53 protein-coding genes and 3 pseudogenes (1 of these 56 running past the window's edge) are annotated in these 57,306 nt (G+C 60.0%); 33 read left to right on the top strand and 23 right to left on the bottom strand.

All coding sequences use genetic code 11. From position 1 onward, the window contains the following. A protein-coding gene (locus ABJ99_RS23480; RefSeq protein ID WP_054087836.1) for a NorM family multidrug efflux MATE transporter crosses the window boundary here: on the top strand, positions 1-1,173 show its 3' portion. The gene continues 210 nt to the left of window position 1, outside the view; the window shows 1,173 of its 1,383 coding nt (coding positions 211-1,383); its start codon lies off the left edge, out of view; the stop codon is at positions 1,171-1,173. 12 nt (positions 1,174-1,185) lie between these two features. On the opposite strand, the gene ABJ99_RS23475 is transcribed toward ABJ99_RS23480, so the two are convergent. Then, positions 1,186-2,850, bottom strand: coding sequence for a putative bifunctional diguanylate cyclase/phosphodiesterase (locus tag ABJ99_RS23475; RefSeq protein ID WP_054087835.1), 1,665 nt, complete (start codon positions 2,848-2,850; stop codon positions 1,186-1,188). 204 nt (positions 2,851-3,054) lie between these two features. On the opposite strand from ABJ99_RS23475, the gene rep reads away from it, so the two are divergent. The 5 genes from rep (at position 3,055) to ABJ99_RS23450 (ending at position 8,853) form a co-directional block, all read left to right on the top strand. Further along, complete coding sequence (gene rep, locus ABJ99_RS23470) at positions 3,055-5,064, top strand: DNA helicase Rep (protein WP_054087900.1); 2,010 nt, start codon at positions 3,055-3,057, stop codon at positions 5,062-5,064. 53 nt (positions 5,065-5,117) lie between these two features. Beyond that, a complete protein-coding gene (locus ABJ99_RS23465; protein WP_054087834.1) occupies positions 5,118-5,687 on the top strand; it encodes a xanthine phosphoribosyltransferase in 570 nt (189 codons plus the stop codon). A gap of 195 nt (positions 5,688-5,882) precedes the next feature. Continuing rightward, on the top strand, positions 5,883-6,767 hold the full coding sequence (locus ABJ99_RS23460; protein WP_054087833.1) for an MBL fold metallo-hydrolase: 885 nt from the start codon (positions 5,883-5,885) through the stop codon (positions 6,765-6,767). 27 nt (positions 6,768-6,794) lie between these two features. Further along, positions 6,795-8,048, top strand: a complete 1,254-nt coding sequence (locus ABJ99_RS23455) for an NAD(P)/FAD-dependent oxidoreductase (protein WP_054087832.1) — start codon at positions 6,795-6,797, stop codon at positions 8,046-8,048. Then, positions 8,041-8,853: a sulfite exporter TauE/SafE family protein gene (locus tag ABJ99_RS23450; RefSeq protein ID WP_054087831.1), complete on the top strand. Its 813-nt coding sequence runs from the start codon at positions 8,041-8,043 to the stop codon at positions 8,851-8,853. Before ABJ99_RS23455 ends, ABJ99_RS23450 begins: the two co-directional genes overlap by 8 nt. A gap of 174 nt (positions 8,854-9,027) precedes the next feature. Here ABJ99_RS23450 and ABJ99_RS23445 read toward each other — a convergent pair whose 3' ends face one another. The 6 genes from ABJ99_RS23445 to dadA form a co-directional block, all read right to left on the bottom strand. Beyond that, on the bottom strand, positions 9,028-10,959 hold the full coding sequence (locus ABJ99_RS23445) for an acetyl-CoA hydrolase/transferase C-terminal domain-containing protein (protein WP_054087830.1): 1,932 nt from the start codon (positions 10,957-10,959) through the stop codon (positions 9,028-9,030). A gap of 192 nt (positions 10,960-11,151) precedes the next feature. Continuing rightward, the gene (locus ABJ99_RS23440; RefSeq protein ID WP_054087829.1) at positions 11,152-11,466 is read right to left on the bottom strand and encodes a c-type cytochrome; all 315 of its coding nucleotides are present in this window, start codon (positions 11,464-11,466) and stop codon (positions 11,152-11,154) included. Positions 11,467-11,489: 23 nt separating this feature from the next. Further along, complete coding sequence (locus tag ABJ99_RS23435) at positions 11,490-12,038, bottom strand: cupin domain-containing protein (protein WP_054087828.1); 549 nt, start codon at positions 12,036-12,038, stop codon at positions 11,490-11,492. A gap of 125 nt (positions 12,039-12,163) precedes the next feature. After that, a complete protein-coding gene (gene alr, locus ABJ99_RS23430; RefSeq protein WP_054087827.1) occupies positions 12,164-13,237 on the bottom strand; it encodes an alanine racemase in 1,074 nt (357 codons plus the stop codon). Positions 13,238-13,317: 80 nt separating this feature from the next. Continuing rightward, positions 13,318-13,671, bottom strand: coding sequence for a RidA family protein (locus ABJ99_RS23425; protein ID WP_054087826.1), 354 nt, complete (start codon positions 13,669-13,671; stop codon positions 13,318-13,320). Continuing rightward, positions 13,643-14,944, bottom strand: coding sequence for a D-amino acid dehydrogenase (gene dadA / locus ABJ99_RS23420; protein ID WP_054087825.1), 1,302 nt, complete (start codon positions 14,942-14,944; stop codon positions 13,643-13,645). Before dadA ends, ABJ99_RS23425 begins: the two co-directional genes overlap by 29 nt. A gap of 157 nt (positions 14,945-15,101) precedes the next feature. On the opposite strand from dadA, the gene ABJ99_RS23415 reads away from it, so the two are divergent. Further along, complete coding sequence (locus ABJ99_RS23415) at positions 15,102-15,590, top strand: Lrp/AsnC ligand binding domain-containing protein (RefSeq protein WP_004655323.1); 489 nt, start codon at positions 15,102-15,104, stop codon at positions 15,588-15,590. A 9-nt stretch (positions 15,591-15,599) separates the two neighbouring features. On the opposite strand, the gene ABJ99_RS23410 is transcribed toward ABJ99_RS23415, so the two are convergent. Then, positions 15,600-15,953 carry a YkgJ family cysteine cluster protein gene (locus ABJ99_RS23410; protein ID WP_054087824.1) on the bottom strand — a complete coding sequence of 118 codons (354 nt, stop codon included), beginning with the start codon at positions 15,951-15,953 and terminating at the stop codon, positions 15,600-15,602. A 105-nt stretch (positions 15,954-16,058) separates the two neighbouring features. Here ABJ99_RS23410 and ABJ99_RS23405 point away from each other — a divergent pair, with 105 nt between their 5' ends. After that, positions 16,059-17,372, top strand: a complete 1,314-nt coding sequence (locus ABJ99_RS23405; RefSeq protein ID WP_054087823.1) for an NAD(P)/FAD-dependent oxidoreductase — start codon at positions 16,059-16,061, stop codon at positions 17,370-17,372. A gap of 4 nt (positions 17,373-17,376) precedes the next feature. Here ABJ99_RS23405 and ABJ99_RS23400 read toward each other — a convergent pair whose 3' ends face one another. Next, positions 17,377-17,628, bottom strand: coding sequence for a DUF1127 domain-containing protein (locus ABJ99_RS23400; protein WP_054087822.1), 252 nt, complete (start codon positions 17,626-17,628; stop codon positions 17,377-17,379). 174 nt (positions 17,629-17,802) lie between these two features. Between ABJ99_RS23400 and ABJ99_RS23395 the strand changes: the two genes are divergently transcribed. Then, positions 17,803-19,224 carry an aminotransferase-like domain-containing protein gene (locus tag ABJ99_RS23395; protein WP_054087821.1) on the top strand — a complete coding sequence of 474 codons (1,422 nt, stop codon included), beginning with the start codon at positions 17,803-17,805 and terminating at the stop codon, positions 19,222-19,224. 66 nt (positions 19,225-19,290) lie between these two features. Further along, a complete protein-coding gene (locus tag ABJ99_RS23390; RefSeq protein ID WP_054087820.1) occupies positions 19,291-20,871 on the top strand; it encodes a phospholipase D family protein in 1,581 nt (526 codons plus the stop codon). Here the strand turns inward: ABJ99_RS23390 and ABJ99_RS23385 are convergent. Beyond that, complete coding sequence (locus ABJ99_RS23385; RefSeq protein WP_054087819.1) at positions 20,868-22,013, bottom strand: MFS transporter; 1,146 nt, start codon at positions 22,011-22,013, stop codon at positions 20,868-20,870. The genes ABJ99_RS23390 and ABJ99_RS23385 overlap by 4 nt on opposite strands. Before the next feature lie 130 nt (positions 22,014-22,143). Continuing rightward, a complete protein-coding gene (locus ABJ99_RS23380; RefSeq protein ID WP_054087818.1) occupies positions 22,144-23,637 on the bottom strand; it encodes an aldehyde dehydrogenase in 1,494 nt (497 codons plus the stop codon). A 233-nt stretch (positions 23,638-23,870) separates the two neighbouring features. On the opposite strand from ABJ99_RS23380, the gene ABJ99_RS23375 reads away from it, so the two are divergent. Then, positions 23,871-24,239 carry a cupin domain-containing protein gene (locus ABJ99_RS23375; RefSeq protein ID WP_054087817.1) on the top strand — a complete coding sequence of 123 codons (369 nt, stop codon included), beginning with the start codon at positions 23,871-23,873 and terminating at the stop codon, positions 24,237-24,239. Between the two features lie 78 nt (positions 24,240-24,317). Beyond that, positions 24,318-24,521, top strand: coding sequence for an I78 family peptidase inhibitor (locus tag ABJ99_RS23370; RefSeq protein ID WP_054087816.1), 204 nt, complete (start codon positions 24,318-24,320; stop codon positions 24,519-24,521). A gap of 165 nt (positions 24,522-24,686) precedes the next feature. Here ABJ99_RS23370 and rpmG read toward each other — a convergent pair whose 3' ends face one another. Then, complete coding sequence (rpmG, locus tag ABJ99_RS23365; protein ID WP_002551515.1) at positions 24,687-24,842, bottom strand: 50S ribosomal protein L33; 156 nt, start codon at positions 24,840-24,842, stop codon at positions 24,687-24,689. 11 nt (positions 24,843-24,853) lie between these two features. Further along, positions 24,854-25,087: a 50S ribosomal protein L28 gene (gene rpmB / locus ABJ99_RS23360; protein WP_002551514.1), complete on the bottom strand. Its 234-nt coding sequence runs from the start codon at positions 25,085-25,087 to the stop codon at positions 24,854-24,856. A 365-nt stretch (positions 25,088-25,452) separates the two neighbouring features. Here rpmB and ABJ99_RS23355 point away from each other — a divergent pair, with 365 nt between their 5' ends. Beyond that, positions 25,453-27,039, top strand: coding sequence for an ABC transporter substrate-binding protein (locus tag ABJ99_RS23355; RefSeq protein WP_054087815.1), 1,587 nt, complete (start codon positions 25,453-25,455; stop codon positions 27,037-27,039). 230 nt (positions 27,040-27,269) lie between these two features. Here ABJ99_RS23355 and radC read toward each other — a convergent pair whose 3' ends face one another. Beyond that, a complete protein-coding gene (gene radC / locus ABJ99_RS23350; RefSeq protein WP_054087814.1) occupies positions 27,270-27,944 on the bottom strand; it encodes a RadC family protein in 675 nt (224 codons plus the stop codon). Positions 27,945-28,076: 132 nt separating this feature from the next. On the opposite strand from radC, the gene coaBC reads away from it, so the two are divergent. From coaBC to argB, 4 genes are read left to right on the top strand one after another with little or no spacing between them, the layout of a single operon-like run. Next, positions 28,077-29,285, top strand: coding sequence for a bifunctional phosphopantothenoylcysteine decarboxylase/phosphopantothenate--cysteine ligase CoaBC (gene coaBC / locus ABJ99_RS23345; RefSeq protein ID WP_054087813.1), 1,209 nt, complete (start codon positions 28,077-28,079; stop codon positions 29,283-29,285). A 6-nt stretch (positions 29,286-29,291) separates the two neighbouring features. Beyond that, positions 29,292-29,747: a dUTP diphosphatase gene (gene dut / locus ABJ99_RS23340; protein WP_007248302.1), complete on the top strand. Its 456-nt coding sequence runs from the start codon at positions 29,292-29,294 to the stop codon at positions 29,745-29,747. Positions 29,748-29,789: 42 nt separating this feature from the next. Then, complete coding sequence (locus tag ABJ99_RS29670) at positions 29,790-32,375, top strand: phosphomannomutase/phosphoglucomutase (RefSeq protein WP_054087812.1); 2,586 nt, start codon at positions 29,790-29,792, stop codon at positions 32,373-32,375. 28 nt (positions 32,376-32,403) lie between these two features. Further along, positions 32,404-33,309: an acetylglutamate kinase gene (gene argB / locus ABJ99_RS23330; protein WP_007248300.1), complete on the top strand. Its 906-nt coding sequence runs from the start codon at positions 32,404-32,406 to the stop codon at positions 33,307-33,309. Positions 33,310-33,533: 224 nt separating this feature from the next. On the opposite strand, the gene ABJ99_RS23325 is transcribed toward argB, so the two are convergent. Together ABJ99_RS23325 and pyrE are read right to left on the bottom strand one after the other, a co-directional pair. Beyond that, on the bottom strand, positions 33,534-34,166 hold the full coding sequence (locus tag ABJ99_RS23325) for a hypothetical protein (RefSeq protein WP_054087811.1): 633 nt from the start codon (positions 34,164-34,166) through the stop codon (positions 33,534-33,536). A gap of 9 nt (positions 34,167-34,175) precedes the next feature. Beyond that, entirely contained in the window at positions 34,176-34,817 is a 642-nt protein-coding gene (gene pyrE / locus ABJ99_RS23320) for an orotate phosphoribosyltransferase (protein WP_054087899.1), read from the bottom strand. 82 nt (positions 34,818-34,899) lie between these two features. On the opposite strand from pyrE, the gene ABJ99_RS23315 reads away from it, so the two are divergent. Next, entirely contained in the window at positions 34,900-35,679 is a 780-nt protein-coding gene (locus ABJ99_RS23315) for an exodeoxyribonuclease III (RefSeq protein ID WP_002551505.1), read from the top strand. A 67-nt stretch (positions 35,680-35,746) separates the two neighbouring features. Here the strand turns inward: ABJ99_RS23315 and ABJ99_RS23310 are convergent, their stop codons facing one another. Together ABJ99_RS23310 and rph are read right to left on the bottom strand one after the other, a co-directional pair. Beyond that, entirely contained in the window at positions 35,747-36,115 is a 369-nt protein-coding gene (locus ABJ99_RS23310; protein ID WP_054087810.1) for a DUF4870 domain-containing protein, read from the bottom strand. A gap of 19 nt (positions 36,116-36,134) precedes the next feature. Beyond that, positions 36,135-36,857 (bottom strand): ribonuclease PH, encoded by a 723-nt coding sequence (gene rph / locus ABJ99_RS23305; protein WP_003313989.1) that lies wholly within the window; start codon positions 36,855-36,857, stop codon positions 36,135-36,137. A gap of 294 nt (positions 36,858-37,151) precedes the next feature. Here rph and ABJ99_RS23300 point away from each other — a divergent pair, with 294 nt between their 5' ends. From ABJ99_RS23300 to ABJ99_RS23275, 6 genes are all read left to right on the top strand, one after another. After that, a complete protein-coding gene (locus ABJ99_RS23300; RefSeq protein ID WP_007248296.1) occupies positions 37,152-38,015 on the top strand; it encodes a YicC/YloC family endoribonuclease in 864 nt (287 codons plus the stop codon). 13 nt (positions 38,016-38,028) lie between these two features. Then, a complete protein-coding gene (gmk, locus tag ABJ99_RS23295; RefSeq protein WP_054087809.1) occupies positions 38,029-38,673 on the top strand; it encodes a guanylate kinase in 645 nt (214 codons plus the stop codon). A 147-nt stretch (positions 38,674-38,820) separates the two neighbouring features. Further along, positions 38,821-39,084, top strand: a complete 264-nt coding sequence (gene rpoZ, locus ABJ99_RS23290) for a DNA-directed RNA polymerase subunit omega (RefSeq protein WP_003320174.1) — start codon at positions 38,821-38,823, stop codon at positions 39,082-39,084. A gap of 60 nt (positions 39,085-39,144) precedes the next feature. Then, a complete protein-coding gene (gene spoT, locus ABJ99_RS23285) occupies positions 39,145-41,250 on the top strand; it encodes a bifunctional GTP diphosphokinase/guanosine-3',5'-bis pyrophosphate 3'-pyrophosphohydrolase (RefSeq protein ID WP_007248294.1) in 2,106 nt (701 codons plus the stop codon). A gap of 24 nt (positions 41,251-41,274) precedes the next feature. Continuing rightward, on the top strand, positions 41,275-41,655 hold the full coding sequence (locus ABJ99_RS23280; RefSeq protein ID WP_007248293.1) for a RidA family protein: 381 nt from the start codon (positions 41,275-41,277) through the stop codon (positions 41,653-41,655). Positions 41,656-41,710: 55 nt separating this feature from the next. Beyond that, a complete protein-coding gene (locus ABJ99_RS23275; protein ID WP_054087808.1) occupies positions 41,711-42,448 on the top strand; it encodes a hypothetical protein in 738 nt (245 codons plus the stop codon). Positions 42,449-42,500: 52 nt separating this feature from the next. On the opposite strand, the gene ABJ99_RS23270 is transcribed toward ABJ99_RS23275, so the two are convergent. Beyond that, a complete protein-coding gene (locus tag ABJ99_RS23270; protein ID WP_054087807.1) occupies positions 42,501-43,349 on the bottom strand; it encodes an SDR family oxidoreductase in 849 nt (282 codons plus the stop codon). Between the two features lie 208 nt (positions 43,350-43,557). Here ABJ99_RS23270 and exbB point away from each other — a divergent pair. The 6 genes and pseudogenes from exbB (at position 43,558) to ABJ99_RS23240 (ending at position 50,367) form a co-directional block, all read left to right on the top strand. Further along, a pseudogene (exbB, locus tag ABJ99_RS23265) lies at positions 43,558-44,432 on the top strand (tonB-system energizer ExbB). A 3-nt stretch (positions 44,433-44,435) separates the two neighbouring features. Beyond that, positions 44,436-44,861 (top strand): TonB system transport protein ExbD, encoded by a 426-nt coding sequence (gene exbD, locus ABJ99_RS23260; protein ID WP_007248288.1) that lies wholly within the window; start codon positions 44,436-44,438, stop codon positions 44,859-44,861. Then, positions 44,858-45,607, top strand: a complete 750-nt coding sequence (locus tag ABJ99_RS23255) for an energy transducer TonB (RefSeq protein ID WP_054087806.1) — start codon at positions 44,858-44,860, stop codon at positions 45,605-45,607. Before exbD ends, ABJ99_RS23255 begins: the two co-directional genes overlap by 4 nt. Before the next feature lie 92 nt (positions 45,608-45,699). Continuing rightward, positions 45,700-46,623 carry a hydrogen peroxide-inducible genes activator gene (locus ABJ99_RS23250; RefSeq protein ID WP_024643567.1) on the top strand — a complete coding sequence of 308 codons (924 nt, stop codon included), beginning with the start codon at positions 45,700-45,702 and terminating at the stop codon, positions 46,621-46,623. 11 nt (positions 46,624-46,634) lie between these two features. Then, positions 46,635-48,710, top strand: a complete 2,076-nt coding sequence (gene recG, locus ABJ99_RS23245; protein WP_054087805.1) for an ATP-dependent DNA helicase RecG — start codon at positions 46,635-46,637, stop codon at positions 48,708-48,710. Between the two features lie 259 nt (positions 48,711-48,969). Continuing rightward, positions 48,970-50,367, top strand: coding sequence for an aminoacyl-tRNA deacylase and HDOD domain-containing protein (locus ABJ99_RS23240; RefSeq protein WP_054087804.1), 1,398 nt, complete (start codon positions 48,970-48,972; stop codon positions 50,365-50,367). 120 nt (positions 50,368-50,487) lie between these two features. Here the strand turns inward: ABJ99_RS23240 and ABJ99_RS23235 are convergent, their stop codons facing one another. Further along, a complete protein-coding gene (locus ABJ99_RS23235) occupies positions 50,488-50,889 on the bottom strand; it encodes a GFA family protein (RefSeq protein ID WP_054087803.1) in 402 nt (133 codons plus the stop codon). A gap of 299 nt (positions 50,890-51,188) precedes the next feature. On the opposite strand from ABJ99_RS23235, the pseudogene ABJ99_RS23230 reads away from it, so the two are divergent. After that, positions 51,189-52,495: pseudogene (locus tag ABJ99_RS23230) on the top strand (CitMHS family transporter). A 69-nt stretch (positions 52,496-52,564) separates the two neighbouring features. Here ABJ99_RS23230 and ABJ99_RS23225 read toward each other — a convergent pair. After that, positions 52,565-54,058 carry a YifB family Mg chelatase-like AAA ATPase gene (locus ABJ99_RS23225; protein ID WP_054087802.1) on the bottom strand — a complete coding sequence of 498 codons (1,494 nt, stop codon included), beginning with the start codon at positions 54,056-54,058 and terminating at the stop codon, positions 52,565-52,567. 472 nt (positions 54,059-54,530) lie between these two features. Here ABJ99_RS23225 and ABJ99_RS29370 point away from each other — a divergent pair. After that, positions 54,531-54,763, top strand: a pseudogene (locus tag ABJ99_RS29370) (hypothetical protein); the annotation flags it as partial. A gap of 10 nt (positions 54,764-54,773) precedes the next feature. Here the strand turns inward: ABJ99_RS29370 and ABJ99_RS23220 are convergent. Then, on the bottom strand, positions 54,774-55,397 hold the full coding sequence (locus ABJ99_RS23220; protein WP_054087801.1) for a glutathione S-transferase family protein: 624 nt from the start codon (positions 55,395-55,397) through the stop codon (positions 54,774-54,776). 415 nt (positions 55,398-55,812) lie between these two features. Between ABJ99_RS23220 and ABJ99_RS23215 the strand changes: the two genes are divergently transcribed. Next, positions 55,813-56,592: a PhzF family phenazine biosynthesis protein gene (locus ABJ99_RS23215; protein WP_054087800.1), complete on the top strand. Its 780-nt coding sequence runs from the start codon at positions 55,813-55,815 to the stop codon at positions 56,590-56,592. A 95-nt stretch (positions 56,593-56,687) separates the two neighbouring features. Here ABJ99_RS23215 and ABJ99_RS23210 read toward each other — a convergent pair. Further along, positions 56,688-57,306: autoinducer binding domain-containing protein (locus ABJ99_RS23210; RefSeq protein WP_230081074.1), on the bottom strand; the 619-nt coding region annotated here is incomplete at its 5' end.

Below are 57,306 nucleotides of genomic sequence, written 5' to 3'. Positions count from 1 at the left end.
ACGCTGGTTTCCATTCGCCATGGGGCCGGCGATACCGAGGGGGCGACGCGTCTGACGCAGGCCGGGTTGTGGCTGGCGTGGGGCATGGCACTGGTGGCTGCATTGGTGTTGTGGAACCTAGAACCGGTGCTGTTGCAGTTCGGTCAGGCCGAAGCCAACGTGCACATGGCTGCTCAATTTCTGATCACCCTGCCCCTTGCCCTGCCTGGTCTGCTCAGCTTCATGGCGCTGCGCGGCTTCACCAGTGCGCTGGGCCGTGCGGGGCCGGTCATGACCATCAGCGTGGCCGGCGCAGTCGCCAACTTCGTGCTCAATTACGCGATGATTCATCAATGGCTCGGCTTGCCGAACCTCGGGTTGATGGGCATCGGTCTGGTCACCGCCGTCGTGACCAACTGCATGGCACTGGCGCTGGCGTGGCACATCAAGCGGCATCCGGCCTATGCGGCGTATCCGATCAGCAAAGGTCTGTCGAAACTGTCGCGCAGTCATCTGAAAGAGCTGTGGCGCCTCGGCCTGCCGATTGGCGGGACTTACGCGGTGGAAGTCGGGCTCTTTACCTTCGCGGCCTTCTGCATGGGGGCGATGGGCAGTACGCAGATGGCAGCGCACCAGATCGCCCTGCAGACGGTGTCCATGGCGTTCATGATCCCGGTGGGTATTTCCTATGCGGTGACCATGCGGATCGGTCAGCACTACGGCGCTGGCAACATGCTCATGGCGCGCACCGCCGGACGCGTGGGCATCGGTTTTGGCGGCACCGTGATGTTGATGTTCGGGATTCTGTTCTGGCTGGCCCCGCATTGGGTCATCGGTCTGTTTCTGGACCTCGATGACCCGGCATTTGCCGAGATTGTCGTGCTGGCGGCGAAGCTGTTGGCAATCGCCGCGTGGTTCGAGTTCTTCGACGGCACTCAGACCATTGCCATGGGCGCGATTCGTGGGCTCAAGGATGCGCGTACCACGTTCCTGATCGGCCTCGGTTGTTACTGGCTGATCGCGGCGCTAGCCGCGTGGGTGCTCGGGTTTTATGCCAACGCTGGGGCGCCGGGCGTGTGGTGGGGGCTGGCGTTGGGCCTGCTCTGCTCGGCGGCGGCGCTGACTTACGCGTTCGAGTGGAAGACGGCTCGCCTGTTACGCCGGGAAGCATCGGGCGTTGCGGTGCCGGGCTGAGCCGGCACACCGTCATCCCGACTTCGATACCTCCGTGTAGCCGGCCCCCGAGCGCAGATACTTCACCAGCGCCGCCATCGGCAGCGGCCTGCTGATCAGATAGCCCTGCACCTGATCGCAGCCGAAACTGCGCAGCAAGGCCATTTGTCCGATCGTTTCGACGCCTTCGGCAACCACTTCCAGGTTCAGGTTGTGCGCCAGATTGATCATCGCGTGGACCAGCTTGCGGTTTTCTTCGCGTGACTCCATCTGCCCGACGAAGCCCATGTCGACCTTGAGCAGCGCGATGGGCAGGCTATTAAGGTGCATGAATGACGAATAGCCTGTGCCGAAGTCATCCAGCGAAAAACGAACACCCAGCCGGCCCAGCGCTTCCATGGTCTGCCTGACCTGATCGGTGCGGCGCATGACCGAGGTTTCGGTCAGTTCGAATTCCAGCCAGCGCGCATCAACGTCGTGTTCTTCGATCAGACGGCTGAGCGTCGGGAGTAGCTGGCTGTCCTGAAACTGCCGGAACGACAGGTTGATTGCCATGTGCAGAGGCGCAAAGCCCTGTTCGCGCATGGCCTGCATGTCGCGCAAAGCCCGAAAAATCACCCAGTAGCCCAGCGGCACGATCAGGCCGCTCTGTTCGGCCAGCGGCACGAATTCGCTGGGCGGCAACAGCCCGTGCTCATGATGACGCCAGCGCACCAGTGCCTCCAGCCCGACGATGCGCCCGGTTTGCAGGCAAAGCCGTGGCTGGTAATGCAGCTCCATTTCGTCGCGGCGCAAGGCGCGTCGCAGTTCACCTTCGAGGTCCGCGAGGCTGCGGGCGTTGCGGCTGATGCGCTCGTCGAACAGGTGGAAGGTGCAGCCCTGCGTGCTCTTGGCCTGACGCATGGCAATATGCGCATGCCACATCAGCGGATCGACTTCAGGTTCGGTTTGCGAATGGGCGATCCCCAGGCTACAGCCGAGCAACAGGCTTTCACCGTCGACCCAGTAAGGCTCTGACAGCACGTCGGTGATCCGTTCAGCCAGCTGCATGGCGCGTTCGGGTGTGTTGCGGGTATCGATCAGCAGTGCGAATTCATCGCCGCCCAGACGCGCGATCTGGTCACCAGCGTCGAGCTGGTTCTTCAGGCGGGCCACGACCTGCATGATCAGCCGGTCACCGGCCTGATGGCCCAGTGCATCATTAGCGCTTCGAAAGTTGTCGAGGTCCAGATGGCCCAGCGCCAGATCGCCGCCTTCGGCCAGACGAGACGCCAGCAGCACCTGAAAACCCTGGCGGTTGGCGATGCCGGTCAACGGGTCCTGACCCGCCAAGCGTCGCAGGCTGTCTTCCAGGCGGCCGCGTTCGTGCACGTAACGCAGGCATCGGCGCAGGGCATCACCGGTCAGCGAATCCCGCACCAGCCAGTCACTGACGCCACTCGGTCCGACCAGCGGTTCCTCTTCGAGCAGCACAACCGTGGGTAACAGGCAGCTGCCGGTGCGGGGTTGCAGCTCGGGTGTCGTCAACAGCACGGTATTGCGCTGGTTGCCATGACGCACATCGAAAGCATCCCAATGAGTGGCTGACACCAGCGTTATGTTGCCGCCTGGCGCTGTGAGGCAGTCGCTCACGAGCGCCTGCCAGAAAGGCTCGTGCGCCAACAATAGCAATTGCAAGGGTTCGACAGGCGTAGGCAATCTAACTTCCTAAGTACAAAGGAAAAATCGGTGGCCGCACTCTTCAGGGAGCGTGACAGGCACACGTATCGTCGCGTTGCGGCGCAAATGTAACAAAACCAGAAAAATTAGATAGCGGTCACTGCCGGTGACGATGATCGCTGCACAAACCCGTGGGCCTGTTAAAATGCCCGACCTTTTTCGCAGACGATGCTTCATACCGCCATGTCCCGACTCAATCCCCGGCAGCAGGAAGCCGTGAACTACGTCGGCGGCCCTCTTTTGGTGCTCGCCGGTGCCGGTTCCGGCAAGACCAGCGTGATCACCCGCAAGATTGCCCATCTGATCCAGAACTGCGGCATCCGCGCCCAGTACATCGTCGCCATGACCTTTACCAACAAGGCCGCGCGCGAGATGAAAGAGCGGGTCGGCACATTGCTCAGGGGGGGCGAAGGGCGCGGTCTGACGGTGTCGACGTTCCACAACCTGGGCCTGAATATCATCCGCAAGGAACACACGCGGCTGGGATACAAGCCTGGGTTCTCGATCTTTGACGAGACGGACGTCAAGGCCCTGATGACCGACATCATGCAGAAAGAGTATTCGGGCGACGACGGCGTCGACGAAATCAAGAACATGATCGGCTCGTGGAAAAACGACCTGATCCTGCCTGCCGAGGCGCTGGAAAACGCTCGCAACCCCAAGGAACAGACCGCCGCCATCGTCTACACCCACTATCAGCGCACGCTCAAGGCGTACAACGCGGTGGACTTCGATGACCTGATCCTGGTGCCGGTCAAGCTATTCCAGGAACACCCCGACGTTCTGGAGAAATGGCAGAACAAGGTGCGTTACCTGCTGGTGGACGAGTACCAGGACACCAACGCCAGCCAGTACCTGTTGGTAAAACTGCTGATTGGCTCGCGCAACCAGTTCACAGTGGTTGGCGATGACGACCAGTCGATCTACGCCTGGCGCGGTGCACGGCCGGAAAACCTGATGCTGCTCAAGGACGATTATCCGTCGTTGAAAGTCGTCATGCTGGAGCAGAACTACCGCTCGACCAGCCGCATTCTGCGTTGTGCCAACGTCCTGATCTCCAATAACCCGCATGCTTTCGAAAAACAACTGTGGTCCGACATGGGCCATGGCGACGAGATCCGGGTGATTCGCTGCCGCAACGAAGACGCCGAAGCCGAGCGGGTGGCGATGGAAATCCTCACCCTGCACCTGCGCACCGACCGGCCTTACAGTGATTTCGCCATTCTGTATCGCGGTAATTACCAGGCCAAGCTGATCGAGCTGAAACTGCAGCACCATCAGGTGCCGTATCGCCTGTCAGGCGGCAACAGTTTCTTCGGCCGTCAGGAAGTGAAAGACCTGATGGCCTACTTCCGCCTGCTGGTAAACCCGGATGACGACAACGCCTTTCTGCGGGTGATCAACGTTCCGCGCCGCGAAATCGGCTCGACGACGCTGGAAAAACTTGGCAACTACGCCACCGAGCGCAAGGTCTCGATGTACGCCGCCACCGACGAGATCGGTCTTGGTGCGCATCTGGACAGCCGTTACACCGACCGCTTGCAGCGCTTCAAACGCTGGATGGATGGCGTGCGCCAGCAATGCGCGCAGAACGACCCTATCGCCGCGTTGCGCAGCATGGTCATGGACATCGATTACGAGAACTGGCTGCGCCAGAACAGCTCCAGCGAAAAGGCCGCTGACTACCGGATGAGCAACGTCTGGTTCCTGATCGAAGCGCTGAAAAACACGCTGGAAAAGGACGAAGAAGGCGGCATGACCATTGAGGAAGCCATCGGCAAGCTGGTCTTGCGCGACATGCTTGAGCGTCAGCAGGAAGAGGAAGACGGTGCCGAAGGCGTACAGATGATGACCTTGCATGCATCCAAGGGCCTGGAATTTCCCTATGTGTTCATCATGGGCATGGAAGAAGAGATCCTCCCGCACCGCTCCAGCATCGAAGCCGATACCATCGAAGAGGAACGCCGTCTGGCCTACGTGGGCATCACTCGCGCGCGGCAGACCCTGGCGTTCACCTTCGCCGCCAAACGCAAGCAGTACGGGGAAATCATCGACTGCGCGCCCAGCCGTTTTCTGGATGAATTGCCCCCTGACGATCTGGCCTGGGAAGGCAACGACGACACGCCGACAGAAGTCAAAGCGGTGCGCGGCAACACCGCGCTGGCCGACATTCGCGCCATGCTGAAACGCTAGCCGACACACGAAATTGATCATTTATTGCGCAATGGCGCAGCCGGGGAATTGAAGTGGAAGCACTGCACAAGAAGATTCGCGAAGAAGGCATCGTACTGTCCGATCAGGTGCTGAAGGTCGATGCGTTTCTCAACCATCAGATTGACCCGGCGTTGATGAAGGACATCGGTGACGAGTTCGCCCGGCGGTTCGCCGATGCAGGCGTGACCAAGATCGTGACCATTGAAGCGTCCGGAATCGCACCGGCAGTGATGGCCGGCCTGAACATGGGTGTGCCGGTGATCTTCGCCCGCAAACACCAGTCGCTGACCCTGACCGAAAACCTCTTGTCGGCCAGCGTTTACTCGTTCACCAAACAGGTGGAAAGTACCGTGGCCATCTCGCCGCGCCATCTGAACAGCAACGACAAGGTGCTGATCATCGACGACTTCCTGGCCAACGGCAAAGCCGCGCAGGCACTGATCTCGATCATCAAACAGGCGGGTGCAACGGTTGCCGGGGTGGGCATCGTCATCGAGAAGTCCTTCCAGGGCGGTCGCGCCGAGCTGGATGCACAGGGCTATCGTGTAGAGTCGCTGGCACGGGTCGAATCGCTGGCGGGCGGGGTTGTGACGTTCAGGTAGGGCACTCGATGGTATTCCCAAAAAAAGCACGATTTTCCTGACCTCTTCAGGGCTCATGTATAACGCCGAGCGTTGGGGTGTGAGATACGTGAGAGGGCATGGCAGTCAGGTCCATCGCGACTGCCAAATGACGACTGCCAACCGCCCAGTCCGCGGTAGCGGTCTGGAAGGCGATTACAGCCATGGGAAGTGCGCATGATCATTGGTGAAAAGCTTTACGTCGAAGCGTTGTTCGACAGCGATACCGGGACCATCAGTTATCTGGTGATGGACATGCACAGCAAGCAGTGCGCGCTGATCGACAGCGTGCTGGATTACGACCCCAAATCCGGTCGCACACGCACCGAGTCTGCCGACCGGATGATTGGCCGGGTGCGTGCGTTGCAGGCGTCCGTGCAATGGATTTTCGAAACCCATGTACACGCTGATCATATGTCGGCGGCGCCTTACCTGAAGCAAAAGCTCGGTGGGCAGATCGTGATCGGCAGCCACATCACAGCGGTGCAGAAAACCTTCGGTGCGCTGTTCAATGCATCGCCCGATTTTGCACGCAACGGCAGTCAGTTCGATGTGCTGCTGGAGGATGACGCGTCTTTCGCCATCGGCACGCTGCAGGTGAAAGCCATGCATACGCCAGGGCACACCCCGGCCTGTATGAGCTATCTGGTGCAGGTCGGAGACAAGACCGTCGCATTCGTAGGCGACACGTTGTTCATGCCCGACTACGGCACCGCCCGCTGTGATTTTCCGGGTGCCGATGCGCGCACGCTGTATCGCTCGATTCACAAGCTGCTCGCCTTGCCGCCACAGACCATCCTGTTCATGTGTCACGACTACCTGCCCAATGGCCGGGCGCTGAAATACATGACTACCGTCGCCGAGCAACGCGCCTGCAATATTCATGTGCATGACGGTATCGATGAAGACACGTTCGTCAACATGCGCGAAGCCCGCGACATGACGCTGGAAATGCCGGTGCTGATGCTGCCGTCGGTGCAGGTCAACATGCGCTGCGGGCACTTTCCGGAGCCGGAAGACAACGGCGTCGTCTATCTGAAGATCCCGCTCAATGCGCTCTGAACCCTGCCCGCTTCTGGAAATCCTGCAATGAATGCTTCGAACATCACCTGCCAGATCCTGATCGTCGGCGCGGGTGCGGCCGGTATCGCCACCGCCGCAAGCCTGCTCGTCCGCGATGCTTCGCTGCAGATCACGCTGATTGATCCGGCCGACACTCATTATTACCAGCCAGGCTGGACGATGGTCGGCGCCGGCATCTTTGAACCGCAGTCGACGGCGCGCAGCATGGTGTCGCTGATTCCTGAAGGCGTGCAGTGGATCAAGGCTGCGGTGGCAAGCTTCGAACCGCAGGATAGCGCGTTGACGCTGGAAGACGGGCGCACGATCAGCTATCAGCAACTGGTGGTTTGCCCCGGCCTTAAGCTGGACTGGGAAGCCATCGACGGGCTGGTCGAAACCCTTGGCAGCAATGGCGTGACGTCCAACTACCGCTTTGACCTCGCGCCGTATACCTGGCAACTGGTGCAGGAACTGAAACAAGGTCGCGCACTGTTCACCCAGCCGCCGATGCCGATCAAATGCGCAGGCGCGCCGCAGAAGGCCATGTACCTGTCCTGCGATCATTGGCTGAAAGCCGGGCGCCTCGCGCAGATCAATACGCAGTTCTACAACGCAGGCGGCGTGCTGTTTGGGGTCGCGGACTACGTTCCGGCGCTGATGAGTTACGTGGATCGCTACGCCATCGACCTCAGGTTCAGCCATCGGCTGGTGTCAGTCGACGGGCCGGGCAAGCGTGCAACGTTTATCCGCAGCCTGCCGGACGGCAGCAGCGAAACAGTCGAGCAACGCTTCGATATGTTGCACGTTGTACCACCGCAGACTGCGCCTGATTTCATCCGCCGCAGCCCGCTTGTCGATGCAGCCGGCTGGGTAGATGTGGACCCTGCCACGCTGCGGCATCGGCAGTTCGCCAATGTTCACGGGCTGGGCGATGCCACCAACACCAGCAACGCCAAAACCGCTGCCGCCGCACGCAAGCAGGCTCCGGTGGTGGCCAATAACCTGCTGGTGGCGCTGGGCCGCCTGAGCGAAACGGCCACTTATGACGGCTATGGCTCCTGCCCGCTGACCGTCGAGAAGGGCAAGATCGTGCTCGCCGAGTTCACTTACGGCGGCAAGGTCGCACCGAGCTTCCCGAACTGGTTACTGGATGGGCGCAAGCCGACCCGACTGGCATGGTGGCTGAAGGAGCGCGCGCTGCCTATGCTGTACTGGCACGGCATGCTCAAAGGGCGCGAGTGGCTGGCCAAGCCGAAAAAGACTGATGCACCGCATGGTTGAGCATCAACTGTTGGGTGCTGGTCTGGGCGCGATTATCGGTGTGGTGCTGGCATTGACCGGGGCGGGCGGCGGTATCCTCGCGGTGCCGTTGCTGGTGTTCGGGCTGGGGCTGACGATTGTCGAAGCGGCCCCTGTCGGCCTGCTGGCAGTGGGGCTGGCGGCCGGAGTCGGTGCCGTGCTGGGGTTGCGTCAGGGCATCGTCCGCTATCGGGCTGCGGGTTACATCGCCGGCATCGGCGTGCTCGCGGCTCCGCTCGGCCTGTGGCTCGCTCATCGTCTGCCCAATGCGCCGCTGGCGCTGATCTTTTCTGCCGTGTTGCTGTATGCCTGCGGGCGCATGTTCATGAGGGCCCGTCGTGAGCTGCGCGACGGCCGCCCTGCTCCGCGCGCAGACACCCTGCCCTGCGTGCTCAACCCGCTGCAAGGACGACTGCGCTGGACCATGCCGTGTCTGCGCGCCTTGACGCTGACCGGCATGGGCTCCGGTTTGTTGTCCGGTCTGCTGGGCGTGGGCGGCGGATTCGTGATCATTCCGGCGCTGACCCGCTACAGCGATCTGGACGTGAAAAGCGTGGTGGCGACGTCACTTGCGGTGATCGCACTGGTTTCGACCGGCAGCGTCATCACCGCGTCGCTGAGTGGCGTGATGCACTGGTCGGTGGGCGCACCGTTTGCGTGTGGTGCGGTACTCGGCCTGATCGGCGGCAGGCAGATCGCCTGCTACCTCGCCGGCCCGCGCGTGCAGCAGCTGTTTGCTGTGTGCGGGATTGTTGCTGCATTGATGTTGGTGCTTTCGGTGGTGTAGCTGGCGTTGGCTCTTCTATGGCTCTTGTGCCCACGCTAGGGTCTGTTCCCGTTTCATCACGAGCCGCGTTGCTGGGCCAAATCTCGCCAGGCCAGNTGCCTTGCCTCGCGGCAAAACAGACTCCGACGCGGCCGCGATGAAACGGGAACAGACCCTAGAGCGCTCATCGAGTGATCACCCCGTCAGCCCGGTTGTATTCTGCAATCCGGCCAGCAGCAAGCGCTGATACAACTCCTCGCGCAGGCCCTGTGGGTTGTCCAGTTGCATGCGTTGCAGGTGCTGCTGGAAGGCTTCCGGTTCCGGCGCGTCGAGGGTGGCTTTGCCCAGGTCGAGAATCTCGCTCAGCTTGAGTTTGCTTTTCAGCCAGTTCAGCGCGCGCAGCAGGTCGCGTTCTTCGGCAGTGAAGTCGCAGCCCAGCGGGTATTCGGTAAACAGCGACGGGTAATGCGCTGCGATGTCCCGCAGTCGCTCCGGCGTGTTCTGCGTGAAGCGCGGGTCGAGATGGAAATCCTTGGGCAGCTTGCCAGCCTTCTGTGCCTGCTCGATCAGGCCGGGCTGAAACCGCGAGTCGGTGACATTCAGCACCCGCTCGATCACCGTGGCGTCGGTCTGGCCGCGCAGGTCGGCGATGCCGTATTCGGTCACGACGATATCGCGCAAGTGCCGGGGGATCGTCGTGTGGCCGTACTGCCAGACGATATTGGAGCTCACCTCGCCGCCTGACTCGCGCCAGCTGCGCAGCATCAGAATCGAACGGGCGCCTTCCAGTGCGTGGGCCTGAGCGACGAAGTTGTACTGGCCGCCGACACCGCTGAGCACCCTGCCGTCTTCCAGCTGATCGGCCACCGCCGCGCCCATCAGGGTGACGGTGAACGCGCTGTTGATAAAACGGGCATCACGGCGTTGCAGGCGCTTGAGGTCTTCCTGGCCGTACAGCTCGTTGATGTAGCTGATGGAGGTCATGTTGAATTGCGCCAGCCGTTCGGTCGGCAGTTCGCGCAGTCGTTCATAGAAACTCGCCGGCCCGAGAAAGAACCCGCCATGCACAACCACGCCGTCGGGATGTGCGTCCTCGTCCAGCGTGCCCATATTGGCCAGCCGTTGCAGCTCGGCATCGGCATACACCTTGCGCCGCAAAATTCCGGCGTCGGCCAGTACCAGCAGGCCGTTGACGAACATTTCGCTGCAACCGTAAAGCCCGCTGGCAAAAGGCTGAGTACCGCCTTCGCGGTCGATCAGGGTCTGCCAGTTGCTCATGTTCAGGTCGGCCAGCAGGCGGCGCCAGGTTTCGTTGTCGGCCTGGCGGGCCAGCAAGGCACCGGTCAGCGCATCGCCCATCGAGCCAATGCCGATCTGCAACGTGCCGCCATCGCGCACCAGCGTGCTGGTGTGCAGGCCGATCAGATGATCCTGATAACCCACCGGCATGTTCGGGGTGGAAAACAGTGTGCTGTGCTCGTCTTCGTCGAGCAGCAGGTCGAAGGCCTCGACGTCCAGCTCCGAGTCGCCTGGCATGTACGGCAGGTCGATGTGGACCTGGCCGAGCAGCAGAATGGTCTCCCCGGCGGCGCGTCGTTTGGCAATCATCGGCAGCAGGTCAAGGGTCACGTCGGGGTTGCAACTGAGGCTAAGCTTGCCCGGTCGCTGATCATCACGCGCCACCAGTTGGGCAATCAGGTTCAGGCCGTTGGCGTTGATGTCGCGCGCGGCGTGGCTGTAATTGCTGCTGACGTAGTCTTGCTGAGCGGGCGCGCTGTCGAGCAGGCTGCCCGGTTGCATGAAGAACTGCTGGACGCGGATGTTGGGGGGCAATTTGTCGCGACGTAGCGCGGCGAGGTAATCAAGTTCCGGGTAATCACCGAAGGTCCGCTCCAGGAAAGGCTCCAGAAAGCGCGCCTGCAAGCCTTCGCCCGGCGTGGGGCGGCCGAGTGTCAAGGCGGTATAGATCGTCAGCCGCCGCTCGGGCAACTGGCTGATGCGTTGGTACAGGGCGTTGACGAACCGGTTGGGCTTGCCGAGGCCCAGCGGCATGCCGAGATGAATGTGCTCGGGTAACTGCGCCAGAACGTGATCGACGGCTTGCTCGATGGAACAGGAATACGGCATCCCGGCTCTCCTGAATTATTATTGGATGCAGCTTGGACCGGTGACGAAGCGAAAGTGCTGCATGGATGAGTGTGTGGGTTCACTCTCATCCCCACGCTAGATCGCTCTGAGTTATATATAAATCCGCTTTTGATTCTGGCCGACGGCCATGGGAGCGAAGCATCGTCTGGTCCGCATGGCCTTCGGCGAGATTCACTCCAGCCCGGACATGCTCTGTATTACGCTCTTCAGTTCTTCATCGGTGCAATCGCCGCAGGTGCCTTTCGGGGGCATGATGCCGATGCCCTTGATCGTGCTGGCCAGCAGGCCATCAAGGCCGCCGGTTTTCTTCGCGCGTTCTTCCCACGCTGGCGTATCACCGATTTTCGGCGCGTTGAGCAGGCCCACGCTGTGGCAGGCCACGCAATGCGCGGCAATGATCTCGTCAGGGGCTCGGGCAGCCTGGGCGTTGACGGCCCAAAGCGTCAAAACGCCTGTAATGCTCAGCATCTTCCGGGTCAGTTTCACGCAGCACTCATCGCGGCAAGGTGTCAGAAATTGGCCGGCGTCGCGGCGCTGATCAGGCGCGCCGGGACGTCGAACGGGTTGCGAAAGCGATGCGGTCGGGTGCTTTCGAAATAGTAGCTGTCGCCCGCTTCGAGCACGTAGGTATCGAGCCCGACAACCAGCTCCAGCCGCCCTTCCACGAGGATGCCGGTCTCCTCACCGTCGTGAACCAGCATTTCTTCGCCGGTATCGGCACCCGGCGGGTAGGTTTCAGTGAGAAAAGCAATGGCGCGGCCCTGATGCGACTTGCCGACCAGCTTCATGGTCACTGCTCCATCGGAAATATCGATCAGCTCGCTGGCCTTGTAGACCACTTGTGCCGAATTTTCCGGCACGGTCTCTTCCGAGAAGAACTCGACCATGGACATGGGAATGCCGCTTAGCACCTTGCGCAGGGAGCTGATTGAAGGGCTCACGCTATTTTTCTCGATCATGGAAATGGTGCTGTTGGTCACACCTGCCCGCTTGGCGAGTTCGCGCTGGGACAGGCCCTTGAGCTTGCGGATCGATTGCAGCCGTTCACCCACGTCCAATGCGATATTCCCTCAGTTTTTGTCAGGTCAAGTCGGTACGAGCGCCATCATGGCAACAGCGTTCGATATTTACAACACTTCGACAAGCACCGGCACAGCGAGGGAGCAGCGGGAATGCTCGGAAATCAGTTTTCGGAATAGACTCGCGGAACGCGCCGCAGATTGCAGAATATCTGGTACGGGATGGTGCCTGCCTGCGCCGCGACGTCGCTGGCCAGCACCGCTTTGCCCCACAGTTCGACCCGGCTGCCGATGCCCGCTTGCGGCAGGTCGGTGAGGTCGACGCAGAGCATGTCCATGGACACCCGCCCGACCAGCCGGGAGCGTTGGCCGTCGATCTGCACGGGGGTTCCGGTCGGGGCGTGACGTGGATAGCCGTCGGCATAGCCCATCGCGACCACACCGATACGCGAAGGCTTGTCGGTGACGAACGTCGCCCCGTAGCCCACCGCTTCACCGGCTGGCAGGTCACGCACGCTGATGATTTTCGATTCCAGAGTCATGACCGGTTGCAGACGCTTGGCCAAGGGCTGCGCCTGATCGAACGGCGTCGCGCCATACAGCATGATGCCGGCGCGCGACCAGTCGCTGGGAATCTTCGGCCAGCCCATCACGGCAGGAGAATTCTTCAGGCTGGTCTCTGCCGCCAGGCCCTGGCAGGTCGCTTCGAACACCGCGCACTGCTCCGCGCTGGACGGGCTATTCAGCTCGTCCGCGCAGGCGAAGTGAGTCATCAGGACGATTTTCGCCACTTTGCCGGTGCTCAGCAGGCGTTGATAAGCCGCACGATATTCGGACGGATGCAGCCCGACGCGGTGCATGCCGGTGTCCAGCTTGAGCCAGACAGTCAACGGCTTGCCGGGATGCGCGCGCTCGATGGCCTCCAGTTGCCAGGTTGAGTGCACAACGGTCCACACGTCATGCTCGACGATCAGGGCCAGCTCGTCGGCCTCGAAAAAACCTTCCAGCAGCAGAATCGGTGCGCGAATACCCGCCGCACGCAGTTCGAGCGCTTCTTCGATGCAGGCCACCGCAAAGCCGTCGGCTTGCGCTTCGAGTGTTTGAGCCACACGCACTGCGCCATGCCCGTAGGCGTCGGCCTTGATCACCGCGAGGGCTTTGCCGCCGCTGCTTTCACGGGCCAGTTGATAGTTGTGGCGCAGTGCCTGGAGATCGATAAGGGCGCGGGCTGGACGCATGGTGACGTTGATCGCCTGAAGAAAATAGACAGAGGAAAGTACTCGACGCCGTGAGCAGGTCGCCGGGCACGTGTGAAGCGTTAAGGCAGTGCAGCCACCACCGACAGTTCGACCAGAATTTCCGGCTCGCACAGCTTGGCCTCGACTGTCGCCCGCGCGGGTGCAAAGCCTTTTGGCAGCCATTTGTCCCACACGCTGTTCATGCCGGCGAAGTGGGCGTCGATGTCTTTCAGGTAAATGGTGACTGACAGAATGCGCGTCTTGTCGGTGCCGGCCAGGTCGAGCAGACGCTCGATGCTGTTGAGGATCTCCTTGGTCTGCTGCTCTACGCCCGCAGTCAGGTCATCGCTGACCTGGCCCGACAGATAAACGGTGCCATTATGGACAACGACCTGACTCATGCGCTCATTGGTGAGCTGGCGCTGGATTGACATGCTTTGCATTCTCCTGGGTGTTGCCATAGCGAGAGATATCGAGACCTTCGGCACTGATTCGAGGCGTCTTGCAGGCAATCAGGTCTGCCAGCAGGCGGCCGGAGCCGCACGCCATCGTCCAGCCCAGCGTGCCGTGACCGGTATTGAGGAACAGGTTACGGAACGGTGTCGCACCTACGATCGGCGTGCCGTCGGGCGTGGTCGGACGCAACCCGGTCCAGAAACTGGCCTGGGTCAGGTCGCCGCCCTGAGGATAGAGGTCACCGACGATCATCTCCAGTGTTTCGCGTCGACGCGGATTGAGCGACAAATCGAAACCGGCGATTTCCGCCATGCCGCCGACCCGGATACGGTTGTCGAAACGGGTAATGGCGACCTTGTAGGTTTCATCGAGAATGGTCGACGTCGGCGCCATGTCAGGGTTAGTGATCGGCACGGTCAGCGAGTAGCCCTTGAGCGGGTACACCGGGGCCTTGATACCCAGCGGCTTGAGCAGCTGTGGCGAGTAACTGCCGAGCGCCAGCACGTAGCGGTCGGCTGTTTCCAGCTTGCCATCGATCCACACGCCATTGATGCGGTCGCCAGCGTGGTCGAGGCGCTCGATGTTCTGCCCGTAACGGAATTCGACGCCCAGCGCGATTGCCATCTCGGCCAGCCGGGTGGTGAACAGCTGGCAGTCGCCGGTCTGGTCATTGGGCAGGCGCAGTGCGCCGCTGAGGATGCCGGTAACACCGGCCAGTGCGGGTTCGACCCGGGCGATGCCTTCGCGATCCAGCAATTGATAAGGGACGCCCGACTGCTCCAGCACGGCAATGTCCTTGGCGGCATTGTCCAGTTGCGCCTGGGTGCGAAACAGCTGAGTGGTGCCCAGGCTGCGGCCTTCGTAGGCGATGCCGGTTTCGATGCGCAGCTCGTCAAGGCAGTCGCGGCTGTATTCGGACAGTCGCACCATGCGCTCTTTGTTGACGGCATAACGGCTGGCCGTGCAGTTGCGCAGCATTTGCGCCATCCACAGGTACTGATCGATATCCGTTGTGGCCTTGATCGCCAGCGGAGAGTGGCGCTGCAACAGCCACTTTATCGCTTTGAGCGGCACACCCGGCGCGGCCCATGGCGAGGCATAGCCCGGCGAGACCTGGCCGGCATTGGCAAAGCTGGTTTCCATGCCCGCCGCAGGCTGGCGATCCACCACAGTCACCTGGAAGCCGGCACGCGCCAGATAGTACGCACTGGTTGTACCGATCACACCACTACCAAGGACCAGAACACGCATGTCGACGACCTCATCGCGGATATCCGCTGATATTTCTGAGTTTTAAGCAAGGATGTGCGCAGTATATTGAGCAGCAGGCAGTGCTTCTCACTGTATAAACGTCTATATTTAGCGTTTATTCACGGCCAATAACGCTTTGCCAGAGGGGAATTTACCCGTGCGCACTCAACACCAGTCAAACCGCGAGCTGGACAAGATCGACCGCAACATCCTGCGCATTCTTCAGGCGGACGGGCGCATCTCGTTCACCGAGCTCGGCGAGCGGGTTGGCCTCTCGACCACACCCTGCACGGAACGGGTCCGCAGGCTGGAGCGCGAGGGGATCATCATGGGTTATAACGCCCGCCTGAACCCGCAAAGCCTCAAGGCCAGCCTGCTGGTGTTCGTGGAAATCAGCCTGGATTACAAGTCCGGTGACACCTTCGAAGAGTTTCGCCGCGCGGTGTTGAAGCTGCCACATGTGCTGGAGTGCCATCTGGTGTCCGGCGACTTCGACTATCTGGTCAAGGCGCGTATTTCCGAGATGGCGTCCTACCGCAAGCTGCTGGGCGATATCCTGCTCAAGCTGCCGCACGTGCGCGAATCGAAAAGCTATATCGTGATGGAAGAAGTGAAAGAGAGCCTGAACCTGCCGATTGCCGACTGACGCTGGCAGTTACACCAGCACTTGCCGGGTCGATGCCATGTACTCGTGTATCTGCTTCTCGACCCGAGGGTGAATCAGCTCGACCGGACGTCGGCCATTGGGGCACGGCAGGCTGGCGCTGGTGCCGAACAGGCGGCAAATCAGCGGACGTTCTTCATACACCGTGCAGCCTTGCGGGCCGAGGTGCACGCAGTTGAGTTCGTCCAGCGCGGCGTCCTGCTCGGCAGCGGTCTTGCGTGGCAGACGTGACATTTCTTCGGGCGATGTCGTAACCGGGCCGCAGCAGTCATGACAGCCAGGCACGCACTCGAACGAGGGAATCTGACGTCGCAAATCGAGGACTTTCTGACGGTTGCAGCTCATTGAATAGACCACCCGGACGCAATGCCGGGAGTTTGCCTCAGTTGGCAGCGGCATGACAGCGGCTTATCCTCCAGACCACTCAGACACCGCCAACAGGAAAAATCCATGAACGCCCGCGTTCAGCAGCCAGCCCGTCACGATCAGCACACCGCCTCCTATTACGCCGCCAGCAGCCATCCGCAACCGGATCGCCCTGCACTGCAAGGCGAATTGAACGTCGATGTGTGCATCGTGGGCGGTGGATTTTCCGGGCTCAACACCGCCATCGAACTGGCCGAGCGCGGCTTTAGCGTTGCACTGCTGGAAGCGCGCAAGATCGGCTGGGGGGCCAGCGGGCGCAATGGCGGGCAGTTGATTCGCGGTGTCGGGCATGGTGTCGAACAGTTCGCCAATGTCATCGGCACTGACGGCGTGCGTCAGCTCAAGCTGCTGGGCATCGAAGCGGTGGAGATTGTCCGCCAGCGCATCGAACGGCATGGCATCGATTGCGACCTGAAATGGGGTTATTGCGATCTGGCCAACAAACCGCGTGACCTGACCAGCCTCGCCGAGGATGCGGATGAGCTGCGCAGCCTGGGTTATCGCCACGCGCTGAAACTGGTGCCGCCCGATCAGATGCGCAGTGTGGTGGGTTCTGAACGCTACGTTGGCGGGCTGATCGACATGGGCTCCGGGCATCTGCATCCGTTGAATCTGGCGCTGGGCGAGGCGGCTGTCGCGCAATCACTGGGCGTGCAGCTGTTCGAGCACTCTGCCGCGACGCGCATTGATTACGGCCCGCAGGCCAAAGTGCATACGGCACAAGGCTCGGTATCGGCAAAAACGCTGGTGCTGGGCTGCAATGCCTACCTGAATGAACTGAACCCGGAAATCAGCGGCAAGGTGCTTCCCGCAGGCAGTTACATCATTGCGACCGAACCGCTGAGTGAGGCGCAGGCCAGCGAGTTGCTGCCGCAGGACATGGCGGTCTGCGACCAGCGCGTGACCGTGGATTACTACCGGCTGTCCGCTGACCGCCGCTTGTTGTTCGGCGGGGCCTGTCATTATTCCGGGCGTGACCCGAAAGACATTGCGGCGTATATGCGGCCGAAGATGCTGGAGGTATTTCCGCAACTGGCCGGCGTGAAGATCGATTATCAGTGGGGTGGAATGATCGGCATCGGTGCCAATCGCCTGCCGCAGATCGGCCGACTCAAGCAGCATCCGAACGTGTTCTACGCACAGGCTTACTCGGGGCACGGCCTGAACGCCACGCATCTGGCCGGTCGCTTGCTGGCCGAAGCCATCGCCGGGCAACACAGCGATGGCTTCGAACTGTTCGCCAACGTGCCGCACATGACCTTCCCCGGCGGCAAGCATCTGCGTTCGCCACTACTGGCGCTGGGCATGCTCTGGCACCGCTTGAAAGAGCTGCGCTGAACGCTTACGTCCTCCAGAACGGCTTCATGGCCTCGGCTCTGGCCTGCTGGAAGTCGAGACCTATGTCGCGCAGTTGATCGTCAGTCAGATCCAGCAACGTGCGGCGCGATGTCCAGCGGTGACGGTACAGCGCCCAGCGACTCATTTCCTTCAGCGCATCAGCTTGCTCGGGACGTACCGTCCTGAGCATGACGGGCCGATATTCATTCAATTCCTGACGGTGAAGCGCTAGGCGTACATCGCTGAACCCGTTCATTTACGGTTCCCTCATCCTGGGTGGGTGTGACCCCATAATGGGACGGAACGCAAAACCATTACAGATTCAAAAATATTTTATATTTTCCATACAGTGAGTGTGAATGCTCGACTGAATGCTATATTTTTGCTGTGTCTGTATGGTTTTGTAGTCCGTAAAAATAAAGAGTACGCCATGACGCTCTACGTCAATCTTGCCGAGCTGCTCGGCTCGCGCATCGAAAACGGCTTTTACCGTCCCGGCGACCGTCTGCCTTCCGTGCGCGCCTTGAGCGTGGAGCATGGTGTCAGCCTGAGTACCGTGCAGCAGGCCTATCGGGTGCTGGAAGACAACGGGCTGGCCTCGCCGAAACCCAAATCCGGGTATTTCGTGTCCGTCAGCAAGCGAGCACCGGCGTTGCCCGCCGTAGGGCGGCCGGTGCAGCGGCCTGTGGATATCTCGCAATGGGATCAGGTGCTGGATCTGATTCGGGTTGCGCCCCGCGATGCCGTGACCCAGTTGGGGCGCGGCATGCCGGACGTCACCAGTCCTACGCTGAAACCGCTGATGCGCGCGCTGGGGCAGCTAAGTCGCCATCAGGACATGCCGGGTCTGTATTACGACAACATCTACGGCGTGCCGCGACTGCGCGAGCAGATCGCCCGCCTGATGCTCGATTCGGGCTGCAACCTGACCGCCAATGACCTGATCATCACGACCGGCTGCCACGAAGCGCTATCGGCCAGTATTCGTGCCCTCTGCCAGCCGGGTGACATCGTGGCGGTGGATTCACCGAGCTTCTTTGGCGCCATGCAGACCCTCAAGGGCGTCGGCATGAAAGCCATGGAAATTCCGACCGACCCTCTGACCGGCATCAGCCTCGAGGCGCTGGAGCTGGCCCTTGAACAGTGGCCGATCAAGGTCATCCAGCTCACGCCCAACTGCAACAATCCGCTGGGTTACATCATGCCCGAAGCCCGCAAGCGCGCGTTGCTGAGCCTGGCGCAACGCTTTGACGTGGCGATCATCGAGGATGATGTGTATGGCGATCTGGCCTACAACTACCCTCGCCCGCGCACCATCAAGTCCTTTGACGAGGACGGTCGCGTGCTGCTGTGCAGTTCATTTTCCAAGACGCTGGCGCCCGGTTTGCGCGTTGGCTGGGTAGCGCCGGGCCGTTATCTGGAGCAGGTGCTGCACATGAAATACATCGGCACCGGCTCGACGGCGCCGCAGCCGCAACTGGCAATCGCCGATTTTCTCGAAGGCGGTCATTACGAGCCGCACGTCCGGCGGATGCGCACGCAATACCAGCGCAGTCGCGATCAGATCATCGACTGGGTGATGCGTTACTTTCCCGAAGGCACCCGCGCCAGTCGCCCGCAAGGCGCTTTCCTGCTGTGGGTGGAACTGGCCGAAGACTTCGATAGCCAGCGCCTGAATCGCGTCTTGCTGGACAAGGGTGTGCAGGTCGCGGTGGGCAGTATTTTTTCGGCGTCGGGCAAGTACCGAAACTGCCTGCGCATGAACTATGCGTCGAAACCCACGCGGGAAATCGAGAGCGCAGTTCGCATCGTGGGCGAGACCATTGCGTCACTGATTGCGCAAACTGACTGAGCCTGGCAAATCTTTCCCGGTTTTGCGGGTCATATCGCCAAGTCGAGTCCAGACGCGGAAATCAATGTGAACACTTCATGGGCCTTGCCCTTTTGCTTGCTGGTTGCCTTGTGCGTCAGCGGTTGCGCACATCAGCAAATCGCCAGCGAGCCAAGCCAGGCCATGCCGCCCTCGGGCTCGGCGTTCGGCCGTTCGATCCAGACCATGGCGATGCCGCACGAGGGGCGCTCGGGTTTTCGCTTGCTGCCCGACAGCAGCGACGCATTCAAGGCGCGCGCCGAACTGATCCGCAACGCCAAAAGCAGCCTCGACCTGCAGTACTACATCGTCCATGACGGCTTGAGTACGCGCGCGCTGATTGACGAGTTGCTCAAGGCTGCTGACCGTGGCGTTCGCGTGCGCATCCTGCTGGACGACACCACCAGCGACGGGCTGGATCAGGCGATTGCCACGCTGGCGGCGCATCCGGACATCGAGATTCGGCTGTTCAACCCGCAGAACCTCGGGCGTGAGACCGGCATCACACGCAGCCTGGGGCGCTTGATGAACCTGTCGCGTCAGCACCGGCGTATGCACAACAAGCTGTGGCTGGCCGACAGCAGCGTCGCGATCGTTGGTGGACGCAACCTGGGTGATGAGTATTTCGATGCCGAGCCGAACCTGAATTTCACCGATATCGACATGCTGAGCGTCGGGCCGGTCGCCGAACAGTTGGGGCACAGTTTCGATCAGTACTGGAACAGCACGCTCAGCAAGCCGATCGGCGACTTCATGTATTTCCTGCCGGACCGCAAGGACCTGGCGGAGGCCCGCAAGAAACTGGACGATTCACTGGAACAGGCGCATCAACAGCACAAGGCCCTTTATGAGCGGCTGATGGCCTACAAGACGCAGCCACGCATGAAAACCTGGCTCAACGAGCTGGTCTGGGCGTACAACCAGGCGCTGTGGGATGCGCCGACCAAAGTGCTGGCGCAGGGCGAGCCTGATCCGCATTTGTTGCTCACCACGCAGCTGGCGCCTGAGTTGTTGAGCACGCGCAAGGAGTTGATGCTGATCTCCGCCTACTTCGTGCCGGGTCAGGAAGGTTTGCTGTACCTGACGGGGCGTGCCGATGCCGGCGTCAAGGTCAGCCTGCTGACCAACTCGCTGGAGGCCACCGATGTGCCCGCTGTGCATGGCGGTTATGCGCCGTATCGCAAGGCGCTGCTGGAGCACGGGGTAAAGCTGTTCGAGCTGCGCCGCCAGCCTGGCGATACCGAAACCATGCGCAGCAATGGTCCGCATTTGTTCAAGAAGAGTGATTCGCTGGTCAGCTCCGAATCCAGTCTGCACAGCAAGGCGATGATCTTTGATCGGCAGAAAGTCTTCGTTGGCTCATTCAATTTCGACCCGCGTTCGGTGCTGTGGAACACTGAAGTCGGGGTGCTGGTCGACAGTCCGCAACTGGCCGAAGAACTGCGTGGGTTGACCTTGCAGGGCATGGCGCCATCGCTCACATATGAGGCGCGTCTGGAAGACGGCAAGGTGGTGTGGGTGACCGAGGACAACGGCCAGCTCCACACCTTGCACACCGAGCCGGGCGACCTGTGGCGGCGCTTCAACGCATGGATGAGCCGCGCCATCGGCCTTGAGCGGATGCTTTAAGCAGGCGCTGCCGGTGCTCCGAAAGCGTCGCGCCGCCTGATCAGTATCAGCAGACCGAACGCGCCTGCCGCCATCAGCAGCGGCAAGGCTTCTCCACTGACCCATTGGCTGCCCGCACCTGCCGCCAAAGGCCCGATCAGACAGCCAATGCCCCAGAGCTGGGCGACGTGCGCGTTGGCGCGAACCAGTGCGTCGTCGCGGTAGCGCTCACCGATAAGGATCAACGACAGGGTGAACAGCCCGCCGGCGCTGGCACCAAACACAGTCCATAGCGGCCAGATCAGAACGGTATCGATCAGCAGCGGCACCAGCAGACTGGACGCCAGCAGCAATGACGCGCAGCCGGTGAACATTGCGCGTCGCGAGATGCGGTCTGCGAGCATGCCGATCGGCAGTTGCAGCAACGCATCGCCAACCACCACGACGCTGACCATGATCAGGGCGATTTCCGGCGTGAAGCCGTGGCCTATGCAGTACAGCGGCAGCAGCGTCAGGATCAGCGCCTCGAAGGCCGCGAACAGCGCCACCGCCCAGGCGATGGCGGGCATGCCGCGACAGAAGCCGAACAGGTCGGTGAAGGTGACGTTGCAGGACTCGGTCGACGGTGCGCCGGTTCTTCCCAGCAGCAGAAAAGGCGAGCCGACCAGCAGTAGCACGCCGATCCAGAAGCCGTAGTCAGCCTGGGTGCCGATGACGCCCAGCAGCAACGGGCCCGCCAGTTGGCTCAGTGCATACGTGCTGCCATACAGTGCGACCAGTCGCCCGCGCAGGCGCTCGATCACCAACTGGTTGATCCAGCTTTCACCCAGCACGAAGACGATGGTCAGAATCACGCCGAGCGTCAGGCGCAGGATCAGCCAGATCCCGTAATACGGCAACAGCGCCAGCGCGCCCACCGACACAGCCCCGCCCCACAGGCACAGACGCATCAGGTTGGCAGTGCCGAAGCGCGCCGCCAGACGACTGGCCAGCGCCGCACCCACCAACACACCTACGGCGGGCATCGCCGCCATGATGCCGATGGCAAATGAGCCGTAGCCCCAGCCTGCCAGACGCAATGAAACCAGCGGCATGCTGACGCCCATTGCCAGACCGACGCCCAATACCGACGCCAGCACGGCAAAATAGGTACCCCAACGCATTTTGAATGCTCCTGCAACTCGTTTGCTTATCTACCCGGCGCTACGCAATCAAGAGCTGACGCAGAGCGTCCAGAACGGCATGCCCACGCGGAGCATGGCAGCGAGAGGTCAGGTGTTCCGCTTTCCGGCTTTACAACTTGATCCAGGTGGATTTCAGTTCGGTGTACTTGTCGAACGCATGCAGCGACTTGTCGCGGCCATTGCCTGACTGTTTGAAGCCGCCAAACGGCGCGGTCATGTCGCCGCCGTCGTACTGGTTGACCCAGACGCTACCTGCGCGCAATGCCTTGGCGGTCAGGTGGGCCTTGGAGATGTTCGCGGTCCATACCGCGGCGGCCAGGCCGTACGGGGTGTCGTTGGCGATCCGGATCGCTTCTTCGGCGCTGTCGAACGTCAGCACCGAAAGTACCGGGCCGAAGATTTCTTCCTGAGCGATCCTCATGGCGTTGTTCACGCCGTCGAAAATCGTCGGCTCAACATAAGTCCCGCCCGTTTCCTGCAAGATGCGCTTGCCGCCTGCAACCAGTTTGGCGCCATCGGTGTGACCCGCTTCGATATAAGACAGCACGGTGTCCATCTGCTGGGTATCGACCAGTGCGCCGACATTGGTCGCCGGGTCCAGCGGGTTGCCGGGTTTCCAGGTGCTCAGCGCCTCGATCACCATGGGCAGGAAGCGATCCTTGATGGAGCGTTCGACCAGCAGGCGCGAACCCGCAGTGCACACTTCGCCCTGGTTGAACGCAATCGCGCTGGCCGCCGAGTTGGCCGCGGCCTGCAAGTCCGGCGCGTCGGCAAACACGATGTTCGGGCTTTTGCCGCCGGCTTCGAGCCAGACGCGCTTCATGTTCGATTCGCCCGAGTAAATCATCAATTGCTTGGCGATTTTCGTTGAGCCAGTGAACACCAGGGTATCGACGTCCATATGCAACGCCAGCGCCTTGCCGACGGTATGGCCATAGCCCGGCAATACGTTGAGTACGCCTGCCGGAATGCCCGCTTCGATGGCCAGCTGCGCAACGCGAACGGCGGTCAGCGGAGATTTTTCCGACGGTTTGAGGATCACCGAGTTGCCTGTGGATAACGCAGGGCCAAGTTTCCAGCAGGCCATCATCAGCGGGAAATTCCACGGCACAATGGCGGCGACGACGCCGACCGGCTCGCGCGTCACCAGGCCCAGCTGGTCGTGGGGCGTTGCGGCAACTTCGTCATACAGCTTGTCGATGGCCTCGCCGCTCCAGCTCAAGGCTCTGGCGGCGCCGGGTATGTCGACACCGAGCGAATCGCTGATCGGCTTGCCCATGTCCAGCGTCTCGAGCAGGGCCAGCTCTTCAGCATTCTGCTCAAGCAGCCCCGCGAAACGGATCATGATGGCCTTGCGTTTGGCCGGAGCCAGCCGTGACCAGGCGCCCGAGTCAAAGGTGCTGCGGGCACTCTCCACGGCGCGCTGGGCATCGGCAATGTCGCAACTGGCGACCTTGGCGAGCAGGCGGCCATCGACCGGGCTGATGCAGTCGAATGTTTCACCGGAGGCGGGAGCGGTGTACTCACCTTGAATGAAGGCGCGGCCTTCAATCTTCAAATCCCGGGCGCGTTGTTCCCAGTCAGTGCGAGTCAGGGTGGTCATCGGCAGTCCTCCTTTTGAGTGTTGGCGTGTCATGATGGATTACAGACACAATCCTGAGTTTCAGGCCAGGCAATACCCTAAACCAGCGATCAGGCAAAACCAATATTTTTGACAGAAATAGCTGTTTTCGCGCTTTTTTGTTGATTTTATTAAACGGCCGGTGTTCGCAGCCGAGGCACTATTGCCTGGTTTGTTCGTCAAATCGTCAACGTGTTCAAAACAAGGGGGTCATCATGGGTATCGCAAGCATCGTCGACTTCAGCGAAGCCAGCACCAGCGCCGAACATTACCGTCCTGCGCCGGAGAAGGTCTTCAAGGGCGATCCGGCTCAGACCATCTACAACCACTACAACAGTCCCTGCGGCCAGATGAGCGCGGGCGTCTGGAATGGCGAGCCCGGTCAGTGGCAGGTGAATTACACCGAGCACGAATACTGCGAAATCGTCCAGGGCGTCAGCGTGCTGCGCGACGAGCAAGGTAACGCCAAAACCCTGCGCTCGGGTGACCGCTTCGTGATTCCGTCAGGCTTCAAGGGCACATGGGAAGTACTGGAAACATGCCGCAAGATTTATGTGGTGTTCGAGGCTGCTGCATATAAATAAGTACTGCGTCACACCGGGTCTTCTGGGTCATTCTGAGCGCGTCCAGTGAGGACATTCACTCAAAAAAGGATTTTGAAAATGACCAACGAAGTTATCGCCCAAGCGCTTCAGCACCTTGTAGGCAGCCGATATGTACCTGGCGTCAAAGCCTACATCAGCGAAATTACCGGTTTTCAGAAGGTCATCGGCCCTGGCGACACTGCTACCCACGACTTCAACCCGAACCGGCTGCATGTCAATGTCGACAAGGCCGGTCTGGTGTCCGGCTTCAGCTTCGGCTGATCAGGCGGGCGGATCTTCGTTGCCCGACTGCAGTTTTCATGCTTGAAACGCCCGGCGCATCGCGTCGGGCGTTTTGCTGCCTGGATACTGCTGGCAGCTACGCCAGAAACGCAGGCACAAAAAAACCCGCCAGAAGGCGGGTTTTTTTGTAGCTGACAGAATCAATTACTTGATTTTGCCTTCTTTGTAGATCACGTGCTTGCGTACAACCGGATCGAATTTTTTGATTTCGATTTTATCCGGGGTAGTACGTTTGTTCTTGTCGGTGGTGTAGAAATGGCCTGTACCAGCGCTCGACACCAAACGGATCAATTCACGCATGATTCTCTCCCTTAAATTTTGCCGTCGCGACGCAGTTCAGCGAGCACAACTTCAATGCCACGCTTGTCGATGATACGCATGCCTTTAGCAGATACGCGCAGACGAACAAAACGCTTCTCGCCTTCAACCCAGAAGCGGTGATGCTGCAGGTTTGGCAGGAAACGACGACGGGTTTTGTTGTTTGCGTGGGAAATGTTATTCCCAGTCACCGGACCCTTACCGGTAACTTGACATACTCTCGACATGCCTCAGCCCTCTAAAACCACATGCCCAACCCGGCATGGGTTGGCCGCTTAATCTCTCAGTCATTTGGCGCCAGGCGCCGCGTTTCTTTAAGGGTCTTACCGGCTACACCTACAGTGAAGGAACCGGGCCCCTAGAAAAGAGCGCTGCTTTATACCAGAAACCCTGTGGTGCAACAACAGGCAAAGCACTTTAGTACAACGGAGCAGCCCTCGCATTGCTGCGCGCTCAAGCATTGGCGGGGGCGCTGGCAAGCCGACCGCTCGTCGCGCCATGAAGATTGTTCTGCGTCAGCACATAGTCTAGGGTAAGTCCTTCACCAGACTGCACCGGCAGATGGGCCCCTTTCTGAACAGGAAATAACGCCATGCGTCTAGCTGCACTCCCTTTTTTGCTGGTTCCGCTGTTGCTTCCGATTGCAGCCCGGGCGACCAGCCTCGCGGTCTGCACCGAAGCCAGCCCTGAAGGTTTCGACGTTGTGCAGTACAACTCGCTGACCACCACCAACGCGTCGGCAGACGTCTTGATGAATCGCCTTGTGGACTTCGATGCCGAAAGCGGCAAGCTGGTGCCGAGCCTGGCGGAAAGCTGGACCGTGTCGGCCGACGGCCTGACGTACGATTTCAAATTGCGCTCCGGAGTGAAATTCCATACCACGGACTACTTCACACCGACTCGCGAACTGACGGCAGATGACGTGCTGTTCAGCTTCCAGCGCATGCTCGACCCGCAGAACCCGTGGCACAAAGTCGCCCAAAGCGGCTTCCCGCACGCGCAGTCCATGCAGTTGCCTGCGCTGATCAAGCATATTGAAGCGCCTGACCCGCACTCCGTGCGTTTTACGCTCGATCGCGCCGACTCGACTTTTCTTGCGACGCTGAGCATGGGTTTTGCCTCGATCTACTCGGCTGAATACACCGCGCAATTGCTGAAAGCGGGCACCCCGGAAAAGCTCAACAGCCAGCCCATCGGCACCGGGCCGTTTGTGTTCAAGCGTTTCCAGAAAGATGCCGTGGTGCGCTACGAAGCGTTCAAGGACTACTTCGCTGGCAAGTCTGATGTCGACACGCTGGTGTATGCCATTACGCCAGACGCCAATGTGCGTTTGCAGAAGATCCGCCAGAACGAATGCCAGATCGCCCTTTCCCCCAAGCCGCTGGATATTCAGGCGGCCAGCAAGGACAACTCGCTCAAAGTCGAGAAAACCGAAGCGTTCATGACCGCGTTTGTTGCGATCAACAGTCAGCATCCGCCGTTCGACAAGCCGGAGGTGCGCCAGGCGCTCAACCTGGCCTTCGACAAGGACAATTACCTGAAAGCGGTTTTTGAAGGCGCCGCTGTAGCGGCCAGCGGTATTTATCCGCCGAAAACCTGGAGCTATGCCAAAGACCTTCCGGGGTATAAACATGATGTTGCCAAGGCCAAAGCATTGCTGGCCAAGGCCGGAGTAAAAGAGGGTTTCAAGACCACCCTATGGACGCGGCCTTCCGGCAGCCTGCTGAATCCGAACCCGGCCCTGGGCGCCCAGTTATTGCAGGCTGACCTGAAACAGATCGGTATCAACGCCGAGATCAAGGTGATCGAATGGGGCGAACTGATTCGGCGCGCCAAGGCCGGTGAGCATGATCTGTTGTTCATGGGCTGGGCAGGCGACAACGGTGATCCGGATAACTTCCTGACCCCGCAGTTCTCCTGCGCGGCCGAAAAATCAGGCACCAACTTCGCCCGTTATTGCGACAAGACGCTGGACAAGCTGATCACCGACGGCAAATCCACCAGCGATCAGGCGGCGCGCAGCGAGCTTTATCACCAGGCCCAGCAACAGATCCAGCAACAGGCACTGTGGATTCCCCTCGCCCATCCGACTGCTGCAGCGTTGGTCCGCAAGGACGTAACGGGGTATCAGGTCAGCCCGTTCGGGCGGCAGGATTTTTACAAGGTGCAGGTGAAGTAAGTCGCGGGTTTGCATCTTTACGATGCGCGCGCCTCTTCGCGGACAAGTCCGCTCCCACAAAGTCCCGGAGCGGACGGGCGACGCTTCGCTTGTCCGTGAAGAGGCCGGCACGAAATCTATTGACTCCTGTGGGAGCGGACTTGTCCGCGAAGGGGCCCCTACAATCGCCGAAAATGCAGTGTTCGCCGCCGCCCGAGCCCTCCCTCCCGCACTCCTCGGCAATCAAGGCCCTACATCAATCCCTTCTCCACCATCGACAGCGGCTCGCCGTCGCCGATGATCACGTGGTCCAGCACCTGCACGTCGATGAGCATCAGCGCCTCCTTGAGGCGCTTGGTCAGGTCGATGTCCGAGCGGCTGGGCGTGGTGATGCCCGAAGGATGGTTGTGGCAGAGAATCAGGCTGGCGGCATTGTGCGCCATGGCGCGTTTTACCACCTGGCGCGGGTGCACATAGGCGGCATTGATCGTCCCGTGAAACAGTATTTCGAAGGTTATGGCCCGGTGCTTGGAGTCCAGAAAAAGGCAGCCGAACACCTCGTGGGGTTCGTGCCGAAGCAGCGCCTTGAGGTAGCTGCGTACCTGAGCCGGATTTTCCATCGCTGAATCCCTGCGCAAGGACTCGGCCATGTGCCGACGGGCCATTTCCATTACCGCTTGTAACTGAGCGAACTTTGCAGGCCCCAGACCCAACTGAGAGGTAAACGCAGACAGGTCTGCGTCCAGTAATGGCCTGAGCCCGCCGAATTGATTCAGAAGATGACGCGCGAGGTCGACAGCGCTTTTTCCGGCCACCCCGGTACGTAAAAAAATAGCCAGCAACTCGGCGTCGGAAAGCCCCTTTGCCCCCATCTCCAACAAGCGTTCCCGTGGGCGTTCGGCCGCGGGCCAACTGCGAATACTCATAGCACCTCCATGTGATTGGGCACCGCTGTCCCGCTGCGGTCGCTGTGCTATCTTAGCCCATCTTTTTTGCGCGACGATCTGGCCTGGGGAGGCGTCAAGTCGCGTAATTCACTCGATCAAAAAGGCAGGTCTATGCAGCGGCTGTATCGAAAACGCATCGTTCTGGGCGTCGGCGGCGGCATCGCGGCCTACAAGAGCGCCGAGCTGGTCCGTCGTCTGCGCGATCAGGGCGCTGAAGTGCGTGTGGTGATGACCAAAGGCGGCGCGGAGTTCATCACGCCGCTGACCATGCAGGCGCTGTCCGGGCATCCGGTGCATCTGGACCTTCTCGACCCGGCCGCCGAAGCTGCGATGGGGCATATCGAACTGGCCAAATGGGCCGACCTGATCCTGATCGCGCCCGCCACCGCCGACCTGATCGCGCGCCTTGCTCAAGGTGTCGCGAACGACCTGCTGACCACCATTGTGCTGGCCACCGAAGCGACCGTCGCGATCGCCCCGGCGATGAATCAGGCGATGTGGCGCGATGCGTCCGTGCAGGCCAATACCCGCCTGCTCGAAGAGCGCGACTTCCGGGTGTTCGGCCCGGCCTCCGGCAGTCAGGCCTGTGGCGATGTCGGCTTCGGGCGCATGCTGGAAGCCAACGATCTGGCCCAGTGCGCCGCCGATTGCTTCCAGCGTCACAGCCTGACCGGCAAGCATGTCCTGATCACCGCAGGCCCGACTCAGGAAAACATCGACCCGGTGCGCTACATCACTAACCACAGCTCCGGCAAAATGGGCTTTGCCCTGGCCGAGGCAGCGGTCGAAGCCGGTGCCCGCGTCACGCTGATCACCGGGCCGGTCAACCTGCCGACGCCGGATCGCGTCTCGCGCATCGACGTAGTCAGCGCTCGCGATATGTTGGCGGCGTGTGAAGCGGCGATCCCGTGCGACCTGTTCATCGCATCGGCAGCGGTGGCCGACTACCGTCCGGAAGTTGTCGCCCCGCACAAATTGAAGAAAGATCCTGCAAGCGGTGATGGCTTGCTGCTGCAGATGGTCCGTAACCCGGATATTCTGGCCACCATCGCCACCCGCCCCGATCGCCCGTTCAGCGTCGGCTTCGCTGCCGAGACCGAACACCTGCTCGACTACGCTGCACGCAAGCTCAAGGACAAGAACCTCGACCTGATCGTCGCCAACGATGTGGCCAACCCCAGCATCGGCTTCAATAGCGAAGAGAACGCTTGCAGCGTGATCGACCGGGCGTTGCACGCAACGTTTTTTGCCCAGACCAGCAAGGCCAAGATTGCTCGCCAGCTGATCACTTTTATCGCCGACCGCATGACTCAGGTTTAATTACGAATGCACGCTCTACAAGCCAAGATCCTCGACCCTCGCATTGGCAACGAATTTCCGCTCCCGGCCTACGCCACTGTCGGTTCAGCCGGCCTCGACCTGCGCGCCATGCTCAAGGAAGATACCGTTCTCGAGCCGGGTCAGACCCTGCTGATCCCTACCGGTCTGTCGATCTACATTGGCGATCCGGGCCTAGCCGCCCTGATCCTGCCGCGCTCCGGCCTGGGTCATAAGCACGGCATCGTGCTGGGCAACCTGGTTGGCCTGATCGACTCGGATTATCAGGGCGAATTGATGGTGTCCTGCTGGAACCGTGGCCAGACCGCCTTCAACATTGCAGTCGGCGAACGCATGGCCCAGTTGGTGCTGGTGCCGGTGGTGCAGGCGCACTTCGAACTGGTTGAGGCTTTCGACGAAAGCCAGCGCGGCGCAGGCGGCTTCGGTCATTCCGGAAGCCATTGATCGTCAATTGACCATTTCGGGGTCAGTCTCAGGGAGAGGTCGGTGAAAGGCAGTCAGCACAGCGCTTCGAAGCAAGCCACACCGGCCGAGCACTCACCTCCGGCCGCGAACCTCCATGCTTTGGCTCCGGGTCTTGTGCCTGCGGTCATCGGCCTGATCCTCGCTGCGGCCATAGTCTGGGTCGCGCTGATGACCGGCCCGCAGCAGCACAGTCAGCTTGCTCACGCCTGGGGCGGCAGTCAGGCGGCTGCAGTCAGTGTGGCGCTGCGGCAGATCAACGCTGACACTCAGGCTGCCGCCGCTGGCGCAGCACTGGTTCAGGCGTTGCAGGAAAACACTGCGACGGCATTGGCGGCTGCACAGGCGGGGCTTACCCAATGGAGCGGTCTGGCTGGCGCTCGGCTGCTCCCCCAGGGGCTGGCCGATGTCGATCAGCAAGGCGCGCTGCCGGTCAGCTTTGCGACGCTGGATATGCTGAACAAGGCCGCGCAAGGCGAAATCGTTGCCCCCGAGGCCCGCAAGGTCGGCGAGCGCTGGTTGATCTACAGTGTCGCGCCGGTGCGTGCGGGCGCAACCCAGCCGGTCTTGGGCACGTTATTGCTGGCATTCGACATGCAGCGCCTGCTCGGTGCCGTGCCTGCGCTTCCCGCTGAAGCCGGGCAGATTATCCTCAGTCAGCAGTTTGGCAATGCGCCTGCTCAGGTCTTTCTGCAACGCGGCCAGGCCGGCGATAGCGAGCGGCAGAGCTTCGATACGGGCTATGCCGGCTGGAAACTCGAGTTTACGTCCGGTCCGGCGCTGGAAAATTCACCACCCGTCCTGCTCCTGTTGCTGGCGTTTCTCATCGCTGCAGCGGGCGTATTGCTTGGCCTTCATCTTCATGAGCGGGCCTTGCAGCGGCGCATTTGTGCGGACGCGCGACAGCTGGATCAGCTGCTTCAAGAACTCTCGCGCGGAAAAGCCGTCAAACCCTTCGGTTTGAGCCTCCCGGCACTCAATGGTCTGGCTCAGGCACTTGCTCGTGTTTCGCTTCGCAGTCAGCCGCATGCAGTTTCTGCCTTGGCGTCGGGCGAACGGCACGGTGCAGATATTACCGAAGGCAGTGCTTCGCCCACAGTCGCTGCACCGCGCACCGACTGGACCGATCCGCTGTTCCAAGATACCGATATTCTAGATATCGACCTTCTCGACGAAAACCAGGACTTCCTGAGATCGGAGCATCCCCTCGTTATGAACAGCCCAGCATCCGTGGCACCCCAACTTCCCGAGACTATTTTCCGCGCTTACGACATCCGTGGTGTCGTCGGGGATACGCTCAGCGCCGAAACGGCCTACTGGATCGGTCGTGCGATCGGCTCCGAAAGCCTGGCGCAGAACGAGCCTAACGTCAGTGTTGGCCGCGATGGTCGCCTGTCCGGCCCGGAGCTGGTGCAGCAACTGATTCAAGGTCTGCACGACAGTGGTTGCCATGTCAGCGACGTCGGCCTGGTGCCGACGCCTGCCCTGTATTACGCCGCCAACGTGCTGGCGGGCAAGACCGGCGTGATGTTGACCGGCAGCCACAACCCGAAAGACTACAACGGTTTCAAGATCGTCATCGCCGGCGACACCCTCGCCAACGAACAGATCCAGGCGCTGCACGAGCGCATCAAGACCAATAACCTGACGTCGCAGAAAGGCAGCATCACCAAAGTCGATATCCTTGATCGCTACTTCAAGCAGATCAAGGACGACATCGTCATGGCGCGCAAGCTCAAGGTTGTGGTCGATTGCGGCAACGGCGCAGCAGGCGTGATTGCCCCGCAGTTGATCGAAGCGCTGGGTTGCGAAGTGATTTCCCTGTTCGCAGAAGTGGACGGCAACTTCCCGAACCATCATCCGGACCCGGGCAAGCTGGAAAACCTGCAAGACCTGATTGCCAAGGTCAAGGAAACCGGGGCCGATCTGGGCCTGGCGTTCGACGGTGACGGCGACCGCGTCGGTGTGGTTACTAACGCCGGTAATGTGGTTTATCCGGACCGACTGTTGATGCTGTTCGCACTGGATGTACTCAAGCGCAACCCTGGCGCCGACATCATTTTCGACGTCAAATGCACCCGTCGCCTGTCGCCGCTGATCAGCGAACACGGCGGTCGCCCGGTGATGTGGAAAACCGGTCACTCGCTGATCAAGAAAGAAATGAAGAAAAGCGGTGCGCTGCTGGCCGGTGAAATGAGCGGGCACATTTTCTTCAAGGAGCGCTGGTTCGGTTTCGACGACGGTATCTACAGCGCTGCGCGTCTGCTGGAGATCCTCAGCCAGGAGTCGGCCAATGCCGAAGACCTGTTCGAAACCTTCCCGAACGATATTTCGACTCCGGAAATCAACATCAAGGTGACGGATGTCACCAAGTTCAGCATCATCGAAGCCCTTGAGAAAGATGCACAGTGGGGCGACGCCAAACTGACCACTATCGACGGTGTTCGTGTGGACTATCCGAAGGGCTGGGGTCTGGTTCGCGCCTCCAATACCACGCCGGTTCTGGTGCTGCGTTTCGAAGCTGAAACCGAAGTCGAACTGCAGCGCATCAAGGATGTGTTCCACGCCGAGCTGAAGAAAGTTGCCCCGGATCTCGACCTGCCATTTTGATTGCTTTTCCTTTTGACTGGAGCCCTGAATGACCCTCGAACGTGATGCCGCCTCTAATGTAGCCAAGGTCCTTTCCGAAGCGCTGCCGTACATTCGCCGCTTTGTCGGCAAGACGCTGGTGATCAAGTACGGCGGCAACGCCATGGAGAGCGAAGAGCTTAAAACCGGCTTTGCGCGCGACATCGTGTTGATGAAAGCGGTTGGCATCAACCCGGTGGTGGTGCATGGCGGCGGGCCGCAGATCGGTGATCTGCTCAAGCGTCTGTCCATCGAGAGTCATTTCATCGATGGCATGCGGGTCACCGACGCGCAGACCATGGATGTGGTGGAGATGGTGCTGGGCGGCCAAGTCAACAAAGACATCGTCAACCTGATCAACCGTCATGGCGGCAGCGCTATCGGTCTGACCGGTAAAGACGCTGAGCTGATTCGTGCGAGAAAGCTCACCGTCACGCGCCAGACGCCGGAGATGACCAAGCCTGAAATCATCGATATCGGTCAGGTGGGCGAAGTGGTTGGCGTCAATACCGGCCTGCTGAACATGCTGGTCAAAGGCGATTTCATACCGGTCATCGCGCCTATTGGCGTGGGTCCGGAGGGCGAGTCCTACAACATCAACGCCGATCTGGTAGCGGGCAAGGTTGCCGAGGCCCTCAAGGCCGAGAAGCTGATCCTGCTGACCAACATCGCCGGTTTGATGAACAAGCAGGGCGAAGTACTGACCGGTCTGACCACCGAGCAGGTCGATGGCCTGATCGCCGACGGCACGATCTACGGCGGCATGCTGCCGAAGATTCGTTGCGCGCTGGAAGCGGTTCAGGGCGGGGTCAACAGCTCGCACATCATCGACGGTCGAGTGCCCAATGCGGTCTTGCTGGAGATCTTCACCGACAGCGGTGTCGGCACCCAGATCACCAATCGCAAGCGGCATTGATTCAGGCGTAATACAAAAAGCCCCGTGAGCTGACGCTGACGGGGCTTTTTTGCGGGTGATTGCTGGCTGGTTTCAGTCCGCAGCGCGACGCAGATTTGTGACGCGGAGCGTCACCCAAGGCATTCCTGCGCTTGAGCGTGAGGAACGACAATCTCAACTATCGTGCGACGCTCCGCGTCGGCATGCCGTTCTGGAAGCTCCGCGTCCGGTCTTGAAGGCGTGACCTACTGCGTCAGCCGCTGCACGCGCGCGCGATCTTCAGCAAAACCGGCTTCGGCTTTTACTCGCGCAGCCTGATACCCGGCGATATCGGTTTGCAGCTTTTGCTGTTGATCACGCAGGTCGGTCAGTTGATCGACGAGCGTTTGCGGAACCGGGCGCCCTGCGCGCTCCAGATCAGCGGCCTGGCCTTGCAGGTTGCGCTGTTGCGCGGCAAGCCCTTGAATGTTGCCTTGGGCAACGCCGACCAGCGCATCCAGCTCGGCGAGTTTGCGGGTTTTGACGCGGTCTACCTCGGCTACGCTGCTGTACAGGCTTAGCAGCTGTGCATCGGCGGCGGCCTGTCGCTTGTCGGCTTCGGCCTGGCGAATCTGCTCGGCAGTCGGTGCGGGCGGCACCACCTGTATCACCCGGCCACGGCCATTGAGCACTTCATACCCTTTGGCGACGGAGTCAGGTGGTACGCCTTGCGTATCGATCACTGTCACACCGCGACCGTCGACATAGCGGTAAAGACGAGTCTCGGGTGCGTCGGCGGCATGAGCGGCCAAGGGTGCAAGGATGCCCAGAGAAAGCCAGAGCCCTGCAACGCTCAACGCACCGCAAACCAAACCCTGCCTTGTGCCGACGACTGCCATAGGTCTGCCTCAGATTCCGTATTGCACGCGATAAGCCTCGACAGCAGGCAGATGCTGCTTGAGCTGCGGATCGTCAGCGAGGAACTCGAGCACTTGATTCAGTGACACGATGCTCACCACCGGAATGCCGAAGTCGCGCTCGACCTCTTGAATGGCCGACAGCTCGCCGTTCCCACGTTCCTGGCGATTGAGGGCGATCAGCACGCCAGCCGCCGTCGCGTTCTGATCCTTGATGATCTGCATGACTTCGCGGATGGCGGTGCCGGCAGTGATGACATCGTCGATGATCAGCACGTTGCCCGCCAGCGGAGAGCCGACCAGGCTGCCACCCTCGCCGTGCGCCTTGGCTTCCTTGCGGTTGAAACACCACGGCAGATCACGGTCATGATGCTCGGCCAGCGCCACGGCGGTCGCGGACGCCAGCGGAATGCCTTTGTAGGCCGGGCCGAACAGCACGTCGAAGGCAATACCGCTCTCGACGACTGCCGCCGCATAGAAACGCCCCAGCTGCGCCAGCGCCGAACCGGTATTGAACAGCCCGGCATTGAAGAAGTACGGGCTGGTGCGCCCGGACTTGAGGGTGAACTCACCGAAGCGCAGAACACCGCGATCGATGGCAAAACGAATGAAATCGCGTTGATACGCTTGCATGAAAAAAGCCCCGAATACCACGGATTTAGCTAATTGGTTTGAGCTCGGGTATCATACACGCACGTGATTTTTGGGGCCATTTATGCGGATCATCAGTGTGAACGTAAATGGCATTCAGGCGGCAGTCGAGCGCGGTTTGCTCAGTTGGCTGCAAGCTCAGAATGCCGACGTCATCTGCTTACAGGACACCCGCGCCTCCACCTTTGAACTGGATGATCCAGCCTTTCAGCTGGATGGCTACTTCCTTTATGCCTGCGAAGCCGAGGTTCCCGCTCAGGGTGGCGTGGCGCTTTATTCGCGGTTGCAGCCGAAGGCGGTGATCAGCGGACTGGGCTTCGAGACAGCCGACCGGTACGGGCGTTACCTGCAAGCGGATTTCGACAAGGTCAGTATCGCCACCCTGCTCTTTCCATCAGGGATGAACGGCGATGAGGACCTGAATCAGAAATTCAAGCTCATGGACGACTTCGGCAAATACATGGACAAGCAGCGCCGCAAGCGTCGCGAGTACATCTATTGCGGGTCGCTCTACGTGGCGCAGCAGAAGCTCGACATCAAGAACTGGCGTGACAGCCAGCAATCTCCTGGTTTTCTGGCGCCTGAACGTGCCTGGATGGACGAGATTGTCGGCACCATGGGCTACGTCGATGCCCTGCGCGAAGTCAGCCGCGAAGGCGATCAGTACAGCTGGTGGCCGGATAACGAGCAGGCCGAGATGCTGAATCTGGGCTGGCGCTTCGATTATCAGATCCTGACCCCAGGCCTGCGTCGCTTTGTGCGCAGTGCCCGACTGCCACGTCAGCCACGTTTCTCGCAGCATGCGCCGCTGATCGTGGACTACGATTGGACCCTGACTATCTGATAATCGGGTGGCAACGCAAACGAAAAAAAGCCGACTCGACGTCGGCTTTTTGTGTTGCTTTTGAACGCTATTTGATCAGGCGCCAGGTAAACGGGTAGCGATAATCCACTCCGTCGTTGGCTTTCACCCCGGCGATGATCGCCAGCACTGCCGCGCCAATACCTACCAGCGTCAACAACGCTAAGCCGATCACCAGCAGGATCAGCAGCATGCTGATGGTCGCCGCAATGGCCACCGTGATCTGAAAATTGAGCGCTTCCTTGCCCTGCGCATCGATAAACGGGTCGGAGTCTTTCTTCAGCTGCCAGATAATCAGCGGTCCCAGCAGGTTGCCGAACGGGAACACCAGCCCGGCAAAGGCTGACAAGTGACAGAACATCGCCCACTGACGAGCGCTTTGCGGCGGTTTGCTCAACGGTTGCAAGCTGTCACTCATTTTCAGACTCCCAAGGGTATCAGTCGGCCAATGCGGCACGCTGCAGTTCGAACAGTTCGGTCATGCCTTTCTGGGCCAGTGCCAGCATCGCATTCAGTTCTTCAGGCTGGAACGGCGCGCCTTCGGCAGTGCCCTGAACTTCGATGAAGCCGCCAGCACTGGTCATCACCACGTTCAGGTCGGTTTCGGCAGCGGAGTCTTCAAGGTAGTCCAGGTCGAGCACCGGCTCACCTTGATACATGCCGACGGAAACAGCCGCAATCATCTGCTTGAGCGGGTCGCCGCCTTTCAGGCCGCCACGCTTCTTGATCACTTTCAGCGCGTCAGCCAGTGCAACCATCGCCCCGGTAATGGACGCTGTGCGAGTGCCGCCGTCAGCCTGAATGACATCGCAATCGACATACAGGGTGACGTCGCCCAATTTGGACATGTCGAGTGCAGCGCGCAGGGAACGACCGATCAGGCGCTGGATCTCGAGGGTGCGGCCGCCCTGCTTGCCACGGCTGGCTTCACGCTGGTTACGCTCGCCGGTAGCACGCGGCAACATGCCGTACTCCGCGGTCAGCCAGCCCTGGCCCTGTCCCTTGAGGAAGCGTGGCACACCGTTTTCGACGCTGACGGTGCAGATCACCTTGGTATCACCAAACTCGACCAGTACAGAACCCTCGGCGTGTTTGGTGTAGTTGCGGGTGATGCGGATCGAGCGGAGCTGATCGGCGGCGCGACCACTTGGACGTTTCATCTGGGATACCTGTACTGAGACGGAAAACTGTCGACCATTATAGAGGCCACAACTGCCGCTGGGCATCTCTAAAACTCGCCGTGGCCAAACCTGTGTGATTCGCAGGCTCTGAAAAACGGCCCGAAACGCCTGTACATAACGATTTGCAGCGCTTTGTATCTCTTGTCACGTTGCCGGATTGGGAGCGGGCGTCGCACTGCGCTACAATCCTGCGCCTCTGCAGCCAGTCGGCTTTCACGACACCCATGACCGCCAGCCTGGCGCTTTCATGGACTGAATCAAGAGGTACTTCGCATGGTGCACAGTATGACCGCCTTCGCCCGGGTAGAGCGGGCCGGCGCCCAAGGCACGCTGAGCTGGGAGTTGCGCTCGGTCAACCACCGCTATCTCGAGCCGCACCTGCGCCTGCCGGAGTCATTTCGTGATCTGGAAGGCGCGATCCGTGAAGCGCTGCGCCAAGGGCTGTCGCGTGGCAAGGTCGAATGCACCCTGCGCTTTGTCGAAGAAACCGCTGGCAAGCCGCTGCAAGTCAACCGCGAGCGTGCCGCTCAATTGATCGCGGCGGCAGAATCGGTTGCCGGCCTGATCAAGCAGCCGGCAGCACTGAACCCGCTTGAAGTGCTGGCGTGGCCCGGTGTACTGGTGGCTGACGCAAATGATCCGCAGGCGCTGAACGCCGACGCGCTGATGCTTTTCAATGAGGGGCTGGCGGAATTGAAGGCCGGGCGTGGTCGCGAAGGCGCCGACCTGGCCCGACTTCTCGACGAACGGTTGACGGTCATTGTCCAGGAAGTTGCCACTCTGCGTACGCTGGTCCCGCACATGCTGGCCGCCCAGCGTCAGAAGGTGCTGGATCGCTTTGCCGACATGAAGGCCGAGCTGGATCCGCAGCGCCTGGAGCAGGAAATGGTTTTGCTGGCGCAGAAGAGCGATGTCGCCGAAGAACTGGACCGCCTCAGCACGCACGTTACCGAAGTGCGCCGCGTGCTCAAGGCTGGCGGTCAGGCGGGCCGCCGTCTCGACTTCTTGATGCAGGAGCTTAACCGCGAAGCGAACACACTGGGCTCCAAGGCCTTTGATCCACGCAGCACGCAAGCTGCCGTCAACCTCAAAGTGTTGATCGAGCAGATGCGTGAGCAAGTGCAGAATATTGAGTAAGGCTGAACCTGACATGACCCATATCACTGGCACCCTGTACATCATTTCCGCTCCTTCCGGCGCGGGCAAGACCAGTCTGGTCAAGGCGTTGATGGACGCTCAGCAAGAGCCCCAGCATGGCGCGCAGGCAAAGATCCGCGTTTCGGTCTCGCACACCACACGCGCCATGCGCCCCGGCGAAGTGGACGGCGTGAACTACAACTTCGTCGATCGTGCCGAGTTCCTGCGCATGATCGAGCATGGTGACTTTCTCGAACAGGCCGAAGTGTTCGGCAATCTGTATGGCACCTCGCAAAGCCATCTGCAGCAGACGCTGGATGAAGGCCACGACCTGATTCTGGAAATCGACTGGCAAGGCGCGCGTCAGGTTCGAGCGCAAATGCCGCAGGCGCGATCCATCTTCATTCTGCCGCCGACTCAGCAGGCCTTGCGTCAGCGCTTGACTAACCGGGGCCAGGACAGCGACGAGATCATCGAAGCGCGGATGCGTGAAGCGGTCAGCGAAATGAGCCACTACAACGAGTATGAGTACGTCGTGGTCAATGACGACTTTGCCGGCGCGCTGGAAGACCTCAAGGCGATTTTCCGCGCCAATCGCCTGACTCAACAGCATCAGCAAGAGCAATACAGCGAGCTTTTTCAGGAATTGCTGGCTTGATCGAAACGTTTCCAGACATCAGGCAACAGGTTAAAAGCATGCCGTTGGTGGCATGCCGCTTGATGACTGGTGCTGTCCGCTTGTAAACTACCGAGTCCGCTCGCCCATCCGGGCATCGCGCATCCGCATTTGCTACGAGGAATACCCATGGCCCGCGTAACCGTTGAAGACTGCCTAGAACACGTGGATAACCGCTTTGAGCTGGTCATGCTCTCTACCAAGCGTGCCCGTCAACTGGCAACCGGCGGCAAAGAACCAAAGCTGGCGTGGGAAAACGACAAGCCTACCGTTATGGCCCTGCGTGAAATCGCAGCTGGCGTGATGGATTACTCTGTAATCGCAGAAGCTGAAATCGTTGAAGATGAACCATTGTTCGCAGCGTTCGAGGACGAGTCCAACGAGGCCGTCTAAGCCTATGCCAGGTCGACGTAGTACGGCGCAGGGTAAAAGCCATTGGCAAGGGGTAGCGCCTTGCCGAGCATAGACGCCCTCGCCGACAGACTGTCGGCCTACCTCGGCAAGGACCAGGTCAATCTGGTCCGCCGAGCGTATTTCTACGCCGAACAAGCCCACGATGGCCAGCGCCGTCGCAGCGGCGAAGCGTATGTCACCCACCCGCTCGCGGTGGCCAATATTCTTGCCGACATGCACATGGACCATCAGAGCCTGATGGCTGCGATGCTGCATGACGTCATCGAAGACACCGGTATTGCCAAGGAAGCGCTCAGTGCGCAATTTGGTGAGACCGTCGCGGAACTGGTCGACGGGGTCAGTAAACTGACCCAGATGAATTTCGAGACCAAAGCCGAAGCCCAGGCGGAAAACTTCCAGAAGATGGCCATGGCCATGGCGCGCGATATTCGCGTGATCCTGGTCAAGCTCGCCGACCGCCTGCACAACATGCGCACGCTGGAGGTTCTGTCCGGCGAGAAGCGTCGCCGCATCGCCAAGGAAACCCTCGAAATCTACGCGCCCATTGCCAACCGGCTGGGCATGCACAACGTGCGTATCGAATTCGAAGACCTCGGCTTCAAGGCCATGTACCCGATGCGCTCCTCGCGAATCAACCAGGCGGTCAAGCGCGCCAGGGGCAATCGCAAGGAGCTGGTCAACAAGATCGAAGAGTCCCTGAGCCATTGCCTGGCAGTCGACGGTATCGAAGGCGATGTCAGCGGGCGGCAGAAGCACCTTTACGGCATCTACAAAAAGATGCGCGGCAAGCGCCGGGCCTTCAACGAGATCATGGACGTTTACGCGTTCCGTATCATCGTCGACAAGGTCGATACCTGCTATCGCGTGCTGGGTGCTGTACACAATTTGTACAAGCCATTGCCCGGCCGTTTCAAGGATTACATCGCGATTCCCAAGGCCAACGGCTACCAGTCGCTGCATACCACGTTGTTTGGCATGCACGGCGTGCCTATTGAAATCCAGATTCGCACCCGTGAAATGGAAGAAATGGCCAATAACGGGATTGCCGCGCACTGGCTGTACAAGTCCAGCGACGACGAGCAGCCCAAGGGCACTCATGCTCGCGCCCGGCAGTGGGTCAAGGGCGTGCTGGAGATGCAGCAGCGCGCGGGCAATTCGCTGGAATTCATCGAAAGTGTCAAGATCGACCTGTTTCCGGACGAGGTCTACGTGTTCACGCCGAAAGGCCGGATCATGGAGCTGCCCAAAGGCTCCACCGCCGTGGACTTCGCCTACGCGGTACATACCGATGTCGGCAACAGTTGCATCGCCTGCCGGATCAACCGTCGACTGGCCCCGCTTTCCGAACCGCTGCAAAGCGGCTCCACGGTCGAGATTGTCAGCGCTCCTGGCGCACGTCCGAACCCGGCATGGCTGAACTTTGTCGTCACCGGCAAGGCTCGCACACACATTCGTCACGCGCTCAAGCTGCAACGCCGCTCCGAGTCGATCAACCTTGGCGAGCGCCTGCTGAACAAGGTGCTCAACGGTTTCGAATGCAGCCTGGACAAGGTGTCCGAGGAGCGTATCCAGCTGGTGCTGACCGAATACCGGGTCGAAGTGCTGGAAGACCTGCTTGAAGACATCGGCCTGGGCAATCGCATGGCCTATGTCGTCGCCCGTCGTCTGCTGGGCGAGGGCGATCAGTTGCCAAGCCCTGAGGGTCCGCTGGCCATTCGCGGCACCGAAGGCCTGGTACTCAGTTACGCCAAATGCTGCACGCCGATACCGGGCGACCCGATTGTCGGTCACCTGTCTGCGGGCAAAGGCATGGTCGTGCACCTGGATAACTGCCGCAACATCAGCGAAATTCGTCACAACCCGGAAAAATGCATCCAGCTCTCGTGGGCCAAGGACGTTACCGGCGAATTCAACGTCGAGTTGCGTGTCGAACTGGAGCATCAGCGCGGCCTGATCGCCTTGCTGGCCAGCAGTGTCAACGCGGCCGATGGCAACATCGAAAAAATCAGCATGGACGAGCGCGATGGTCGGATCAGCGTGGTCCAACTGGTGGTCAGCGTGCACGACCGTGTGCATCTGGCCCGCGTGATCAGGAAATTACGCGCCCTTGCCGGGGTTACTCGTATCACCCGGATGCGCGCGTAACTCATTCAATAATCAGGAGTTTTCATGACCAAGACTGTCATCACCAGCGAAAAAGCCCCGGTGGCCATTGGCCCTTACTCTCAGGCGATCAAAGCTGGCAATACCGTCTACATGTCCGGACAGATTCCGCTGGACCCAGCCACCATGGAGCTGGTCGAAGGCATCGAAGCGCAGATCATTCAGGTTTTCGACAACCTGAAGTCGGTTGCCGAGGCTGCGGGTGGTTCTTTCAAGGACATCGTCAAGCTGAACATCTTTCTGACTGACTTGTCTCACTTTGCCAAGGTCAACGAAATCATGGGCACTTACTTCTCGCAGCCTTACCCGGCTCGCGCCGCTATCGGCGTTGCTGCATTGCCGCGTGGTGCCCAGGTCGAAATGGACGCGATTCTCGTCATCGAATAACTCCCCCGACGGAGCGTGCCTTGCGCTCCGTTTTCCCTGAAGGAAGGAATCCGTTATGCGCTCTGCGCTCGTCATCTCGCTGCTCGCCGTTATCCTGGGCGGCTGCGCCAGCCACGCCGACCGCAATCCGGACGGCACCTGGATCAACCAGACCGCCATTGATGCTGCCGTCAAGCAAGGCAACCTGCGTCAGGCACTGCTCGCCAATGGCCCCAACCTTGAGTGGAAGGTCAACACCAAGGCCAATCAGGCCATTTATTCCAATGGTTTCGAGCTGGGCGAAGGCAAGATCGTCAGCGCTGCCGAAGGCAAGCTGCACATTGATTTCTACGGTAACTTCTTCGAAGACCTGAGCGTGAAGGGCGACGAACTGGTTCAGGCCGCCAGCGAGTCAGGTCCGGAACAGCACTTCCAGAAGCCTGAGAAGCCGGCACCCGAAGGCGCGCAGCCAGGCAGCAGCTTCGAGCAGGCCTTGTACGGCGCCTACATGGGCGGCAAGTGGGCGATTGTCGAGGGTGACGGCCAAGGCAGCACCGTGCAGTTCATGCCCGACGGCAGCGTGCAGGGGCTTCCGGAAAATGATCGTTTCGCGCTCTGCCTGGCCGGTGATTGTGCGGCCATGAGTGGCGAATACGACAGCATGTGGCTGGAAAAGGCCGAGAAAGGCAATCCGTGGATCTTCGCCCGCAAAGGCAAACAACTGGAAATTTTCCAGGCAGTGAACAATGCCGGCGCGGACCAGATGCCTGAATTGCGTCCCGGCCCACGTCGCTGGTTGCTGGAACAACAGTAATCGCTTGGTCAATCAGGAGTGCCGTCTCAGGCGCTCCTGATACGCGTCCTTTTCAGCCCAGCAAGGCCGCATAGCCGGCGCGGTAGTCCGGGTACATCGGTGCCCAACCTAGCGCTCGCGCCCTCGCGTTGCTACAGCGCTTGCTGCCGACGCGCTGCACGCTGACGTCCTCCGACCACTCGGTCACGCCCAGGTATTCACGTATCCACGCCACCACATCGGCCAGCGCGGCAGGATCGTCGTCGACACCCAGATAACAGCTTTCCAGTGCCACGCCGCGATGGTCCGCTTGCAGCAGATGCGCCAACAGGCTGGCTGCGTCATCGGCATGGATGCGATTGGCGTAGACCGGCGGATCGATCCTCACGCTGTGCCCCTGACGCACTCGATTCGACAGGTCGCTGCGGCCAGGGCCGTAAATGCCCGTCAGTCTCACGGCGGTAGCAGGCAACCCGCTGTTCAGCGCCAACTGCTCGGCTTCCAGCATTACCGTGCCGGTGTAGTTGCCAGGCTCGGTGGTCGAGTTCTCATCGACCCATTCGCCATTCTGCTGACCATAGACACCGCTGCTGGAGACGAAGATCACCCGTTTTGGCCGCTGCCCGGACTGCTCCAGCCAGCCCAAAACATTTCTCAGCCCTTCGACATAGGCCATACGATAGCCCGTTTCGTCACGCTGGGAAGGCGTGGCGCAATACACCACATAGTCGAGCGGCGCAGTCGGCCATTGCTCAGGCTTTTCAGCCTTGAACAGATCTCCTTCGACACCGATCACGCCGTTCGGGAGCTCTGACACCGTACGTCGCAGCCCATGCACAGCCCAGCCATCCGACATCAGCCGGATGGCGAGCCGAGAGCCGATATCGCCGCAACCGGCGATCAGAAGGGAGGGCGCAGTCATTCGAAATCTCCAGTATGAAGGTGGCATCAGCACCTTAAAACGATTCGCAAAGCACGATCATTGACGTGAATATGTAAAAAAGCTACCACATTGCTTTTGTTAACAAGAACGATTTGCAATAATGGCAGCCCATTTGTTCCCTGTGAATGTCGAAAGCAACACGCGACGTCTGGAACCATCCCCCATTTCTCTCTCAGGTCCGGCCAGCATGACACGCAATCAATCAATCGCTTCGCCAACCAAGCTGCCTCGCGTGCCTCGCGCATGGCGCGGTATCGCGGCCCTAGTCTTGAGCCTGATGCTCGCGCCAATGGCGCTTGCGGATCAAGCANGGCGCCCGAGCCGGTAGCCGAGGACAACAGCCTGGGCATGGCGCATGACCTGTCGCCATGGGGCATGTACCAGAACGCCGACGTTGTCGTCAAAGCCGTCATGATCGGCCTCGCCATCGCCTCGGTCATCACGTGGACCATCTGGATCTCCAAGGGCTTCGAGCTGCTGGGCGCCAAGCGCCGTTTGCGTGGCGAGATTATCAATCTGAAGAAAGCCCGCTCTCTCAACGAAGCCAGCGCCAGCGCCAGCAAGGAAGGCACGCTGGCCCACCTGCTGGTGCACGATGCCCTCGAAGAGATGCGCCTCTCGGCCAACAGTCGTGAGCGTGAAGGCATCAAGGAGCGGGTCAGCTTCCGTCTCGAGCGTCTGGTGGCGGCTTGCGGCCGTAACATGAGCATGGGCACCGGCGTGCTGGCGACCATCGGTTCGACTGCGCCCTTCGTCGGCCTGTTCGGTACGGTATGGGGCATCATGAACAGCTTCATCGGCATCGCCAAAACCCAGACCACCAACCTCGCTGTGGTTGCGCCCGGTATCGCCGAAGCCTTGCTGGCAACCGCACTCGGTCTGGTGGCCGCGATTCCGGCGGTAGTGATCTACAACGTCTTCGCCCGCTCGATTGCCGGTTACAAAGCTCAGGTTTCTGACGCTTCAGCGCACGTTCTGCTGCTGGTCAGCCGCGATCTGGATCACCTGCCAGAGCCGACCGAGCGCAATCAACAACAACCGCACATGGTCAAGGTGGGCTAATACGTGGGCCTGCATCTTAACGAAGGCGGCGACGATCTCGCCGAGAACCACGAAATCAATGTGACGCCGTTCATCGACGTCATGCTGGTGCTGTTGATCATTTTCATGGTGGCCGCGCCGCTGGCGACCGTTGATATCAAGGTCGACCTGCCAGCCTCCACGGCGAAACCGCAGCCCAGGCCTGAAAAACCGGTTTTTCTCAGCGTCAAGACTGACAAGAGCCTGTATCTGGGCGACGAGAAGGTTGCGCGCGAGCAGATCGGTCAGATCCTGGATGCCCGCACCAAGGGCAAGAAGGACACCACGATCTTCTTCCAGGCCGACAAGGGCGTGGATTACGGCGATCTGATGGAAGTCATGAACACGCTTCGGGGTGCGGGTTACCTGAAGGTCGGTCTGGTGGGTCTTGAGACGGCTGGTAAGAAATGATCAGTACGCGCCAAAAACTGACGCGCTATAGCGGTAGTCTGTTGTTGGTGCTGGCCGTGCACGCGATTGCGATCATTGTTGCCCTTCGGTGGCCCGCCTCCGAGGCGATCGAGTTGCCACCGGCTGCCATGATGGTCGAGCTTGCGCCGTTGCCAGAGCCCGCACCGCCGCCACCCCCTCAGGTCGTTCAGCCACCACAGCCGCCTGCACCGGAAGAGCAGGCACCGATGCCGGAAGTCGTTGAGGCGCCGAAGCCGGAAATCGTGGTGCCCAAAAAGGTCGAAAAGCCCAAGCCCAAACCGCAGCCACCAAAGCCGCAGAAAAAACCTGAGCCGCCTCAGGAAAAGCCTGCTGCAGAGAAGCCGGTCGATACACCGCCGACGACGGCCAAGCCAGAGAAGTCGACTGCGCCGACGCCGCCAGCTCCTGCGCCTTCGCCACCCAGCAATGCATTGCCAAACTGGCAGGGCGATTTGCTGAGCCATCTCGGCAAGTACAAGAAATACCCTGAGGATGCGCGCCGTCGTGGCATGCAGGGTGTGGCCCGCCTGCGCTTCGTGGTCGACGCGGATGGCAACGTGCTGTCTTATTCGATTGCCAATACGTCAGGCAGTCCGGCACTGGATCGGGCAACCATGGAAATGATTCGTCGCGCTCAGCCGCTGCCCAAGCCGCCCAAGGAAATTCTCAACAACGGCACCATTGAAATCCTCGCACCGTTCGTTTATTCGCTGGATAAACGCTGAATCGCACTTTTGTTACGCATCAGTGCTTCTGATAACGTGCGTCTATCGATTGCACCCGCTATGCTGGGGCCGCAACTTCATGGACGCACGTTATGACCCTTACAGAATTGCGCTACATCGTTACGCTCGCCCAAGAGCAACACTTTGGCCACGCTGCGGAGCGCTGCCACGTCAGCCAGCCAACGTTGTCGGTGGGTGTCAAGAAACTCGAAGACGAACTCGGTGTGCTGATTTTCGAGCGCAGCAAGAGCGCTGTGCGTCTGACACCGGTAGGCGAAGGGATCGTGGCTCAGGCCCAGAAGGTGCTGGAGCAGGCTCAGGGCATTCGCGAACTGGCCCAGGCCGGCAAGAATCAGCTCACCGCGCCGCTGAAAGTCGGCGCGATCTACACCGTCGGTCCTTATCTGTTTCCGCACTTGATCCCGCAACTGCACCGGGTCGCCCCGCAGATGCCGTTGTACATCGAAGAAAACTTCACCCACGTATTGCGCGACAAGCTGCGAAATGGCGAGCTGGACGCAGTGATCATTGCCTTGCCGTTCAACGAAGCGGACGTACTGACCCTGCCGCTTTACGATGAGCCGTTTTCCGTGCTGATGCCGGCTGGTCACCCGTGGACTCAGAAAGAGACTATCGACGCTGCCGCTCTGAACGATAAAAGCCTGCTGTTGCTGGGCGAAGGCCACTGCTTCCGTGATCAGGTTCTGGAAGCCTGCCCGACGCTGGGCAAAGGCAACGAAGGTGCGAAGCACACCACGGTCGAGTCCAGCTCGCTGGAAACCATTCGCCACATGGTCGCTTCGGGATTGGGCATTTCGATCCTGCCGCTGTCGGCCGTCGACAGTCATCACTATGCTCCCGGCGTGATCGAAGTCCGCCCGCTGACGCCGCCAGTGCCGTTCCGTACTGTCGCCATCGCTTGGCGTGCAAGCTTTCCGCGGCCGAAAGCCATCGAGATTCTCGCTGACTCCGCACGCCTGTGCTCAGTGGCTCGTCCGAAAACAGAAGCGAGCTAGGCAGAAAAACAATGAGCGAGCTTTCCAAAGTCTCGGTCACTGCGCTCAAGGGCGTCGGTGAGGCGATGGCAGAAAAGCTGGCCAGGGTCGGTCTGGAAAACCTGCAGGACGTGCTGTTCCATCTGCCGTTGCGTTATCAGGACCGGACCCGCATCGTGCCTATCGGCGCGTTGCGTCCCGGTCAGGATGCGGTGATCGAAGGCGTCGTCAGTGGCGCCGACGTGGTCATGGGCAAGCGTCGTAGCCTGTTGGTCCGTCTGGGTGATGGCACCGGCGTGGTCAGTTTGCGTTTTTATCACTTCAGCAACGCCCAGAAAGAAAGCATGAAGCGGGGCACGCACCTGCGTTGCTTCGGTGAGGCTCGCCCAGGTGCGTCCGGTCTGGAAATCTATCACCCGGAATACCGGGCGATTACCGGCGATGAGCCGGCGCCTGTCGAGCAGACGCTTACGCCGATCTATCCCACCACCGAAGGCCTGACTCAACAGCGTCTGCGCCAGCTATGCCAGCAGAGTCTGGCAATGCTCGGCCCTAAAAGCCTGCCGGACTGGCTGCCTGAAGAGCTGGCCCGCGACTATCAATTGGCACCGCTGGATGATGCGATCCGCTACCTGCATCATCCGCCCGCCGATGCTGACGTCGATGAGTTGGCCCTTGGGCATCACTGGGCCCAGCACCGTCTGGCGTTCGAAGAGCTGCTGACTCATCAGCTTTCCCAGCAACGCCTGCGTGAAAGCCTGCGCTCGCAGCGTGCCCCGGCACTGCCGGTGGCGAAGAAGCTGCCGAAGCAATTTCTCGCCAACCTCGGTTTTGCGCCGACCGGTGCTCAGCAACGTGTAGGCAAGGAAGTGGCTTACGACCTCAGCCAGCCAGAGCCGATGCTGCGCCTGATTCAGGGCGACGTGGGCTCGGGCAAGACAGTGGTCGCTGCGCTGGCCGCCTTGCAGGCGCTGGAAGCGGGTTATCAGGTGGCGCTGATGGCGCCTACCGAAATTCTCGCCGAGCAGCACTATATCAATTTTCAGCGCTGGCTTGAACCGTTGGGCGTCGGTGTCGCCTGGCTGGCGGGCAAGCTCAAAGGCAAAGCACGCGTCGCGTCGCTGGAGCAGATTGCCAGTGGTACACAGATGGTGGTCGGCACCCACGCGTTGTTTCAAGATGAAGTGCAGTTCAAGAACCTGGCCCTGGTGATCATCGACGAGCAGCACCGTTTCGGGGTTCAGCAGCGTCTGGCGCTGCGTAAAAAGGGTGTCGGCGGACTGATGTGCCCGCACCAGTTGATCATGACTGCCACGCCGATCCCGCGCACGCTGGCCATGAGCGCCTACGCTGATCTGGATACCTCGATCCTCGACGAACTGCCGCCCGGGCGGACCCCGGTCAATACCGTGCTGGTCGCCGACAGTCGTCGTCTGGAAGTGGTCGAGCGCGTGCGTGCCGCCTGTGCCGAGGGGCGTCAGGCGTACTGGGTCTGTACGCTGATTGAGGAGTCCGAGGAACTGACCTGCAAAGCCGCCGAAACAACGTATGAGGAACTGAGCAGTGCGCTGGGTGAAGTGCGCGTCGGGCTGATTCACGGTCGCATGAAGCCCGCCGAAAAAGCCGCGATCATGGCCGAATTCAAACAGGGTGCGCTGCAATTGCTGGTGGCGACTACCGTGATCGAAGTCGGTGTCGACGTGCCGAATTCCAGCCTGATGATCATCGAAAACCCCGAACGCCTTGGCCTGGCCCAACTGCACCAGTTGCGAGGCCGGGTAGGGCGCGGCAGTGCGGTCAGCCATTGCGTGCTGCTTTATCATCCGCCGCTTTCCCAGATCGGACGGCAGCGGTTGGGCATCATGCGCGAAACCAACGACGGTTTTGTCATTGCCGAGAAAGATCTGGAATTGCGTGGACCAGGTGAAATGCTGGGCACACGGCAAACGGGCCTGCTGCAGTTCAAGGTTGCTGACCTGATGCGCGACGCTGATCTGCTGCCGGCGGTTCGCGACGCTGCGCAGGCCCTGCTCGAGCGGTGGCCGCAACACGTCAGTCCACTGCTGGACCGATGGCTGCGTCATGGCCAGCAGTACGGCCAGGTGTGATACAGGCTACGCTTTGAAAACCGCGTGCGACCCTAGGGTCTGTACGTAAAGTGGCTACACTCGGTGATGCTGCGTTAAAAACAGGCTCTTGCGCGAGTCCGATCGGAATGCTCATGTACAACACGTAGAGTCGAACGCGACCCCGGCCGTTCCTCGCCTGTTTTTGCCTTGCCTGACCTTTGCTCGCCGACTTTTCGTACAGAACCTAAATGAATAACGTGGTTATACTTCGAGCAATGTAGGAATTTGGACAAAGACCATGACAGAAGTTGCCCACGTCAATGATTCGCACCACGCGCCGCCTGTTATCCGGCAGTTGCTGGAAAAGTTGGCGATCAGCTATCACGAAGTCCTGGACGACAAAAACCTGCCTCCCGCTCGCAAGGTCCAGGCCGTAATGGTCGAAGACGCCGTCGGTGCCTTGCTGATTCTGTTTCCGCAAAGCCAGTTGCTGGACCTCAGCCGGATTACCGAACTGACCGGCCGCAAACTGACCGCTGTGCCGCATGAGCGACTGACGCGCATGCTGACCAAGCACAATCTGCAAGCGTTGCCGGGGCTTGCGGCATTGACCAGCTCGCCTTGCCTGTATGACGAACGCTTGTTGCAGGAGCCATTGCTGCTGGTCGGTTCGGGTGAGCCGGGTCTGTGGCTGGAAATCAGCAGTGACGATTTCAAGTCCATGCTGAGCAAGGCCAGCGCCGCGCATTTCGGCCAGTCCGTGGCGGCGATTCACCCCAACCTGGATCGTCCCGATGATGATCCGGCAGAAATCACCCAGGCCATGCACGCTTTCACGGCCCGCCGCATCCAGCAGCGTCTGGAAGCGACGCTGGAAATTCCGCCGCTGGCAGGTACCGCACAGAAAATCATCAAGCTGCGGGTCGACCCGGACGCAACCATCGATGACATTACCGGCGTGGTCGAAACCGACCCTGCGCTGGCGGCGCAGGTTGTCAGCTGGGCGGCATCGCCTTACTACGCATCGACCGGCAAGATTCGTTCAGTCGAAGACGCGATCGTGCGTGTGCTGGGCTTCGACCTGGTGATCAATCTGGCACTCGGCCTGGCGCTGGGCAAGACCCTGAGTCTGCCCAAGGATCAACCGCAACAGACCACGCCTTACTGGCAGCAGTCGATCTACACCGCAGCAGTGATCGAAGGCCTGACCCGTGCCATCCCGCGTGCCAAGCGCCCGGAAGGTGGTCTGACCTATCTTGCCGGCCTGCTGCACAACTTCGGCTATCTGCTGCTGGCGCACGTGTTTCCGCCGCACTTCTCGTTGATCTGCCGCCAGCTTGAGGTCAATCCGCACCTGCACCACAGCTATATCGAGCATCACCTGCTGGGCATCAGCCGCGAACAGATCGGCGCCTGGCTGATGCGCTACTGGGACATGCCGGACGAGCTCGCCACCGCGCTGCGCTTCCAGCATGACCCCGACTACGCGGGTGAACATCACGCTTACGCCAACCTGGTCTTCCTCGCCGTGCGCCTGCTGCGCGCCAACGGCGTAGGTTCCGGGCCTCAGCAAGAGATTCCTGACGAACTCTTCGAACGCCTGGGCCTGACCCGTGAAAAGGCCAATGAGTCGGTCAGGAAAGTGCTGGAAGCCGAAGTCCTGCTGCGCGAACTGGCTTCGCAGTTTGGTCAGTGATCGGCCGCTCAGCGCTTTGATACAAGAGCGAGCAGGGTGGTGATATGCCTTGCTCGCCAGGATCTTTATCGCACTGGTCTTTTAATGAGCAATGCGGATAGCCGCTCCTACCGGGCCCGCTCACCCCGGCTCACCCTCATCCCCCGGCAAATCCTCATCCAGATGCAGCCATGGCAGCCGGTTTTCTATCCAGATATGGCGAGACGGCGCAGCCTGTTCGGGGTGGTCGAGCGTTGCGATGGTGACGTCTATTTCCTCCGGGCTGTTGCGGGTGAACAGCGCCATGTGGGCCCCGCAGTTGCCACAGAAATAGCGGACGCAGGTCGAGGCGGAATCGTAGGTGGACGGGCTGCCTGTCAACCAGCGAAATGAGTTTAGCGGCACGCTGATCCAGGTCATGACGGTTGCGCCCGATGTCCTTCGGCAGATGGAGCAGTGGCAGTGCGCGATGTCCCGCAGTGGTGCGTCGAACTGATAGCGAAGGCTGCCGCAATGGCAACCCCCTGTATGGCTCTGGTTCATCGGCGCGTCTCCCGGTTATGCGCTGTAACAGGTGTGACAATAAAACTTTCATTACCACCGATTGAAAGGTCGGTGAAAGCTTGGGCCATTAGCATCAGCCGACTTCCGGCAAAAAGACCGGTTGGCCAGGAACGGATTCCGAGGTGTTTCAGGCCCAATTAACAACAATAATGGTGATTCCGATGCTTGCTGATTTCTCGATCCGTACCCTCCTTGCGCGACCCCTCCACGTACCGCTCCTACTGAGCTGAATCGTTCATTTCAACGTTCTGTAGCCGTATTACGTCTGGAGTATTCCCATGCTGACTTTCCTTGGCTTTGCCATGGTTATTGCGTTCATGTACCTGATCATGAGCAAGCGCCTGACCGCGCTGATCGCCTTGATTCTGGTCCCGATCATCTTCGCTCTGTTCGGCGGCTTCGCATCGCAGATCGGCCCGATGATGCTCGCCGGTATCACCAAGCTTGCGCCGACCGGCGTGATGCTGATGTTCGCCATTCTGTACTTCGCGCTGATGATCGATTCCGGCCTGTTCGACCCGGCCGTGCGCAAGATCCTGAAAATGGTCAAAGGCGACCCGATGCGCATTTCGGTCGGCACTGCCGTACTGGCGCTGGTGGTGTCCCTCGACGGTGACGGCGCGACCACCTACATGATCTGCGTTGCCGCCATGCTGCCGCTGTACAGCCGCGTCGGCATGAGCCCGCGCATCATGGCCGGCTGATCATTCTGGCCGGCGGCGTGATGAACATGACCCCCTGGGGCGGCCCGACCGCTCGTGCGGCCAGTGCCCTGCACGTCGATGCCTCCGACATCTTCGTTCCGATGATCCCGGCCATGCTGGCCGGTGTTGTGGCGATCCTGGCAATTGCCTACTTCTACGGCAAACGCGAACGCGCTCGTCTTGGCGAACTGCACTTGCAGGGTGATGACGTTGACCACAGCGAGATCAGCGTTTCGCAATTCCCTGATGCCCGTCGTCCAAAACTGATCTGGTTCAACGGTGCGCTGACCCTCGCCCTGATGGTCGCCCTGATCATGGGCCTGTTACCACTGCCGGTACTGTTCATGATCGCGTTCAGTATCGCGATGATCATCAACTACCCGAACCTGCAGGATCAAAAGGACCGCGTCTCGGCCCACGCCGGTAGCGTGCTGGCGGTGGTCGGCCTGATCTTCGCTGCGGGTATCTTCACCGGCATCCTGTCCGGCACCGGCATGGTCGACGCGATGTCGAAAAGCCTGCTGGCGGTGATTCCGGAAGCGCTGGGTCCCTACCTCGCGGTGATTACGGCGCTGGTCAGCATGCCGTTTACCTTCTTCATGTCTAACGACGCGTTCTACTACGGCGTACTGCCAGTGCTGTCGGAAGCAGCCTCTCACTACGGCATCAGCCCGGTGGAAATGGCTCGCGCCTCGATCGTCGGTCAGCCGGTTCACTTGCTCAGCCCGCTGGTGCCTTCGACCTACCTGCTGGTGGCACTGGCCGGTATCGAGTTCGGTGATCACCAGCGTTTCACCCTGAAATGGGCGATTCTGGTCTGCATGTGCATCCTGGTTGCTGCGCTGCTGATGGGGATCTTCCCGTTCTATAGCAGCATGTAAGCTTCTTTAGCTGCCCCGAAAGCTCGCCGTTGACTTGATCATCAACGGCGAGTTTTTGCGTTTGGGCGGTCAATTGGTTGAGGGCCGATACTGCAATGCCTCGGCCAGATGGCTGCGAGTGATCGCGTCTGCCTGCTCAAGATCTGCGAGGGTGCGGGCTACCTTCAGCAGCCGATGCGCTGAACGCAATGACAGCGTCAGACGCTCACAGGCGGTTTCCAGCCAGCTTTCGTCGGTGCTCGACAGCGCGCAGTGCTCACGCAGCCCTGGCAGGTCAAGAAAAGCATTGGCGCAGCCCTGGCGGCGTTGCTGACGTTCGCGAGCCTGCGCAACCACCGCTGCAGCACTTGCGGTGTTTTCACTGGTGGTCGGGTCGGGGTTGAGCGCGGTGGCTTCACGGGCGACGGTCAGGTGCAGGTCGATCCGGTCCAGCAACGGGCCGGACAGCTTGTTGCGATAGCGCTGCACCTGCTCGGTGGAGCAACGACAGCGCCCGGTCGGCTCGCCGAGATAGCCGCAGGGACACGGGTTCATCGCCGCCACCAACTGGAACCGCGCCGGAAAGCGCACGCGGTCCCGCGCCCGGGAAATCACGATATGCCCGGACTCCAGCGGCTCACGCAATACCTCCAGCACGCGGCGATCGAACTCCGGCAACTCATCCAGGAATAGAACGCCGTGATGCGCCAACGTGATCTCGCCAGGTTGCGGACGACTGCCACCGCCCACCAATGCCGGCCCCGACGCCGAGTGATGAGGTTGCCGAAACGGCCGCTGCGGCCAACTGGTCAGCGGCACCTGGCTGGCGACCGACTGAATCGCCGCCACCTCCAGCGCTTCGTGCTCGTCCAGCGGCGGCAACAAACCCGGCAGGCGGCTGGCGAGCAGCGTCTTGCCAGTGCCAGGCGGCCCACTGAACAACAGGTTATGCGCCCCGGCGGCGGCAATCACCAAGGCACGCTTCGCGGCGGTCTGGCCCTGCACTTCGCTTAAATCCGGATACGGCTTGGGCTGGTGCAGCAGACCGCTGGACTGATACGGCGCAATCACCGTGCGCCCGTTGAAATGCGCGACCAGCTCCAGCAAATGATTGACCGCGAGCACCCGCAACCCCGACGCCAGGCAGGCTTCCTCCGCGTTCACCGCCGGAATAATCAGCGTCCGCTCCGCCGCACGTGCCGCCAGCGCAGCAGGCAACACACCCTGAATCGGCCGAATCGCCCCCGACAACGCCAACTCGCCCAGGCATTCAACATCCTGCAACGCCACCAGCGGCACCTGCCCGCTGGCGGCCAGCAAACCCAGCGCAATCGCCAGATCAAATCGACCGCCATCCTTGGGCAAATCAGCCGGCGCCAGATTGAGCGTGATACGCCGCGCCGGAAAATCCAGCCCGGAATTGAGAATCGCACTGCGCACCCGGTCTTTGCTCTCCTTGACCGCGCCTTCCGGCAGCCCCACCAGCGTCAGGGCCGGCAGGCCGTTGGCCAGATGCGCTTCAACAGTAACCGCCGGGGCTTCCACCCCGACCTGGGCACGACTATGGACGATAGCCAGCGACATGGATCATTCCTTGATATGGGCACAGGCGGGTATGGTGCTTTATTTGGCGGGAGAGGGCGGGTGGGGAATGGATACAGGGTGTGAGTGGGGTCACTACACTCCCTCTTCTGACAAGTGGCTGAATGGCGGAAGCTTCGGAGCACTACAGTAGTGTGGTGCCTTGCAGCTTAATATCAACCCATTGGGGGATGCTGATTGAATCTTCTGACTCGAATCGAATATGGCGTATACACCTAACGTCCGCGAACCCGTCCGCTCTGTGTTTTCGCACTTCTTGACGAAGCTCGGAATATGGAGCTCACAGTCTTCTGATAGCGGAGCTGTTACCTCCTTTGTGGGCTGTAGCAGAGCTGGCAGTACAATCTCTGCCTTGCCGATCGGAATCAATTCGTTCGGCTCTCCTACCCATGCGAGCTACCTATGTATCCTCATCCCGTAACCCGCTTCGGCGTTAAAACCCAAGGCAGGAGCTTCCAGCCTGCGGGTGGTGTGGGTCTTCAATACGTAAGCCCACAAGGATCAAGCCCTGACGAGCGGGCAGGGCGAACGCATGATCGAACTGACGGCCTGGCGTTAAATAACGCGAATGTCCTGATCAGTCTGGTGCCGGCCCATGTGCCGTTCGATTCTGAAGAAGCTTGCCGGCGCGCCAACGCCGGCAACTGGCCGCAACGCTTGGCGGGCAAACGTTCGACGCGGGGCTGAAGCGTGGGCTTCACGGCGTACCGTTTCGGCCATGCAGCCGGTAGCCGGAACGTTGGCTCAAGCGTTCGTAATAGGCACTCACCGCGGGGAAGTCCGGATGAGTCAGTGGGGTTTCAAACCAGCGGTTCACTGAAAGGCCGATCGGGATGTCTGCCAGCGAAAACTCTCTGCCGCTGACGTATGCGCCCGTTGTGTCGAGTTGTCGATTCAGGATCGCCATGTGCCTGGACCATTGACGGCATCCTGAGACTAGCGCGTCATGGTCTTGATGGGCGGCGCATTGCCTGACCAGCGACATAAAGGCATAAGCCCAGGACTTGTTGAGGTCGGTGGCTTGCCAGTCGATCCATTGATCCACCCGGGCTCTGGCTTTTGCGTCTGCTGGATAAAGGTGCAGGGCTTTGTTCCGGTTCGCCAGGTACCTGATGATCGTGTTGGACTCCCAAAGCACGAAGCCGTCGTCCTCAACCACCGGAACCATCGCATTGGGATTGAGTGCCGTGAATTCAGGTGTGTTCGTTTCCCTGAAACCAGAGCCCCAGTCCTTCCGTTCGAAGGGGATTTGCAACTCTGCGCAGGTCCATAGCACTTTGCGGACATTGATCGATGAGGCCTTACCCAGTATTTGTAGCATTCCATCTCCTTATAGTCGGGGGGGGGCACGAACTACACACCTGTCGACGTTGAGCCCACCGGGGTGAGACGTTAAACGAGAGCGGTCATTCAACTCAAGGTCTGTTTAAACGATTGCCTGCGATTCGCAGGGAGGCTATTTTGTTTGATAATTGTAGGGCGTTTCTGTAGTTAAGATAAGTCAAACACAAAAGTAAGCCTGGGAAAGTGCCGGTCTATCTTTTTATTCATGTTTGAATTTAGTGACAGGATGGAAATTCCTGCCCGAAAGGGCAGGTGTACAGTGATAGGTGATTAGTTTTAAATTTAGTGTTATGTAGTTGTTCATGTTTGTACATTATGAATGCAGTGGTCTCGCCGTTGTTAATACTCGTTATTTATATTGTCAGCGTCAGATCATAATGGGAGTCTGGTTAATGCAGGTCGCTATCTTTCAAGTTGATGCTTTTGCTTCTCAGCCATTCGCGGGTAATCCTGCGGCTGTTTGTCCGTTGGATTATTGGTTGCCAGACGAGCAGTTGCATGCGATTGCCGCTGAAAATAATCTGTCAGAAACAGCCTACTTTGTTAAGCAAGGCGATATCTATGAACTGAGGTGGTTTACTCCGCTGGTCGAAGTTGAGCTGTGCGGGCATGCGACGTTGGCGGCCGCTTGGGTAATCTTGAATAAGTTAGGCGTCAACGCAGATCTTTTAAGGTTTTCGACGCGCAGTGGGGAACTGCGGGTTCGTCGCTCCGGTACCGGTCTGACGTTGGATTTTCCAGCGAAAACCCCTGAGCGCTGCACACCGCCGTCCGAGTTATTACCCGCACTGGGTTTGACCTCGGCAGAAGTCTTTGCAACAGACGACTTCATCGTCGTAGTGCCTGATGAGACGATTATCGAACAGTTGACACCGGACTTCGCCCGCCTGAAGGGGCTGCCGCTGCGAGGTGTGGTGGTGACCGCGCAAGGCAAGGACTTCGATTTTGTCTCTCGATGGTTTGGCCCCAATGTCGGGGTGAACGAAGACCCGGTGACAGGCTCGGCGCATACCTCATTGACGCCTTACTGGGCGGGTGTATTGGACAAGCAAGTGCTGACGGCACAACAAGGTGGCCTCCGAAAGGGGCAGCTGCGCTGTGAGATGGCCAGTGACCGAGTGCTGATAACCGGGGAATCGGTGTTGTATATGGTTGGGGAAATCACCCTTTAGTGCTGGCGCAACATCCTTCGTTTGAGAAATACCCAAGCGTATTTTTCAAGCGATTAACTTCGATTCTCCGCCGGTGATTCTGCTATAGCGCCCAATTAATGGAGCATGCCCAGAGCATAGGCTTTCATGGAGGCTTCTACTTTGTTACTGGAGTGCAGTTTGCGCATGGCGTTGACGAGGTGAAACTTCACAGTTCTTTCGTAAATGGACAAGATCAATCCCGTTTCGGAGTAGGTCTTGCCCGTCGCCGACCATTTCAAGGTTTCTACTTCCCGGGCGGTGAGGGACGCGTCAATTTCAGGGATGTAGCTGGGGGCAATAAAGTTGAGCATGGTTGAATGTGCGATATGGGCTATCCAGATCAGCTTTGCTTCTTTCTCGTTGAGTTCCGATGGTGTAATCGGGCTGGCAGATCTGATCAGGGAAAACAGCCCAATCGTGTCGTGTTTTCCTCGGGAGGGCGTACACCAGCCATGGAAAAGTTGATAATGTTTGGCGCTTTCCCAGAAATGAAGATGCTCCTTGAATGTATCGGCAGACCAACACAGCGGCTGATTTTCTGTTAACCCGTGCTTTACAGTCTGGTCAATGCTGAAATAGTTATTGTCTTTATAGGTGTTCTCCGTATGCGCGCCACGAACCCCACCTAGAAAAAAATGAGGATCTGATTTAGCGAGGCATCTCTGGCGAGCAATTCCAAGGCAACAACGCTTC

This window comes from Pseudomonas syringae pv. cilantro (genome assembly GCF_001293775.1).
Lineage (GTDB): Bacteria > Pseudomonadota > Gammaproteobacteria > Pseudomonadales > Pseudomonadaceae > Aquipseudomonas > Aquipseudomonas syringae_P.
This window is presented reverse-complemented; position numbering and strand designations above follow the sequence as displayed.

Coding starts and splice junctions, on each gene's coding strand:
- rep (WP_054087900.1), top strand. CDS start 3,055: ATGTCCCGACTCAATCCCCGGCAGCAGGAAGCCGTGAACTACGTCGGC.
- ABJ99_RS23460 (WP_054087833.1), top strand. CDS start 5,883: ATGATCATTGGTGAAAAGCTTTACGTCGAAGCGTTGTTCGACAGCGAT.
- ABJ99_RS23455 (WP_054087832.1), top strand. CDS start 6,795: ATGAATGCTTCGAACATCACCTGCCAGATCCTGATCGTCGGCGCGGGT.
- ABJ99_RS23450 (WP_054087831.1), top strand. CDS start 8,041: ATGGTTGAGCATCAACTGTTGGGTGCTGGTCTGGGCGCGATTATCGGT.
- ABJ99_RS23445 (WP_054087830.1), bottom strand. CDS start 10,959: ATGCCGTATTCCTGTTCCATCGAGCAAGCCGTCGATCACGTTCTGGCG.
- alr (WP_054087827.1), bottom strand. CDS start 13,237: ATGCGTCCAGCCCGCGCCCTTATCGATCTCCAGGCACTGCGCCACAAC.
- ABJ99_RS23425 (WP_054087826.1), bottom strand. CDS start 13,671: ATGTCAATCCAGCGCCAGCTCACCAATGAGCGCATGAGTCAGGTCGTT.
- dadA (WP_054087825.1), bottom strand. CDS start 14,944: ATGCGTGTTCTGGTCCTTGGTAGTGGTGTGATCGGTACAACCAGTGCG.
- ABJ99_RS23410 (WP_054087824.1), bottom strand. CDS start 15,953: ATGAGCTGCAACCGTCAGAAAGTCCTCGATTTGCGACGTCAGATTCCC.
- ABJ99_RS23405 (WP_054087823.1), top strand. CDS start 16,059: ATGAACGCCCGCGTTCAGCAGCCAGCCCGTCACGATCAGCACACCGCC.
- ABJ99_RS23400 (WP_054087822.1), bottom strand. CDS start 17,628: ATGAACGGGTTCAGCGATGTACGCCTAGCGCTTCACCGTCAGGAATTG.
- ABJ99_RS23395 (WP_054087821.1), top strand. CDS start 17,803: ATGACGCTCTACGTCAATCTTGCCGAGCTGCTCGGCTCGCGCATCGAA.
- ABJ99_RS23385 (WP_054087819.1), bottom strand. CDS start 22,013: ATGCGTTGGGGTACCTATTTTGCCGTGCTGGCGTCGGTATTGGGCGTC.
- ABJ99_RS23380 (WP_054087818.1), bottom strand. CDS start 23,637: ATGACCACCCTGACTCGCACTGACTGGGAACAACGCGCCCGGGATTTG.
- ABJ99_RS23375 (WP_054087817.1), top strand. CDS start 23,871: ATGGGTATCGCAAGCATCGTCGACTTCAGCGAAGCCAGCACCAGCGCC.
- ABJ99_RS23370 (WP_054087816.1), top strand. CDS start 24,318: ATGACCAACGAAGTTATCGCCCAAGCGCTTCAGCACCTTGTAGGCAGC.
- rpmG (WP_002551515.1), bottom strand. CDS start 24,842: ATGCGTGAATTGATCCGTTTGGTGTCGAGCGCTGGTACAGGCCATTTC.
- rpmB (WP_002551514.1), bottom strand. CDS start 25,087: ATGTCGAGAGTATGTCAAGTTACCGGTAAGGGTCCGGTGACTGGGAAT.
- ABJ99_RS23355 (WP_054087815.1), top strand. CDS start 25,453: ATGCGTCTAGCTGCACTCCCTTTTTTGCTGGTTCCGCTGTTGCTTCCG.
- radC (WP_054087814.1), bottom strand. CDS start 27,944: ATGAGTATTCGCAGTTGGCCCGCGGCCGAACGCCCACGGGAACGCTTG.
- coaBC (WP_054087813.1), top strand. CDS start 28,077: ATGCAGCGGCTGTATCGAAAACGCATCGTTCTGGGCGTCGGCGGCGGC.
- dut (WP_007248302.1), top strand. CDS start 29,292: ATGCACGCTCTACAAGCCAAGATCCTCGACCCTCGCATTGGCAACGAA.
- argB (WP_007248300.1), top strand. CDS start 32,404: ATGACCCTCGAACGTGATGCCGCCTCTAATGTAGCCAAGGTCCTTTCC.
- ABJ99_RS23325 (WP_054087811.1), bottom strand. CDS start 34,166: ATGGCAGTCGTCGGCACAAGGCAGGGTTTGGTTTGCGGTGCGTTGAGC.
- pyrE (WP_054087899.1), bottom strand. CDS start 34,817: ATGCAAGCGTATCAACGCGATTTCATTCGTTTTGCCATCGATCGCGGT.
- ABJ99_RS23315 (WP_002551505.1), top strand. CDS start 34,900: ATGCGGATCATCAGTGTGAACGTAAATGGCATTCAGGCGGCAGTCGAG.
- ABJ99_RS23310 (WP_054087810.1), bottom strand. CDS start 36,115: ATGAGTGACAGCTTGCAACCGTTGAGCAAACCGCCGCAAAGCGCTCGT.
- rph (WP_003313989.1), bottom strand. CDS start 36,857: ATGAAACGTCCAAGTGGTCGCGCCGCCGATCAGCTCCGCTCGATCCGC.
- ABJ99_RS23300 (WP_007248296.1), top strand. CDS start 37,152: ATGGTGCACAGTATGACCGCCTTCGCCCGGGTAGAGCGGGCCGGCGCC.
- gmk (WP_054087809.1), top strand. CDS start 38,029: ATGACCCATATCACTGGCACCCTGTACATCATTTCCGCTCCTTCCGGC.
- rpoZ (WP_003320174.1), top strand. CDS start 38,821: ATGGCCCGCGTAACCGTTGAAGACTGCCTAGAACACGTGGATAACCGC.
- ABJ99_RS23280 (WP_007248293.1), top strand. CDS start 41,275: ATGACCAAGACTGTCATCACCAGCGAAAAAGCCCCGGTGGCCATTGGC.
- ABJ99_RS23275 (WP_054087808.1), top strand. CDS start 41,711: ATGCGCTCTGCGCTCGTCATCTCGCTGCTCGCCGTTATCCTGGGCGGC.
- ABJ99_RS23270 (WP_054087807.1), bottom strand. CDS start 43,349: ATGACTGCGCCCTCCCTTCTGATCGCCGGTTGCGGCGATATCGGCTCT.
- ABJ99_RS23255 (WP_054087806.1), top strand. CDS start 44,858: ATGATCAGTACGCGCCAAAAACTGACGCGCTATAGCGGTAGTCTGTTG.
- ABJ99_RS23250 (WP_024643567.1), top strand. CDS start 45,700: ATGACCCTTACAGAATTGCGCTACATCGTTACGCTCGCCCAAGAGCAA.
- recG (WP_054087805.1), top strand. CDS start 46,635: ATGAGCGAGCTTTCCAAAGTCTCGGTCACTGCGCTCAAGGGCGTCGGT.
- ABJ99_RS23240 (WP_054087804.1), top strand. CDS start 48,970: ATGACAGAAGTTGCCCACGTCAATGATTCGCACCACGCGCCGCCTGTT.
- ABJ99_RS23235 (WP_054087803.1), bottom strand. CDS start 50,889: ATGAACCAGAGCCATACAGGGGGTTGCCATTGCGGCAGCCTTCGCTAT.
- ABJ99_RS23225 (WP_054087802.1), bottom strand. CDS start 54,058: ATGTCGCTGGCTATCGTCCATAGTCGTGCCCAGGTCGGGGTGGAAGCC.
- ABJ99_RS23220 (WP_054087801.1), bottom strand. CDS start 55,397: ATGCTACAAATACTGGGTAAGGCCTCATCGATCAATGTCCGCAAAGTG.
- ABJ99_RS23215 (WP_054087800.1), top strand. CDS start 55,813: ATGCAGGTCGCTATCTTTCAAGTTGATGCTTTTGCTTCTCAGCCATTC.